This window comes from Lentzea chajnantorensis (genome assembly GCF_054300775.1).
Map to the genome: position 1 here is coordinate 5,151,292 of NZ_JBSDZT010000002.1, position 55,463 is coordinate 5,206,754.

A 55,463-nucleotide genomic window follows, 5' to 3' on the forward strand; every position below is an offset into this window, starting at 1 on the left:
CCGGTGTTCATCGGGTTCGAGAACTACCAGCGGCTGCTGGGCGACCCGCTGTTCTGGGCGTCTTTCCGGCACAGCGTGGCGTTCATCGTGGCCATGGCGATCCTCCCGACCGCCATCGGCGTGCTGGTCGCGGCGGTGCTGTTCAACTACATCTCACCGAAGTTCGGGACGAAGGTGGCGAGCTTCCTGCGCGCCACCTACTACCTGCCGCAGATCCTGCCGATCGCGGTCGCGGGCGTGCTGTGGAAGTGGATGTACCAACCGCAGTACGGGATCATCAACACCACCCTGCGCGACCTCGGCCTCGGCGGCCTGGCGCACAACTGGCTCGGCGACTCCGGCCTCGCCCTCTACGCCGTGATGAACGTGCTGGTCTGGTTGCAGGTCGGCTACACGGTCGTGGTGTTCATGGCCGGGCTCTCCCGCGTCGACCCCGCGCTGTACGAGGCCGCCGAGCTCGACGGAGCGACCTGGCTGCAGCAGTTCCGCACCATCACGCTCAACCAGCTGCGCCCGGAGATCGCGGTCGTGCTGATCACCACCTCGGTGGCGGCGCTCAAGGTGTTCGCGCCGATCTACGTGCTCACCCGCGGTGGACCCGGCACCAGCACGATCGTGCCCGCCTACTTCTCGTTCTCCAACTTCTTCACCACCACCAAGGTCGGCTACGGCGCCGCGGTGGCATCCGTGCTGGCGCTGATGATCTCGGTCGTCGCGGTCGCGCTGTTGCGCTACCAGACCCGCAACTCCGAAGGGTTCGAAGATGGCCGTCGATAGCCTGGAAAAGCCGGCCGCCGTGACCATGACGATCCCGCCCGCGCCACCGGTGCGCCGCCGGGTCAAGCGCCGCAAGCGCGGCGTCAGCGGCTGGGTGGTGCTCGCCGTGGTCGCCGGGATCGGCCTGCTGATGCTGTTCCCGTTCTGGATCGCGATCATCAACGCGTTCAAACCCGCACCCGACTACATCGCCAACGGGCCGGTCTCGCTGCCCACCGAACTGGACTTCTCCGCCCTGGTCGACTTCTGGGGCGGTGTGGACTTCAACCGCAAGCTGCTCAACAGCGTCGTGATCAGCGGCAGCGTGGCCCTGATCGCGGTGACGCTGAGCCTGCTGTCCGCGTTCGCCATCGGCATCGGCCGCATCCGCGGCCGGGTGTGGATCCTCGCGCTGTTCATGCTCGCGTTCACCATCCCGCAGGAAGCCCTGGTCTACCCGCTGTTCGTGCTCACCCGCGACCTCGGGCTCTACGACACGATGGCCGGCGTCGTCATCATCCTGGCCGTGCTGCAGAGCGCGTTCGGCACCTACATGCTGTCCTCGGTGCTGGGCACCTTCCCGCCCGAGGTGCTCGAAGCAGCCCGGCTCGACGGCGCCACCCGCCTGCAGGTGCTCCGGCTCGTGGTGCTGCCGCTGACCAGGCCGACGATGGCGGTGCTGATGACGTTCTTCTTCATCTGGACCTGGAACGACTTCTTCCTGCCCCTGGTGCTGCTGCCCTCCGCGGACAACCAGACCGTGTCGGTCGCGCTCGGCGCGCTCAGCGGCCAGTACACCAGCGACCCCACCGCCCTGGCCGCCGCGTCACTGGCGGGCATCCTGCCCGCGCTGGTGTTCTTCCTGCTCTTCCAACGCACGCTCATGCGCGGAGTGAACCTCGGCGCGGTCAAATGAACACCCCACGAAGGACGTCCATGACTCTCGACCAGACGGTCACCCCCACCCTGGCCACCGCACCGTGGTGGACCTCGGCCGTGGTCTACCAGGTCTACCCGCGCAGCTTCGCCGACTCCAACGGCGACGGCATCGGCGATCTGCCCGGCCTGATCACCCGGCTCGACCACCTGCACCGGCTCGGCGTCGACGTGGTCTGGCTGTCCCCGGTGTACGCCTCGCCGCACGCCGACAACGGCTACGACATCTCCGACTACCAGGCGATCGACCCGGCATTCGGCACGCTGGAGGACTTCGACCGCCTGCTCGCCGAAGTGCACGCGCGGGACATGAAGCTGGTGATGGACCTGGTGGTCAACCACACCTCCGACGAGCATCCCTGGTTCGTGGAGTCCCGCTCTTCCCAGGACAACCCGAAACGTGACTGGTACTGGTGGCGTCCGCCGCGTGAGGGTTTCGAAGCCGGGCAGCCGGGAGCCGAACCCACCAACTGGGAGTCGTTCTTCTCCGGACCGACCTGGACACTCGACGAGGGCACCGGCGAGTACTACCTGCACCTGTTCGCCCCCAAGCAGCCCGACCTCAACTGGGAGAACCCCGAAGTCCGCCAGGCCGTGTACGAGATGATGCGCTGGTGGCTGGACCGGGGCGTGGACGGCTTCCGCATGGACGTCATCAACCTGATCTCCAAGGACCCCGCCCTGCCCGACGGTGCCACCACCGGCACCAGCGGACGCGGGGACGGATTCCCCCACTACGGCACGGGACCGCGCATACACGAGTTCCTCCAGGAGATGCACCGCGAGGTCTTCGAGGGCCGGACGAACCAGCTGCTGACCGTGGGGGAGATGCCCGGCGTCACCTGGAAGGACGCCCGGCTGTTCACCGACCAGCGACGGCGCGAGCTCGACATGGTGTTCCAGTTCGAGCACGTCTCCCTCGACCACGGCCCCGGTGGGAAGTTCGACCCCAAGCCGCTGGACCTGCGCGACCTCAAAGCCTCGCTGGGCCGCTGGCAGACCGCGCTGGGCGAGGTCGGCTGGAACAGCCTGTACTGGAACAACCACGACCAGCCCCGCGTGGTGTCCCGCTTCGGCGACGACGACAGGTACTGGCGCGAATCGGCCACCGCGCTCGCGACCGTGCTGCACCTGCATCGCGGCACGCCGTTCATCTACCAGGGCGAAGAGCTGGGCATGACCAACGCGCCGTTCGCCGGCGTGCACGAGATGCGCGATGTCGAGTCGCTCAACCACTACGCCGAGACCGTCGCCGCGGGCGGCGAACCGGAATCGGTGTTGCGCGGCCTGCGCGCGATGGGGCGCGATAACGCCCGCACCCCCATGCAGTGGGACCCGACTGCCCAGGCCGGGTTCACCACCGGTGAACCGTGGATCACGGTCAACCCCAACCACACCTGGCTCAACGCCCGAGCCCAGTACGACGACCCTGACTCCGTCTTCCACCACTACCGCCGGCTCATCGAGCTGCGCCACTCGCTCCCGGTCGTGGCCCTGGGCGACTTCCGGATGCTCCTGGCCGACGAGCCCCACCTCTACGCCTATGAACGTTCCCTCCACGACGACCGCCTGCTCGTCGTGGCCAACCTCAGCGGCACACCGCAAACCGCCACCCTGAACGACGAATGGTCCGCCGCCGACCTGGTGCTGTCCAACGTCGCAGAACCATCCGTCATCAATGGCCGGGTCGCCATGGAGCCGTGGTCCGCGCACGTTTTCCTGCGCTCATTCCCTGAAGGACGACGAGTCATGTCCGGCGTGAATTCTTTTATTGACAAGGAAAACGCGGGACCACTAGCCTGAAAAGGAAGCGCTTCGCGCGCACTGCGCCTGAAACCTCCGGACTTCTTGTTCTGTGACGTCTGCGCTTCTGCGTCACCGGTGAATCCGGAATGACGTGCCCCTTCCCAACGATGAGAAGAGGAATTCGCCATGCCCGCAGCAAGAATGAGCCGACCGGTGGCATTTGCCGCCGGTCTGGTGCTCGCCCTGATCGGCGTCGTCGCGCCGACCGGGGCGAGCACGGGGACGCCCCCGGCCCAGGCCGCCGCCGTCTCCACCGCCGACAGCGAGCAGCTCAAGACGTGGTGGCACGACAACCACGAGTTCAACACCAGCAGCCCGGTGGCCGGTGACAAGGTCAGGCGCTCGTCGTTCTACGACGTCCAGGTCGCCACCGCCGTGGCGCCCGCGACCAAGTACGACTCGTTCCCGTACATGAGCATCGCGCGCAGCGGGAAGGGCAAGATCGGCTACACCAAGGAAGACGGCGCCGAGTTCTCCTCGGCGGCGAACCTGACGATGAGCTGGTCGTCCTTCCAGTACGCCACCGACGTGTGGGTCGACGTCTCCCTGCGTACGGGCCAGACCATCTCCTCAGCCGACCAGGTCAAGATCAAGCCGAGCAGCCTGGACTTCGCCAAGCAGCTCGTCGACAGCGACACCGTGCGCATCAAGGTCCCCTACAGCACGGCGGGTCACCGCTTCTCCGTCGAGTTCGATCCGCAGCTGTACACCGCGTACAACGACATGTCGGGGCCGGCCACCGACGCCGGCAAGCTCACCACCGAGTCCGGTGGCGGCAACCGCGCCATCCACACCGAGCCCCGCAACTCCATGATGATCTTCGCCGAGCCGGCACCCGCCGGGGCGGAGCGGGACCGGCTGATCCCCACCGCGGCCTCGGGGAGCACCTACTACCCGCCGCAGGGGCAGGTCACCAACCTGAACACGATCAGCGAGGAGATCGTGTACTTCCGGCCCGGCACCTACTACATGACCTCGAAGTACCACGCGCTGCTGCCCAAGCAGGTCAAGTGGGTCTACCTGGCGCCAGGGGCCTACGTGAAGGGCGCCATCCGATTCCCCGACGACAGCCAGGGCCTGTACAAGGTGACCGGCTACGGCGTGCTCTCCGGTGAGCAGTACGTCTACGAGGCCGACACCGCCAACAACTACGACCACCTCTCGGGTGCGTCCAACTGCCACTCCACCTGCGTGAAGATGCTGCAGTTCGCCTCGGCGCAGGGGCGGCAGCAACACCTGGACCTGCAGGGCGTGACCATCAACGAGCCGCCCTACCACTCGTTCGTCGTGTACGGGGACGAGCAGACCTTCAGCATGCGGGTCGAGAACTACAAGCAGGTCGGCTCCTGGTACTGGCAGACCGACGGCATCGAGCTCTACCGCGGCAGCACCATGAAGAACACGTTCTTCAACGCCAACGACGACGTGCTGAAGATGTACCACAGCGACGTCACCATCGATAACACCGTCATCTGGAAGAACGAGAACGGCCCCGTCATCCAGTGGGGATGGACTCCGCGCAACATCGACAACGTCCGGGTCAGCAACACCCACGTCATCCACAACCGGATGTACTGGAAGGACGTCAAGTACAACACCTGCATCCTCAACTCGTCCTCGCACTGGGAGAACATGGGCTCGACCACCACGGCTGACCCCGGCACGTCGGTGAAGAACATGACCTTCGAGAACATCACCGTCGAAGGCATGACCAACTGCGCGATCCGCGTCTTCGCCCTGTCGAGCACCGAGAACATCCACATCAAGAACCTCAAGATCGGCGCCTGGAGCCAGCTGGACCCCTCCTCCCAGGTCAGCCTGCTCAAGCGGTACAGCAACAGCAGCGGGCAGAAGGTCACCCTGGGCAACGAGGCGCGCGACAGCCGCGGCCTGAAGCTGGAGAACTACACCGTCGGCGGCACCGTCATCGACAAGGCCGGCTCCAACTGGGCCGCGGACAAGCTCGGCCGGATCGGCTTCGACGCCGAGACCTGGGACAACTGGAACGCCTGGGGCCCCGGCGGCAACAACCCGGGCCCGGATCCGGCCACCGGCGGCAGGATCGTCAACGGAGCGACCGCCCAGTGCATCGACCGCGCGGGCGGAGGCATCGCGAACGGCACCGCCATCCAGCAGTGGACCTGCGCTGACACGCTCACCATGGCCTGGGTGATCGAGGGGCAGCAGCTGAAGTCCGGCGGCAAGTGCCTGGACGTCGAAGGCGGCGCCACCGCCAACGGCACCAAGGCCCACCTGTGGGACTGCGGCACCTGGGACAGCCAGAAGTGGGCCTTCCAGTCAGGCGGCACGCTGAAGAACCTCAAGTCCGGTCGCTGCCTCGACGTCGAGGGCCAGAGCACGGCCAACGGCGCCCGCCTGCACCTCTGGGACTGCGGCACCTGGAACAGCCAGAAATGGACTCTCACCACCTGACGATCCGCACGGTGGTCGCCGGCACACCAGTCCGGTGGCCACCGCCCTGTTCCGCACACTCGACAAGCGATCCGTCCCTGATTGGAGGATCGCCGAGTGAGCGTGCCTGGAACAACGCTTCCCTCGTAAAGCTCAGAAAAGAACATCGACAGTGGACTGATCGGGCAGTTTCATATTCGATGTTGACAGCAAAAAGATCGTTTAACTAACCTGAAGAAGCCGCCGCCACGGTGTTTCGGCCCCGGCGGGACACATTTCCCCCGGGTGTTTCCTTCCGATTCTGACGGAGGCACACCCATGAAGAAGTCGGCCAAGACGGCGTTATCCGCAACCGGGGCCGCCGGCCTCGCGTTGTCCGCGGCGTTCGTCGTGTCCTCGCTGTCCGCGAGCGCGAACGTCGTCGCCGTCACCTCGCCTGTGAGCGCGGGACCGGCGGCCCACGGTCAGCAGTACCCGGATGGTCCCTCCTCCGTGGACGGCTCACCCCTGGAGCGGTGCCGCCGCGGCACGGACTACGCCGTACCGAGCCGCAACCCGGTCCTGGACGAGCCGCTCAACACCGCCTTCACGAGCAACGTCGGCCTGTCGGTCAAGGTGCAGCTCGAAGGCGGCACCTCCTACGGCAGCCGCAAGCTGATCTTCACCAACACCGGAGGCGCACCGGTGCACACCGACTGCCTGGTGCTGAAGTTCCGCGCTCCCTCGGGCTCCGTCGACCACCACTACCGGGCGTCCATCCAGTACGGACACCCGCAGCAGGACTACGTCGAGGTTCCCCGCGGCAACGGCGAGTCGCACTACATCATCCGGTTCGGCTTCCACGACGTGCCGCTGGCCGACCGCACCATCCCGGTCGGGCAGACGTGGACCTACGAGCTGGCCGGCTCCGACCAGGGCTCCATGAGCCTGGAGGCGACGCGTGACTCCGTCGAGGTGCTGGCGGACATGAACGTCGGCGGCAACGACTGGATCTCCCGGTACGGCACCAAGCGCCTGGGCAACTGACGCCAGGCGGGGGAGCGGTCCCGCAACGGTGCGGGGCCGCTGCCCGGCCACCTCGGGAGGATCCACATGAGAACCCTTGTCTGCCTTGCCCTGACCGTCGCGGCCGCTGCCGGATGCGCGCCCGGCGGACCCGACCACTCACACCACCACCAGCACCACGCGATGACGGCGCAGGACGTCGCGCTGCTGCGCGGGGTCGCCACCACCTACCTCGGCTTGCTCTCGGGCGGCGAGCCGGCCAAGGCCTGGGACATGTGGACCACCGAAGCACAGCAGCGCGATCCCCGTGACGTGTTCGTCGACCGGCTCGCGCACTGCGAGCTCGGAGTTCCCCACGAGGTGCTCGGTGTCGTGGCCGACGGGCCCGACGTCGTCCGGGTCTCCTGGCGGCGCGGCCAGCGCACCGGCGAGCACTGGCTGCGCTCCCGCGAGGGGCAATGGCGCGTCGACCCCGCCGACACCAGCACCTGCGGTGCGCCGTGATCACCCGCGCGGTGACGCTGCTGCGCGGCTCGCTCGGCCTGGTGTTCGTGTGGTTCGGCGCGCTCAAGGTCGCCGACGTGACACCGGTCGCCGATCTGGTCGCCCGCACCGTGCCCTGGCTGGACCGCGACCTGCTGCTGTTCTCACTGGGATCGGCGGAGATCGTGCTCGGCGCGGCCCTGTGGCTCGGCCGCCGGCTGCGGTGGGTCGCGGGAGTGGCGCTGGCCCACCTGCTCGGCACGTTCCTGGTGCTGGTCGTCCAGCCGCAGGCGGCGTTCCAGGCGGGCAACCCGTTGCTGCTCACCACCGAAGGCGAGTTCGTGGTCAAGAACCTCGTCCTGATCACCGCGTGCCTGGTGCTCATGTCCGCGGCTCAACCACAACCGTCCGAACCTTTGATCGGCGCACGGAAATAGACCACGACGAGGTGGCACGTGCGACCCGCTGGCGTGAGGGCCTACCGGTTCGTGGTGATCGCACGCGAGCCAGCTCGTGGTTGCAGTCCGGCACACCTGCCTGAAGCAACGAGGACACCCTGCCGGGCCCGAACCGCGCAGGGGTGAGCGGGGTCGTCGGTGGCGGCCTGCGACCCCGCTCCGCAAGAGCGGTGGCGTCGTCACGGACAACCGTGCACGACGCCACCGTGGGCGGCCCTGCCGCCTGCTCACCAGCCGTTCGCACCTTCCCGCGACGGCGCTCACCGCAGAAGGGAACCACCGTGGAACTGACGGCCGACCACCGGCAGCTGGCACTGAGTCTGTTCAGGTTCGTCGTGGGGCTGCTCTTCGCCTGTCACGGCGCGGCCACTCTCTTCGGCGTGCTGGGTGGACCGCACGGAGGCCGGACACCCGGCTTCGCGCACTGGCCGACCTGGTGGGCCGCGGTCATCCAGCTCGTGGGCGGCGCACTGGTGCTGCTCGGGCTGGTCACCCGCGCCGCCGCGGTCGTGTGCTCCGGCTCCATGGCCTACGCCTACTTCACCGCGCACCAGCCCCACGGCCTGTTCCCGATCGAGAACGGCGGCGAGCCGGCCGCGCTGTTCAGCTGGGCGTTCCTGCTCCTCGCGGTTCTGGGCCCCGGCCGGTGGGCGCTGTCCGAGCTGCTCGCCCGCCCGCAGACCGGCACACGCCAAGGGAGGTGATCGCCACAGCACACGCCCCGGTGGGAACAGCACACATCGACTACACGGAGGACTGACCCATGCACGTCACCCTTTCGGCGCCCCGACGCCGGACAGCCCTGCACATCGCCGTGCTGCTGTCCGTCGTCGCCTCGCTCATGACCTTCCAGCCGACCCGCGCCTCGGCACACGGCACGGTCATCGACCCGCCGACCCGCAACTACGGCTGCGCCACCCGCTGGCCCGGCCCCGACGCTCCGGGCATGCAGGAGCAAGACCCCATGTGCCACATCGCGTGGCACCAGAGCCCGGACGCGATGTACAACTGGAACGCCCTGTACGCCAACAACCTGGGCGAGGACCTCGAGCGCGTCGTTCCCAACGGCCAGATCTGCAGCGCCGGTCGCGCGGAGATGGGCCGGTACGGCCCGATGGACAACCCGGGACCGTGGCGGATGACCAAGGTCAACAGCACGTTCACCGTCCACGTCCAGGACGTGGCCCGGCACGGCGCCGACTACCTGAAGATCTACGTCACCAAGCAGGGTTTCGACCCGGCCACGTCGACGATCAGCTGGAACAACCTCGACTTCGTCAAGCAGACCGGCAGGTATCCGGGCCAGCTCGACTACAGGACCGAGGTGAACACCTCCGGCTACACCGGGCGCCACGTCGTCGTCACGATCTGGAAGGCCTCGCACATGGACCAGAAGTACTTCCTGTGCAGTGACGTCGACTTCGGCTGATCTCTTCCCTCCAGGAACCGCGGCCCTTGAGGACACCCGTTCTCGAGGGCCGCGGCCGACCTGCCCACCACTGCGGTTACGCACCGGTTGACCACCTATGCCATTGGCTTGATCGTCAAGCTTGGCGGCAGCCTGAGGGGGAGATGCGCTGGCGTGCTGCTGTGACGACTTGTCGAGCGGCACAGGTCGACATCCGATCCGGCGCGGGTTCAGTCCCGCCCGCACCCGCGCTTCGACGGCCGACACCCGCCGACTCCGGCGTGCTGGTGCTGCGGTCAGGGGCGCAGCAGGTAACCGAGCATCGCGCGGCGCTCGGCGACGTTGTCCGGCTTGGGGTTGAACACCGCGTCGAGCAGGGGCAGCACCCGGTCACGGGCTTCGCGGGTGCGCATGACTCGCTTCCACAACAGCAGGTTGAGGTTGTAGCGCCACTTCGAGGTGGTCGCGAGACTGAGGATGTTCACGACGTTGCCGCGCGTCTTGGGCGGCAACGCATCCACGTCCTCGGGGGTGGCGAGCAGGGATTCGGGCAGCACGTCGAGGCCGTGGGCGGTCATGAAGGTGAAGTCGGTGGGCCAGGCTGCTGCCCACAGGTAGTCGACCATCCGGCACCAGCCGCGCAGGAAGCTGATCTCCAGGTCGGGCCAGGGAGCGGTGTCGACGCCGGCGAGCACGTCGACCACCACGTCCAGGGATGTCTTGTGCGCCTTCCACAGGGCCAGGCGTGCCGGTTCGGGGTCGGTCAGGTCACCCCGGCTCACGAGGGAGAAGTAGGCGTGCCAGTCCTGCACCGCCGGGGCGAGCTCTTCCGGGACGGTTCGGCCTGTCACGTACCGGAACCGGGAGCGGGCCGGCGGGTCGGCGACCGGCAGGTCCGGCACCACTCCGGCGGCTGCGGCGCCCAGCCACGGGATGACGCTCAGCGTGTAGTTGCCATAACCCCACGGCGAGTCCGGGTCGATCCGCCCGTTCTGCCGGGTGCCGGCGCCGAGCCGATCCGTGCGGAACTGCCATTGGTGCTGGAACATCAACCCCCACAACGGGTTGTGCCGGTTGTCGGCGCCGAACCGGCCGCCCGCGTTGGTGTTGTCGATCATCATCCGGTAGGCGGCCATCCGCTGCTCGAAGGAGAACGGGTCGAACACCTCTTCCAAGTCCCGCGCCGTTGACCAGACCGAGTAGAGGTCCAGCGCCGCCAACTCGTCCGGATGAGCCATGACCGCAATCCTCCACGATGAGCCGGCGGCGAGAGTGCGGCCCGACCTGCCGGAGTGCCAGGAGCCTGTGCCGACCGAACCCGCGCACGACGTGGCGGGTCTACCGGTCAGCGCCTTGTCATGCCCGGTCCGCCGCGGTGGGCACAGGCGACCGGCCGTCGGCTTCCCACCGCTCACGCAGGTCCGCGGGGATGGTGAGGGTGGTGGACTGGCCGTTGGTGAGGTTGCGGACGCTACCTCCGAGGAGGATGGCGCCGGCGCGGTCGAGGATGGTGGTGGCCAGGGCGCTGTTGTCCTCGGCGCGCTCCAGCGCCCGCACCAGGCGGGTACCCGCGCGCACGACACCGGCCCAGCCGCGGGACTTCGGCACCTCCATCCAGTCGGCGACCTCGGGGTTGACGACCTGGCGGATCATGGCGGCGACGATGCCGTCGAAGATCTTTCCGGGGAACAGCTTCTCGTAGAGGTCGAGCAGGTGCCGGGTGAGCACCACGCCCTCCGGCGACGGCCCGTAGACGGACTCGACCAGTGCGGCGCTCAGCTCGCGGGCGTCCTCGATGGACTCCGGCACGGCCTCGGCGGGAATCCCGAGCATGGCGCCCGCGGCACGCCACACGTAGTAGTAGTCCTGCGCCTCCTGCTCGGTGACGGAAATGCCCATGCGGCGCATGCCCTCGATCACCTGGACGGAGAAGATGAGCAAGGCGCCGACCATGTCCTGCTGGCACACCGGAACGCCGTCGGCGGCGACGTCCCAGCGGCCGGAAGCGGTGAGGAAGTGGCGCACGGCGGCGTGGATGAGACGCGTCTTCTGGATGGTGGGCACGAACGACCCGCCAGAGCCGAACGCGTCACGGCCCATCATGTCCATGACGAACTGGGAGGTCTCCGACAGCCGCCGGTGGGGCTGGTTCAGGCCGTGGGTCAGGGTGAGCGCCCGGGACGCGCGGGCGTGGGCGTAGCAGTTGACCATCGCGCCGAACGTCAGCACGGAGGCGACGTGCACGCCGTCGTCGACGAAGAAGTCATAGGCCCGCGCCACCCGGTCGGCCTCCACCCACTCCGGCGGGTTGTCCGTCGCGATGAGGAACTCCCGCACCTGCTCGGGCAGCTGCTCGGGGATGGGCTGGTCATTGGCGCGGAAGTGCTCCAGCACCTCGTTGACCACGCCGACGCGGTTCGTGGCGACCAGGTCGGCGATCACCGCATCGGCCAAGGGGTCACCCTGGAACTTCAGGGCCTCGAACGCGGCTGTGTCCATCACAGGACTCCTTCACTGCTGAGTGATCACTACCTCACTCCTAGTACGCGCCGCACACCAGAACACGATCCGGTGAACGCAGCATCGAGAACAGCTACTCGCTGTAGGCACACCACATGACCGGGAGCAGTTCGCCGGTGTCGAAGCTGACCTGGGCTCAGCGCACCGACTGGGGGAATCGCAGCACGTGGTCCGGGTCGTAGCGGCGGGCCACGGCGCGCAGCCGGCGCAGGTTGTGCCGGTACGACGTCTGCGCCCAGTCCTCCTGCAACGGGTCGAGGTAGTTGATGTACGTGCCGGTGCCGATCAGGTCAGCCAACGCCTTCTGCGCCTGGTCCACCTCACGCGTGACCTGGTCGGGCGGCAGGGTGCCGACAGAGCCGAAGGCTTCGACGGACGTCGGCGCGCCGCGGTGCGGATAAGCCGTGTCCGTCGGCGTCCGCCGGTCGATCGCCCCACCGAGCGCACCCAGGACGAGCAGCGCGCTGTCCATGCCGCGCACCGCGTCCGCCACCGCCGAAGGGGCGTGCCACCTGTCCACGATCCGCGACGACGCACGAAACGCGTTGCGGGCCGGCTGACCACCGGTCATGATCGCCGTCGCGGTCGGGTAGTCGACCTCGCCGTGCTCGACCGGCGCGTTGACGCCGACCGCGTCGAGCAGACGGGCGAGTTCCGCGAGCACCACACCCTCGCGCCCGATCCCGCAGCCGGACACGTCCACCGCGCCGTTCGGCATGACCACGCAAGAGGTGGAGACCTCCTCGGGCAGCACCACGCTCCACGGCTGCCAGCCGCCGAGCACGTCCGCCGCCGACCCGGCAGGGAACCGGACGCGGAACACGGTCAGCACCTCCGGCATCGGCGCGGTGGCGAACTCGAACGAGGTGACGACCCCGAAGTTGCCGCCGCCACCGCCGCGCAACGCCCAGAACAGGTCGGATTCGCGGTCCTCCGACGCGGTGACCACCCGGCTGTCCACCGTGACCGTCGTGGCGGCACGCAGTCTGTCGCACACGAGGCCGTAGGTGCGCTGCGTCCAGCCGAGGCCACCGCCGAGGGTGAACCCCGCGATGCCGACGGACTGGCAGTTGCCCAGTGGCAGGCACCGGCCGACGGCCGTGAGCGCCGAGTAGACCTGGCCGAGGCGTGCTCCCGCGCCCACCACCGCGGTGCCGTCGGGCCGCACCTCGACCCCGGCCATCGGCGCGAGGTCGACCACCAGGCCGTTGTGCGGGGTGGAGTAGGCGGCATAGCTGTGCCCACCGCCGCGGGCGGCCACCCGGACACCGGATCGGCGTGCTTCCTCCAGGCAGTGCTGCACGTCCTGCGGCCGCACGCACCGGGCGATCGCGGCCGGCCGGTGGTGGTCGAACAGCGAGTTGAACGGCAGCCGCGCGGTGTCGTAACCGTCGTCACCGGGCAGCAGCAGCTCACCGTCCAGGTGAGCGCGCAGCCGAGCCCAGCGCGGAGGGCGTGCGTTCGCGACTGCCCCATCGCCGAGGACCGCCGCAGCCGCCGCTCCCGTCCAGCGCAACACTTCCCGCCGCGAAACCGCCACGCCGTCACCTTCCCGGTTCTGGGTGAATCCAACACGGGATGCAGCCAAGGCAAATCCACTGTTCGGCGGCCGTCACCCGGCAACCGGCGGAGGTGGGATCGAGCACGCCGGCCACCTCCAGCAGCGTCCCCGCGGGTTTCAGCCCGTTGAACCGCGGCGCCATTCGCGCACCACCTGAGCTGAACGGGTGGGATTCCCTCAGTCGGGTAACGACGTCGACTACCGGGACGACTGCCGGTTGACACTCCGTCCGCCGATCGAGGGATGCCCGATGGAGCTGAAGGAACCGGTGGCCACGACCGCGAAGGTCGAGGCCACCAAGGCAAGTGCAGTCAAACAGCCGACTGCCGCGGAGACCAAGGAGCGCGAGGCGTTCCGGGCCGTGCTGCCGTCGAAGGCGGAGTTCACCAAGGCGGTGCTCGCCAACCTGGAGAAGGACCTCAAGGCCGCGCTCGCCGCTGACCCCGACCTGAAGGGCGTCAGCAAGGAAGACCTGGCGGCGTGGGTCGCCGCCGACGTCGACGAGGCCTTCGCCGCGATGGCCAAGCCCGGTTGGAGCGAGGCATGACCGCCCTCATCCCGGCCGCGAGCCGCCTCGCGGTGCGCCGGACCGTGTTCGACAGCGTGTGGCTCACGGCGCGCCGGTACCAGCCGATCGTGCTGATCCGCCAGCAGTTCCCGGTGTTGCCCCCGTACGCGTTCGACGAGTTCCGGTCATGGGTCGACGCCAGCAGGCCGATGGTGTTCGCCGAAGGCGTCAGCGCCTGGTTGTCGAGCTGGCTCGCGACCCCGGCCACGCCGGCCCCGACCACCCCGGCGGGTCCTGGCGGCGGACGGCGCCGCGTCAACGCCAAGCACCTGCTGCCGCACGAGGTCAAGCGTTTGCTGGGCAACAACGCGGACTACGTGTGCCACCGCACCGACAACGAGGCGGCGGGCACGTGCCGTGAGCCGGTGTACGGCGTCACCGAGCAGCACCTCAAGAAGAACCCGACGGCGCCCGACGGCGTGTGGGCGGTCATCGGTGTGAGGGGCTTCCAGGACTACGGCAGGTACCTCGTCATCTACCCCCGCTACAGCGGCCGCACGTGGCGGCGGATGGACCCTCCCGCCGTCCTCTGCGAGGTCGCGCAGCTCGACCCGGACGACGCCATCGGCTGGTGCACGCAGGAGGACCTCGACGAGGCGCTGACGCTGTGACCAGACCGAGCCGGCCTTCCGCACCGAACGGGTAGGACGGCTCCGCAGGCCGCCGAAACGCGGTCGTCGGCGACGAGGACGTCCTCGTCGCCGACGGCACGACTGAGCCGAAGTCCATTAAGGACAGTCGAGGCACGTCCAATGCAAAGAGTCGCTCCCGATCTGCTTCCACTCCGTGCTGCATTTCGGCATTGCTCGAACATCACCTCCACCTTGCTGCGGCTGAATGGTCGACACGTCCCGACGTTGATGTGCGCGACACTGTCCGCAGTCGAGTGAACACGAAGAGGATGTAGAGGTGCGCATGAGAGGGAAGCCACTCCGCATCACCGCTTTGTCGCTGGCATCTGTCCTGGCGGCCGTCGGGGTGCTGACGGGAGCCGCAACCCCGGCGTCGGCCCAGACGACCGCGGTGCGGATGGACTACACCTGCACGACCTCCTCCGGGGCGAGTGCCCGGATGACCGCGTGGGTCGTCGGCGGTCTGCCCGACGACGGCGCGGGCCCGAACACCATCGCCAGGCACGAACCCGCCTACATCGACGTGGACCTGGACCTGCGCGAGCTGCGCCCGGTCCTGACGATGGCCGGCGGGGTGCGCCTGGACGCCGACAGCACAGCGACGCTGGACGCGCACATCACCGGCCCGGACGGGACGCGGACCACCCGGGCCTCGTTCACCGTCGCGCCCACGTGGCTGACGACCACCCAGGGGGCCGCGGTGCGGGCCGCGGGCTCCTTCCCGGTGCAGTTCCTGACCACACCGGGCTACTACGACCTGCACGTGGACGACCTGGCACTGACACTGCGCCCCGAGCGTGCCGACGGCACTCCGGTCGGCACGGTCACCGCGTCCTGCTCGCACGACCCGGCGCAGAACGACCTGCTGGGCACCGTGTGGTCGCAGCCCGCCGTCTTCGAGCGGCCGCCGCGCCCGAGCGGGTTGCGGGTGGTCTCGACGACTCCGACGTCCGTGACACTGGCCTGGGAAGCTTCCTCCTGGTGGAACCCGACCTTGGGCTACGAGGTGTACCTGGACGGAGGGCACACCGGCTTGGTCACCGAGAAGCAGGTCACGCTGACCGGGTTGACCCCCGACAGGCAGCACCGGGCGAAGGTCGTCACAACGGACGTGCAGGGCATCCGCTCGACCATGAGCCAGGGCCTGATCTTCACCATCCCGCCGGCCTGACACCCCGACCCGCCGATCACGGGCCCGCGACCGGCGGGCCCTGATGCCGCGGTGCTCACCTGCGCCGTGCTCGCGGCACGCGCCTGTTCTGGGCCGTTCAGCTCCAGGATCAGTCGGTGAGACCGGGCAGGTGGTAGCCGGCCTGGTCGTCCCACTCGATCTCGTGGTCGTCGAGGGTGAACGTCCAGTCCGCGTCCGGCACGGCGTGGCGCAGCGCGGTGACCGCGGCCAGCCAGTGCACGAGCGACGGGACCGCCCGGTCGTCCGCGCCGGGCATCTTGGTCGACCCGTTGAGGACCGTTCCGGACTCCAGCTGGTCGTAGAGGAACAGCCCCTCTTCTTCCGCGGAGAAAGGCGCGTTCGCGTTGTGGGTGTCGACAGCCTGGCCGACCGCCGTGACTTCGGCGTCGGTCAGCGGGGTCGCGCGGCGAGCCGTGTAGTAGAGGGAAACGCCCATGCGGGCCACCTTAGCTGGCTTCGATCACGAGTAGTCGATGTCCAGTTCCGCGAAGCCCCTGGAACGGAACAGCGCCTTGCCGTCCTTCTTGAACGGGTTGCCGCAGTCGACGAACGTGACGCTCGCCAGGGTCGGGCAGTCCAGCAGCGCCTCGACGTTCACGATCCGCTTCGAGTTCAGGACGGTCAGCTGGACCAGGTTCGGCAGCATCGGGAAGACCGTGCAGTCGATCTCGGCACGGATACCGTTGAGGCGCAACGACTCCAGCGTGGTGATCTCGGCGAGCCGGGCCACCGGGAAGTCGCGTCCCGTGTCGCCGATCTCCAGCACGCGCAGCGGTGCCACGAGGTGGTCGACGACGTCGGTGTTCTTCAGGTGTACCAGTTCCAGGTGCCGCAGCGACGGCAGCGCCGCGAGCTGACGCAGCACAGCGGGGTCACCGGACACGTTGGTGCGGAGGAACTTGAGTGGCGGCAACGGGTCGACCACCTGGGGCAGCCGCGGCGTGGTGTAGGAGCTGACCCACATCAGCGCGCGCAGCGCCGGCAGGGCGGTGTCGGCGGCGAGGGGGACCGGAGGGGCTTGGCCGTCGGCGTTGCCGATCACCAGTGACGTCAGCGTGGGGGACGTCAGGTGCGTCACGAGCGGCGCGGGCAGCGTCAGCGACTCCAGGTTCACCAGGTCCGGCAGGTAAGCGGGCAGCACCGCCTTGCGCAGCTGGGCCTCCGTCGGGCACAGGGCCAGGCTGTGCACCCGTGCCATGTCCTCGGGCCGTGGCCGGCCCCGCCACGGAATCCGGACGGCGCCGTCCTCGGTGTAGTGATCGCACTCGTCGGCGTTGCCGACGCAGAGGCCTCCGTCGCCGCGGAGCGGGCCGAGGTACCGCTCGCGGCTCGCGCTGAAGGGGTCGACACCTGTCATGGCGGGCATCATCCACCGTGAGGTCGTCGCGTCCGATGAGGACCGTGCGAAGATCGGAAGGTGAGCTGGAAGGCGATGACGCCCGTCGAGGCGTGCGACCTCATGGACTTCTGGGAGGCCGCACCCTGGCCGCTCACGCGTGACCAGGTGCAGGAGCTGGCCGTGGAGTGGTTCGGGTGGACGATCGAGGTCGACGGCGGCGTCCCCTACCTCATGAACACGGTCTCCGGGTTCACCACCCCGGACGTGTCGACCATCGGCTCCAGGGGCGACCTGTCCTACCTCCAGCTCGACGTCGCGGACACGATCCGCGAGGTCACCCCCGCGTCGAGGCGGTTCCTCGGTGACGCCTACGCCCTGATGGTGCGCGAGGGGGAAACCCGCTGGGGCGCACCGGCGATGTGCGACTTCAAAGGCACGTCGTCCGCCACCTGGACCACCCCGTCCGGCGGGAGCATGTCGTTCAGGCTCGACCTGAGGGGGCTGCGCGCGATGTTCGAGACGCCGCAGGGCGTCGCGCTCGACCGGAGGGCCGGACACCGGTGAACGACCGCCTTCCCGCACCCGGACGGTTCGTCCGGTACCGCGACGTCGCCTACCGGCTGCTGCACTCGCCCGACAAGTGGTGGATCGCGTCGGACCACGCCGTCGACGAGTCGTTCACCAGGACGGGCCGCCGCTACTTCGTGAAGCACCTCGGGCCGGACGACGTGCTGGACTGCTACGACCTCGCCCGTCCCGGCACCTACCGCGGCCTGGCCGTCGAGGTCCTCACGACCACACCTCAGGCGTACGTGGTGACCACGCTCGACCAGCGGGCGGGCGCCGAGGGCTTCGCGAGGGCCGACCACCGCGGGCCGCTGGAGAAGCTCGTCGCGTTCGACGACCCGGAGCTGCGGTTCACCACCGAGCTCACGCCGGTTCGGGCGCCGTGGCAGATCGCGCACGCCTGGGATCTGTTCGCCGAACGGCTCACCGACGCGCTGCGCGACGTGACGGACCGCGTGTTCCTCGTCATCCACGCGGCGGACGACCCGAAGCGGTACGTGCAGTTCGCGGCCGAGCCCGACCGCCTCGACGCGGAGGCGCCGGGCGCGGACGTCGTCGAGGACGCCCTCGAGTTCCTGCTGCGCAGGTCCGGGTGGGTCGAGCCCGGGGTCGCACAGCCCAACTGGACGTCGTCGCTGCGGCGGCCCGCGCTCACGGCCGAGTTCGCGCAGCTGGCGCGGCGGTGCGTGGTGGCGCTGAACAAGTCTTACCGGATCACGAGTCCGGACGACCTCCGGTACCGCGCGTGGCACGAGCCGGTGGGTGCGCAGACCGCCGCGGTGAAGCTGCCCGGGCTCGGGCTCGACTGATCACCGAGCGGCATTCCCCGGTGTGACCCGCCTGCCCGCGACATCCGGTGAGGACTGCAGGAAGTGATCATCCGTTCTGACGCTGTCGAGGGCAGGCGAGGCCGGAACCTTCCAATCGGGCAGCAATCCATCACGGAAGAGCGAGGCTGCCAACTGCACGGCTCACTTTCGGTAGCAAGGCGTTCACCAGGGGGAGTGTGAGGATCAACACTCGTCTGTGACGTTCCCGTGTTCATTTCGTAATGTGGCCGCCCGTGTGAGCATGCCCTGTCCCCGACGCAAGGTGTTCCCGAATGCCGGGCCGACATAGAACTCAGCCGACACCCAGCAAGAAGCTGCCCATCGCGGTCGCCGCCACCCTCACCGCAGGCCTGGTCGTGACCTTCTGGACGGTCCGCGGTTCCGACCAGCCGGTCGACCCGACCGGAGCGGCCGCCCAGCTGGGCGCCCCGGCGACCTCCGCCGGCCAGAGCTCGACGTCCCCGACGACGTCGACCACCGCGCCGACGTCCTCGGAAGCTCCGACCACCACCACGGTGCCCCCGGTGACCACGACGGTCCCGTTGACCACCACACCGCCACCTCCGCCGCCTCCACCACCCCCGCCGCCCTGCCCGACCACGTTGAACGGCGTGAAGCCGCACGTGGCGCAGGTGGGCCACCACGTCGGGGGCAAGTTCGGCGTCGACAACATCGGTGGCGCCGTCGGCCGCGGCGGCTCCGGCGACCACCCCACCGGCCTGGCGCTGGACTTCATGGTCGACAACGCGACCGGCAACGCCCTGGCCGAGTACGTGCTGGCCAACCGGAAGGCGTTCGGCGTCACCTACGTGATCTGGCGGCAGCGCTACAACGACGGCAGCGGCTGGTCGATGATGGAGGACCGGGGCAGCCCCACGGCCAACCACATGGACCACGTGCACGTGTCGTTCCAGCCGAACGCGGTCGTCAAGGTCACCTGCTGACCTCGCCGGCTCGGCAGGTCCTGAGGTAGCTGAGGAACGACGACTGCAGGCCGGTCACGTGCGTTTCGCGCAGCACCTCGCTGGTCACGGCCGCGCCGCGGGCGGTGAGGTGGTGCAGGACGGTGGCCGCGTTCTTCGTGAGGTTCTGGTAGATCGGCACGGTGCCGAGGATCTCGCGGTCGTTGAACGTCAGGTGCAGCTCGGCCGTGGGCAGGTCTTCGCCCAGTTCCCGAATGCGGGCGAAGATCCGGCTGTCCTCACCGGCGACGCCGGGGCTGCCGGCCCCGATGCTCTCGAAGAGCGTGGTGCCGGTCAGCCAGGCGTAGAGGCTGAAGAGTCCGCCGTAGGAGTAGCCGAAGAGGCCGTGACCGCTCGTGGCCGTGCCGTAGTCGCGTTCGACGCGGGGGTGCAGTTCGTCGGTGATGAAGCCGAGGAACGCATCACTTCTCGTGTCGCGCAGCTCGTCGACGTAGGCGTCGGCCTGCTCGCGGGTCATCGCACCCGCCTGGACCCCCATCTCCACGGCGTCGAGGAACTCCCGGGCGACGGGCTCGCCGGGCGGCACGAGGTCCCTGTTGCGCAGCCGCGCCCAGTGCTGCGCGTCCTCGCCCGCGTAGCCGATGCTGACCTGGATGTACGGCTTGATCGGCTGCATGGGATCCTGCTGCGTGACGATGAGCGGCGCCGTCAGGCCGACCGCCCAGTTGCCGTCGAGCACGTACACGACGGGCAGCTGCGCCGTGGCGGGGTCGTGGTTCGGCGGCGTGGTGACCCACACGCCGTAGTCGTGGCCACTGCTGGAACGCAGCTCGAAGTAGTCGGTGTCGGCGAGGCAGCCGTTCCACATGGTGCTCATCGGAGATCCTTCACAACACGTCCATTGTGGACGACGAGTACGGCGTTGGCGGGGTCGGCGAAGACGGCCGGGTCTTCGAGCGGGTTTCCGTTCCACAGCACGAGGTCCGCCTGCTTGCCGGGGGCGATGACGCCGACCTCGGGCAGGCCGATGATCTCGGCGTTGGTCTTCGTGGCCGCCACGAGGGCGTCCATCGGTGTCTCGAACTGTGCGCGCAGGCTGAGCTCCTCGCCGCGGCGGTCCTGGTCCGGGCCGATGAGGTCGGACCCCAGCCCGACCCGCACCCCGGCCTCCTTGGCGACGGCGAGCGCCCTGGCCATCCGTTCCCGCGCTCCCGCCACGCGCTCGCGGACCGCTTCGCCCAGGCCGGCGGCGGCGGGATCGTGCAGCAACCGTTCGACGACGGTGAACGTGGGCACGAGCGCAACCCGGTGGGCGGCCATCAGCTCCGCCGTCTGTTCGTCGAGATCCGTGCCGTGCTCGACACAGCGCGCTCCTGCCTCGACCGCGTTGCGGATGCCGTCGTTGTTGTGGGCGTGCACGGTCACGTAGGTGCCGCGTGCCGAGGCTTCCTGCACCGCGACGGCGATCTCCTCGACGGTGAACTGGGTGTCGGTGAGCCGGTCGTTGCCGCCCACCACCCCGCCGGTCACGCAGAGCTTGAGGAACGACGCCCCGCGCCGGAACGCCTCTCGCACGTTGCGCCGCAGCTCGTCGGCGTTGCCGGCCATCATGGACAGCGCGCACAGGCCGGGCACGTGGTGGCTGCTCCACAGTTCGGTGGGCTCCCATTCGGCGCCGTAGTAGCCGTGGCCGCCGGTCTGGCACTGCACCGGCCCGCACGACAGCACACGCGGCCCCCTGACCTTGCCCTTCGCGATCGCGGCGACAACCCCGCCGTCGATCCCGCCGGTGTCGCGGACGGTCGTGAAGCCGGCGTCGAGCGCCTTGCCGGCCGCGGCGAAGATGTCCGCGGCGATCTCGGCGGCGCTGATCTGGAACGAGAACTGCGGCTGGATCGGGCTCGACAGCCCCAGGTGGACGTGCGCGTCGATGAGGCCGGGCGTCATCGTGAGCCCGTCGCCGTCGATCCGGTCGCCGTCGATCCGGTCTCCGTCGGCGGCGCCGATGATCCGGCCGTTCTCGACGGTGACGGCGCCCTGGGTCGGATCGCGGCCTGATCCGTCCACGACCGTGGCGCCCATCAGCTGGAAACGTCCCATCCGCCCTCTTTTCCATTGGATAAATCTCTTTTCCAATGGATAAACTAGCGGCGTGGTCCTGTCAAGCACCGGCGATGCCCGCGAGCGCCTCCTGGCGCGCCTCCTCGACGTGTTCGACGACGGTCTTCCGCCACCGGAGACGTCGCTGCGCGAGATCGCGGCTCGGACCGAAACCAGTCATGCGTTGCTGCGGTACCACTTCGGGTCGCTCACGGGTGTGCTGGCGGCGGTGCTCGGGGCGCAGCGGGCCCGTGACAACGAGGCGTTGTTCCGGGACGCGGCGCAGGGGACGTTCGACGACCTCGTGCGGGCCATCTGGCGGACGTACATGCGTCCGGAGCAGCTGTCGCGTGCGCGCGGGTTCTTCCACGTCGTGGGGCTGGCGGCGTACCGGCCGGATGAGTACGGCGAGTTCATCTCGTCGCTGGGGGACCTCACCGGGGCGTTGGCGTCGTTGGCGGAGCGGGAGGGGGCCGGTGCTGCGGAGGCGTTGACCAGGGCCACCGTTGTCGTCGCTGCGATTCGGGGGTTGTTGCTGCAGGAGGTTTTGACGCCGGGGGTGTGTTCGGAGGAGGCGGTGGCGTTGATCCTGGGGATGGGTGGGGAGCGATCCGGTCCGGAGGCCTGAACTCGGGTCAGCGTCGGCTCGCGTCAAGCGCTGCTTGTAGCTCGATCGAAGTAAATCTGCGCGATGTCCGCATTGGAGGACCTACAGGCAATACGCATGTACCGGCGGCGGCGTGCAGATGGTGCAATTCATCGAATGCGGGCCGAGCTGCAGCCCGGCGTGTCGGCCTGCGGGCAACTGCACGCCTACGGGAGCCTGCGCACCGGACTACCACTGATCGGAGGAACCCGATTTCATGCTCGCCCGTCGCGCCTACATCCCCGAGGAACTCCTGCCCACGGGCTCTCGGCGGGCATGGCCGCTCGACGTACCATGCGTCGCCCAGTTGGCTGAGGAGGGCATGTCCTTCGAGAAGCCGGTGACCTTCCTCGTCGGCGAGAACGGCTCCGGCAAGTCCACCCTCGTCGAGGCGTTCGCCGAAGCCTGGGGCTTGGACGCGCGCGGCGGGCGAGCCGGGCGCAAGTACGGCAACGACCGCCCGAAGACCGAGCTCGGCGAGATGGTGCGCTTCGAGACCACCGCGGCCGGCGTCCGGCACCGTTCCGGGACCCGCACGAAGCGCAAGGGCTACTTCCTGCGCGCGGAGACCGCCTTCGGGTTCATGGAGGCGGTCTCCGGCATGCGTGGCTACTGGGCCGAGGACACCAGCGAGATGAGCCACGGCGAAGGGTTCCTCACCGTGTTCTCCGCGATGTTCCGCGAGCCGGGCTTCTACCTGATGGACGAGCCCGAAGCCGCCCTGTCGTTCCAGTCCTGTCTGCGGCTGGTGTCGCTGATGCACCAGCTCGGCAAGTCCGGCGCGCAGATCATCTGCGCCACCCACTCACCGATCCTGGCATCCACGCCGGACGCTGACATCATCGAAGTCGGCGACCACGGGTTCCACCGCACCAAGTGGGAAGACCTCGCTCTGGTCGACCACTGGCGCCGGTACATGACCACGCCGGAGGCATATCTGCGGCACGTCACCGAGAGCTGACGTGGTCGATGGACACCGGCCTGAGCGAGGCGGACGCCCGATACCGGGAGTGGATGCTCAACAACCTCCAGCGTGCCGCGGACCACCTCGGGCTCATCGTCGTCGGCGAGCCCCGGCGCGGGTGGGTCGACCGCTCAGTCGGAGCACCCGCCCGCCGAGATGAGCAGACGTACTGGCTGCGTGTGGTGTCCGAGGACGTGCGGTGGGCCGGTGGTGCGTTCTGGACGGGGAACGTCGACTCGAACGTGTTGACCGGTCTGGCGAAGCCACGTGTCCTCGACGTGTACGAGTGGGAAGAGGTGCGGCATCAGCGCGCTGAAGTGTTGACGCTTCTTCCTGGTTCTCCGTGCTCTCGTACTGACGCGTTGCGCGACTGCGTCGACCTGCCCGACGCGTGGTGGGCAGAGCTCCGGCGAACGATCGACGTGGTCGCGGCAACGCCGACGGACCGGGTCGGCGTCGGCCAAGACCTCGTCACCACGAGGATTCGGCACCGGTTCGGCGACGGCATCTCCACGGAGGTCTCGGCGTGGGAGACGGTGCATGGCGACTTGCACTGGAGCAACCTGATGCAGCCCGAGTTCGGGCTGCTGGACCGGGAGATGTGGGGGAGAGGACCCGCGGGGGTCGACGCGGCGACGCTGCTCAGGCGCGGCGATCAGTGTTCTTGGCGTCCGCGACGAGATGGTCCTGATCACCCAGGTCGGTCGACTGGGAACAGCTGGAGGTGCCACTGCTCGTCGGCCCCTTCCCGGAACTTGATCCCGAGGTGGAACCGTCTCCAGGGCAGCGGGATCTCCCAGCGTTCCGTTCGGCCGAGCTCCACTTCGGTCACGTACACGTGCGGTGTGTTCCAGTCGAACTGCAGCTCGGCCGTTGCGGTCCAGCCATCCACGTCGCCCGGCGGGCGGCTGTCGAGCACCTCCACGACGACCTGGACCTCACCGTGTTCACGCCCGGCGAGCAGGTGCACCTGCCCATCGCCGCGATCGTCGATGAAGTTCTCGATCTCCTCGGCTCGACCGGTTCAGGGCAGCTCTTCGGCCTCGAAGAGGAAGCATCCGTGGGCCACCCACACGCTTCCTTCGAAGCGGGACATCACGTTCACCGCGCCCTTCCCGAACATTGGCTACTCCGTCGAAAAGATACGCGCGACACCTTCGCGAACCGCCGCCCAGTCCGTGCCGGGTGTCCGCCGCAGGGCAGCGGCCATCGCTCCCGAACGCTGCTGGTGTTCCCGGCGGAGCTGCTCCAGGTCGAGCTGGACGTCCGCGGCCACCCCACCGGCCTCGACCTCCGCGATGCGCCGCTCCATCGCGACCATCAGCTCCCGATCGAACGTCTCCACCGCCTGCAGGAACGACTCGGTGGGCACGCTCACCCGTCCCCGCCTCGGCACGGTGCAGTCGACCCCGCTGTCGACGGGATGTCTCCAGTCGACGGTGATCGTGTCCTGGTCGGCCACCGATCGCCACCAGAGGATGCTGGGCCCGGCACGCAGGTAGCTGGTGTTCATGAAGTGGCCGCTGTACCAGTCGACAGCCGCTTCCTCGTCCGCCCCGGGCCAGGCGTCTCCGGTCAGGTGCCCGACGAGGTCCGCGGGCACCGGTTCCAGTGCGGAGGGCAGTACTTCCTGGATGTCCTCCCACAGCCGGACGACGTAGTAGTCGACCGGCGAGGACCGGTGGTGGAACAGCTTGTGCCCGTCCACCTCGATCCAGTAACGGCCGTCGGTCAACGCGAACCAGTGCAGGCGGCGCTCACCCCACGGCTCCACATCGGACAGTGGCGTGAGCTGGAAGTGGAAGCGGATCACCTCGGCAGTGTGCTCACCGCGTGGCCCCGGTGTCGAACGACTTCACCGCGGACCGGAGGGCCGGCTGTGCTCAGGCGTCGCGGCGTTCCAGTTCCTCCAGGCCGTCCTGCCAGCGCTGCTCGCGTTGGAGGGCGGTCTGCTCCCACCACGGGGTGCCGCGCTCGCCGAGGGCGACCTTGGCGAGCTGGACCCGTGCGCGGGCGTCGTGCTCCGCCTCGGGGTCGTCGGTGCGGTGGGCGGCGCTGATGTCACGGCGGGCCTTCATGAGCAGGCTGCGCAGGCGGGCCGCGGGCTCGGGTGGGATGTCGGGGTCGGTGGCCCGCCAGCGCCGCCCGTTGATGATGACGAAGTGCCCGTCTGGCGTGTGCTCCGGCTCGGCCATCGCACCAGGATCGCACCGTTCGGCCTGCCGGGCGTGTTCAGCGGGGGTGGGTGATGATGGAGCGGTGGCGGAAGGCGACAGCGTGGCGCGGATCGCGGCACGGCTCGACACCGCCACGGCCAGGATGTTGATCGTCCACAGTGATGTCCGGCATCCCCGTTTCGTCACCGTCGACCTGGCCGGGCAACGCATTCTCGACTGGCGTGCGCGGGGCAAGCACCTGTTGTGCCGCACCGACTGTGGGCTGACCGTCCACTCGCACCTGCGGATGACCGGCTCCTGGTCGGTGCTGCGGCCGGGCAAACGGCTGCCCGCGCGGGTGATGCCCGATCTGCGGATCGCGTTGCGCCTCGACGACGGCCGCACGCTCGTGGGAGTCGCGCTGCCGGTTCTGACCGTGCTGAGGACGTCCGACGAGCACGCGGTGGTGGGGCACCTGGGTCCGGATTTGCTGGGCACCGACAGCCTCTCCGCCGGTGCGGAGCGGGTCGCGGCGGCCGGGGGAGCGGCGATTGTCGCGGCGCTGCTCGACAGCGCCGGGTGGCGGGGCTGGGCAACATGTGGGCGCAGGAGCTGCTGTTCCTGCACGGCGTCGATCCGTGGCGGGCGGCCGATTCGGTGGACGGCCTGGAGGTGTTGCTCACCGATGCCCGGCGGCGGTTGCGGCACGCGGTACGCGAGAACCCCGCGCAGAACACGACCAGCAGGCCGCGGCCCCGGCATTGGGTCTACGGCAGGGCTCGGCGTCCGTGCCTGCGTTGCGGCACACCGGTCGCGTTCCGCCCGGCCGAGCTCACCGACCACGGCCGGGAAACGTGGTGGTGTCCTGTCTGCCAGGTGTGACGGGCACGGCCCGTCGGCTGGTCGGTGACCCGGAAGCCTTGGCACACCTGGTGGACCGGCTCACGAACGTCACCGGGTGCCGCGGGGGAGTGGGCCGACGTCGGCGTGGCGGCCTGGGCGCAACGCGGCGTGGCGCTGTCCGGGGCCTGGGCCGGAACGGGCGGCCAGCGCGTCGGCGACGACACCGGTGACGAAGGCGTAGACGGCCTTGTGCAGCAGGTCGACCGCCAGTTCGCCGCGGGGCCAGGTGGGCGGGGGAGCGCCGACACCCGTTGCGTTCTCGAGGATCTGGTCGTTGGTCAGCCGGACGACCGTGAACTTCGCCGAGGACCACGGTCCGCGCAGGCCGGCGTGTGCCATGACCGAGCGCAGGACGCCCAGCAGCACGCCCTGGCCGAAGTGCATCGCCAGGTTGACCGGCACCGGCTGCCTGCCGCCGGGTCGTTCCCGCATGCCCGTGAGGCGTTGCAGGACCCGCGCCGGCACGTGGGAGTCCGGGCGGCCGGTCAGGCGCTGTTCCACCTTCTCGCCCACCGTCATCACCAGCACTCCGGCGGTCCCCGCGACCAGGCCCTCCCACAACGCGCGTTTCATCATGCCGCGTCGAGTACCCGGCGAGGGGCGACCTATCCGCGGCAGGTTGAAGGCGGCGGCGCCGGGTATGCGGTTCGCAGGACGACGTCGAGGGAGGCTGCTGATGACCGCCATGCCCGCGGTGGCCGCGTCGAGCAACTGGCGCGACGAGGACGGCACCCGGTTGCCGTCGGGTGACGTGCACGCCTGGTGGCCGGGGCAGAACCAGACGCTGTGCGGTGTGCCGTTGCACCGCGCGCGGCTCGACCGGTTCTCGCACGTGCTGTGGGCCGACGCGGTGTGGATCAACGACACCGGAGGGGAAGGCACTCCCGCGATGGCGATGTGCCCGCGCTGCACGGCGGCGACACGACCGAAGCGGACCAGGCGCGCCGACCGCACGAGGGCCCGTCCCTGACTCAAGCGGCAGCACTTGGTGGGCACGGCGAACGGCCCCGGTCACCGCGTGGGTGGCCGGGGCCGTTCGAGGTTGCGGCTATCAGCGCACGCTGCTGCGGCTGCGGCCCGAGATGGCCTCCGCGACACCGATGAGCAGCACCGAGGCGATCACCGCGACGATGAAGCCCAGCACGTTGAGCTCGAAGATGTCGCCGGTGCCGAGCAGGTTCGCGATGGTGCCGCCGATGACGGAGCCGACCAGGCCCAGCAGCAGCGTCGCCACGATTCCGAGGTTCTGCTTGCCGGGCTTGATCAGTCGGGCGAGCGCGCCGATGATCAGTCCGGCGACGATGAACCCGATCACGTCAGCCTCCTGAAGTCGATTCTGTTGCCCACCTCGGCTACCCCGGCGCCGCGCCGCCCAATCACAAACGACGATCACGTCACTGTCGCACGGCACGCCCGCGAGCAGGCCCGCGCGCCGCCGGTGCAAGTGGCAGGATCGTCGGGTGAACGTCGTCAGCGGGTGCAACGTGGTCGTGACCGGCAGCGGGCTGGTGGTGCCCGCCGCGGCGATCGCGGCTCACGTCGGAGGCCGGTGATGACCGAGTACGAGGACAGCCTCGAAGACCTCTACGACAACGCACCGTGCGGGTACGTGTCCACGTTGCCCGACGGCACCATCGTGAAGATCAACGCGACGCTGCTGCGGTGGCTCGGCCGTGAGCGGGACGCGGTGGTGGGGCGCGTCAGCTTCAGCGACCTGCTCACCGTCGGTGGGCGGATCTACTACGAGACGCACTTCGCGCCGTTGTTGCAGCTGCGGGGCGAGCTCGGTGGTGTCGCGCTGGAGCTGAGGGCGGCCGGGGGCACGCGGCTGCCCGTGCTGCTGACCTCGACCGTCAAGTCCGACGCCGGCGGCAGGGCGCGGTTCATCCGGACCACGGTGTTCGACGCGCGGGACCGGCGCGCGTACGAGGAGGAGCTGCTCAGGGGCCGCGACCTCGCCGAACGTGAACGCGACCGGGTGCAGCGGCTCGCGCGGACCCTGCAGCAGACCCTGCTGCCCCCGGCCCTGCCGGTGGTGCCCGGTGTGCAGGCCGCCGCCTACTACCACCCCGCGTCGCTGGACCAGGTCGGCGGCGACTTCTACGACCTGTTCCCGTTGCCCGGCGACACGTGGGGGTTCTTCCTCGGCGACGTGTCCGGCAAGGGCGAGGACGCGGCCGTGGTGACGTCGCTGATCCGGTACACGCTGCGCGGGGCGGCGGTCTACGACCCGGACCCCGTGAGCGTGCTCGACCACCTCAACACCGTGCTCTACCAGGCTTCCCAGGGCATGTACCCGCGGTTCTGCACGGTTGTGTGCGGCAGCATCCGCCGCGACGGCGACGCTGCGGTGATGACGGTGGCCGGTGGCGGGCACACGCCGGCCGTGGTGTTCCGGGCGGACGGGACGTCGTCGTTGCTGCACCTGCGCGGCGGACAGCTGGTCGGCGCGCTGCCCGAGGCCCGTTTCGTGGTCGCGGAGCTCCGCCTGGAGCCGGGTGACGCCATCCTGCTCTACACCGACGGCCTCACCGAGGCGCGGACCGGCGCCGACAGCTGGTACAGCGAGGAGGACCTGCTGGACGACCTCGCCGGCCTGGCACCGGCGACCGCGCCGGACGTGATCGCCGCGGTGAACCGGCTGCTGGACGCCCTGGGCGACGGTGTCGAGGACGACACGGCCCTGTTGGCGTTGAGCGTTCCCGCACGGGAGGGTGGTCGCGCGTGAACGACTTCTCGGTGACCGTCCGCACGGTGGCGGCCGGTGTGGTCCTCACCATCCGGGGCGACCTCGACGCGCACACCTCGCCCGGTGTTCTCGCCCGCACGGGTGAGCTTCTCCCTGTCCCGCGGGCAGCTGCTCGTCGTGGACCTGTCCGGGCTGCGCTTCTGCGACTCCAGCGGCATCTCGGCGTTCATCGCCGCCAGGAACCTCGCCGTCGGCGCTCAGGCCGACGTCGTCCTGGTCGCTGTGCCGCGACAGGTCCTCCGGGTGCTCGACGTCGTCGGTCTGGGCGCGCTGTTCACGGTGCGCTCCAGCGTGGAGGACGCGCTCTCGGGCCGTTGAGCTGCTTCAGTGCTCCGACGGGACGCGCTGTGCGGGCACCGGTTCCTGGAACAGGTTCGTCCAGGACGGCCGGTCGGACTCGGCCGGGCCGGGCTGGGTGTGGGTCTCGTGGTTTTCGGGATGGCTGAACAGGTCGTTCGCCGAAGGCAGGGTCACGTGGTTCTTTCCGTTTGATGACAGAGGTCTTGACAGGAGAAGTCCAGGGCGCGGAACGCGGCCACCTCTCTGCCAACCGTACACCCTCCGCCGCCGATCCGGTTTTCGTTCGTCAGGCCGTGTTGCGCAGAGGTGCGCCTGCGCCGTGCAGGTGCCGCAGCACCTCGGCGTAGGAGCGGCGCAGGGTGGTCTTGCTGTACGGGATTCAGTGGCGTCCGCAGAAGTCCTCGACGACGGGTTGCGCGTGGCGCAGGTTGGGGCGGGGCATGTGCGGGTAGAGGTGGTGCTCGACCTGGTGGTTCAGCCCGCCGAGCAGGGCGTCGACCCACCGGCCGCCGGTGACGTTGCGGGAGGTCAGGACCTGTTTGTGCAGGTGGTCGAGCCGTTGTTCGCCGGTGATGATCGGCATCCCCTTGTGGTTGGGCGCGAACGAGCACCCGAGGTAGACGCCCATGAGTCCTTGGTGCACGACGATGAAGACGACGGCTTTCAGCGGAGGCAGCACGAGGAACACCGCGGTGAGGTACGCGGCCAGCGGGACGACCTGCAACGCGGTCTCGCGCCACGGGTTGCGCAGCTCGTTGCGGCACAGGGCGACGATGCCGGAGATCCGCAGCACGACCGCTTCGGCGAGCAGCAGCGGGAAGAACAGGAAGGCCTGCCGTTTGGTGATCCAGGCGTTCAGGCCGCGTTTGTCCTTGGCCTGGGCGCGGCTGAAGGCGAGGGCGTGGATCTCGATGTCGGGGTCGTGGTCCTCGTGGTTGGGGTTGGCGTGGTGGCGGTTGTGCTTCGCGACCCACCACTGGTAGCTGATCCCGGTCAGGCTGCCGTGCAGATGCCCCACGACGTCGTTGTGCCGGTGGCTGCGGAAGATCTGCCGGTGACCCGCGTCGTGCCCGATGAACGCGAGCTGCGTGGACGCCGCGGCCAGGGCGACAGCCGTGAGCACCTGCCACCACGAGTCGCCCAGCAGCACGAAGGCCACGGCGATCCCGCCGAGCAGGACCGCGTTCACCGCCATCCGCACCAGGTAGTAGCCGCGCCGCCGGTCCAGCAACCCGGCTGCCCTGAGCTCCTTGGTGAGGCGGGCGAAGTCGCTGCCGCGCGGGCGGTCGGCCGGTTCGGTCAGTACGTCGGGCGCTGACGACATTCGTCTACTCCGGACGGTGCGGGTTCAGGTGCTCCCGCGGCGTTCGCCTGGGAGGGCGCGCGGGTGGGCCGCTGGAAGCTCGACTGGCGCAGATCAGGAGAAGAACGCCCCCGTGCGTCACCTCGTCCGCACGGTCATCGCCAGATACCCCTTTCGCGTTGGTTCAACCCGAATCGGAGGAAGTCGCGTTCCCAGGGGTGAACGACGAGACCGGCGTGTTGCACCTGCCGCAGCGGCATGTGATGTCCTTCGGGTCACCACAGCTGGAAAGGTTCCGCCTGCGATGCACTTCACGCCTCCCCGCCAGGTGAAGATCGGTGACGCCGCCGCGTTCGCCGGGACGACCCCGCGCGCGATCCGCCACTACCACCAGATCGGTCTGCTCCCCGAGCCCGAGCGGGGTGCGGACGACCGCCGCCGCTACGGCTACGACGACATGATCCGGCTGCTGTGGATCCGCAGGATGGCCGAGGCCGGCATCGCGCTCGACGACGTGCGGGCCGCGTTCGACGGGACCTGGGACGTCGCGGAGAACCTGGGGCGCCTGGAGGAGACCCTGGCCGCGCAGGAGGCGGAGATCCGCCGCCAGCGCGAGGCGGTTCAGCGGCTGCGGGTCGTGGGCAGCCCGCTGGGGTTGTTGTCGGACCTGGTGACGGACCGGCTCCGCCACCTGCCCGCCGGTGCGGTGCGCCCCTCCGACCTGGAGGCCCTGCTGGTCACCGAACGGATCTTCGGCCCGCTGGCCGCCGCGGTGCAGGCCAGCACGGTCATCGTGCTGGCCACCCACCCCGAGCTGCGGGAGGAGGACGACCGCCTGGAGGCGGCCGAGGCCGCACTCGACGACGGCGTCGATCCCGGAGACCCGCGGGTCGAGGAGCTCGCCCGGCAGCGGTTCGCCTATTACGAGGCCGTGGAACGGGCCGTCGAGGCAGCCGGGCTGGACGTCGCCGAGGAGGAGCTCTTCGCCCTCGACCTGGGCGAACAGGAAACGCGGATGAGCGCCGGCGAAGCGCTCACCAAGATGCCGTACGACTTCTCAGCCGCCCGGATGCGCTGCATCGAGCGCACGGCACAGCTCCTCGCGGACAGCTGACTCCTGCGGAAGGGCTGACGGCCCTTGCGCACGGATCAGAGGTGGCGCAACGACTGCTTCACCACGTGCGCACCTGCGAGGCAGGCGGCCGCACCCGGCTGCTCCCGGTGGCCAGGGGGCGTGATCATCCAGTGGCTGAACGCGGTGTGGTGCCGCGCGAACTCCTGTGGTGTGGCGGAGTGCTCGACGGCGGCGGACAGTTCCGCGACGCGGGCGTACCGCGGGATGCGGTCGGCCTGGTAGGCCGCCAGGGCGGAGGGCACGTCGTCGGCTGCGCCGACCAGTTCGCCGAGCAGCGCGGCGTCCTCGACGCCCAGCGTCGCACCGGCTGTGATGTGCGGTGACATCGCGTGGGCCGCGTCACCGGCCAGGGCGACCCGTGCCGAGACCCAGTGCGGCAACGGCGGTACGAGCACGACCTGGTTGTGCAGGACCAGCTCCTCGGGTGTCGCGCGGATCAGCCGCGTCAGCACCCCGTCGCGGCTGTCCTCCAGGTGGCGGGCCCGTTCCAGCGCCTGGTGCCTCGGGGTGCCGGTGAGCGGTGGCGACTGGAACTGGTTCACCAGCCAGTACACGCTGCCGTCGTGGGTGCGGACGTATCCGCCCCTGCACCCGTTGGTGCCCAGGACGAGCCGGTTCTCCGCGACCGCGACGCCGCCGGCCGGGACGATCGCGCGCCAGGCGTGGTGGCCGCGGTGTTCCTGCGCGGGGGTGCCCGGCACCAGCTGCGCGCGGACCGCCGAGTACGCCCCGTCCGCTCCGACGAGCACCTCGGCTTCCTCCGTGCTGCCGTCGGTCAACCGGACGGTGACGCCTCCGCTGTGTTCCTCGAACGCGCTGAACCCGGCGCCGAGGCGGATGTTCTCGCGCCCCACTGCGTCGGCGAGCAGGCCGGTCAGCTTCGCGCGGTGCACGAGCAGGTACCGGTGGTCTTCGGCATCGAACCCCGGGGTGTCGAGCAGCCTCCCCGAGGGGTCGTGGAAGCGCATCTCGCTGGGCTTGCCGATGGCCCGCACCTGCTCGCCGATGCCGAGCCCGTCGAACACCGCCAGTGCGTTGGCCCAGAGCCCCAGTCCGGCACCGGCGGCGCGGATCTCCGGTGCCCGCTCGCAGACCACCACGTCGACCCCGGCCCGGCGCAGGGCGACGCCCGTCGTCAACCCGACGATCCCGGCGCCGATCACCACAGCCCGCAGCACGGGCGCTTTCCCGGTCATGTTGTTGCCCTCCAACGGTTTCTCTCCCGTTCTTCGACCGTAGGAGCGACCGGGGGTTAACACCAGTGCAACTCTGGCAAGCAACCATTTCGAATGTGATAATCGGCTGTGCGCGACATTGACCTGAAACTGATCGAGGCGCTGGACGCGCTGCTCGCCGAGAACAGCGTGACCAAGGCCGCCGCCCGGCTGCACACCTCGGCGCCGGCGATGAGCCGCACCCTGGCCCGCCTGCGCCGCGTCTTCGACGACCCGCTGCTCGTCCGGGCCGGACGTGACCTCGTGCCGACACCACGGGCAGTGGAGCTGCGCGGTGAGGTGCACGCGATCGCCTCCAGGGCACGGGCGCTGTTCGCCCCGTCCGCCACGGCCGACCCGCGGAGCGCGGTGCGCACGTTCGACCTGCAGGTCACCGACATGCTGTCCACGACGTTCATCCCGTCGCTCATCGACGACCTGCGGGACCAGGCCCCCGGCATCTCGCTGCGGCTGCGGCCGGAGAACCTGGAGGACACCCCGGCGCTGCGGGAAGGCCTGGTCGACCTGGAGATCGGCAGCATCCGGCCCGGCGACGCGGAGGTCCACTCCGAAGCGCTCGTCACCGAGGCGCTGATCGGCGTCGTGCGGCCGGGTCATCCCCTCGTCGAGGTGGAAGTGGTGACACCGCAACGGTTCGCCGCCGCCGACCACGTCGTCGTGTCGCGGCGCGGCCGGGCACGCGGCCCGGTCGACGAGGAGCTGACCGAGCTGGGGCTGAGCCGCCGCGTGGTGGCCGTGGTGCCGACGTTCGCGAGCGCGTTGTTCCTCGCCTCGGAGACCGACGTCGTCTGCATCGCGCCCGCCCGGCTGGCCCGCCGGATGCTCGACAAGCTCGGGCTCCGCACGTTCGCGATCCCGGTGGACCTGCCGCCCGTGACGGTCGGCATGGCCTGGCACCCGCGCAACCACCACGACCGCACCCACCAGCTGCTGCGCGACCGCACCCGGCACATCATGGCCGCTGCGGGACCGGGTGGTCCTCCCGGACGTTCCTCGTAGTTTTTCCGGTCACCAGGAATAGCGGCAGTTGCGGTGATCATTGGGGAAATCGACTGTGGGAAAATCCCACTCTCTCCACTCGAAAGAGTGAGATTGAATCCGTTGTGGAGTGTGATTCACATTCCTATAGTCGAGAACGGCCGGTCTTTCGCGTTCTAGCCTGGAAGGTCTCCTCTCGTGAAAGCAACTGTGGCTTTTCTCGTTTCCGTGAGCATGCTGGGTTTCTCCTGCGCCGCTCTCGCTGAAGGTTCCGCGGTCGATTTCGGAAAGGGCGCGCGATTCGAGTCGGAGTGGAAGATCCGCCCGGCCCTGGACCCCGACTACGAGGTGGTTCAGCTCACCAGGGACAAAGAGCTCGACAACAAGATGTACCTCGACGTGGACCCCTACGTCCCGTCGCTCAACTCCGTCCTGTTCATGTCGGAACGGGACGGCGACGAGAACCTCTACCTCATGTCGCTCGACAACGGGAGGTTCGTGCAGGTCACGGACTCCGACGACATCGACGGCGACCACGCCAACGTCTCGCCGCAGACCGAGGAGGCCTTCTACCTCGACGACCGGACGCTGACCAGCGTCAGCCTGCGCGCCCCGTACCGCGAGAAGAAGATCCGCACCTTCTCGAGCAGGTACGACTTCAAGGGAATCCCCTCGCTCACGTCGGACGGCAAGACGGTCGCCGCGTCGCTGTACGACGAGGAGGAGAAAACCTCCTCGCTCGTCCTGGTCGACGTGAGATCGGGGGAGCTGCAAACGGTCAAGAAGATCGACGGGGAGGTCGACCACGTGTTGATCAACCCGGTGCACGGGGACACGCTGCTGTTCCACCTGCGCTACGACTCCCAGATCGGTCTGGTGGACATCGGCACGAAGAAGAAGACGATGCTGACCGATTCGAATGACCACGGTGCGCACCCGTTCTGGGCGTCCAACGGCCGGGACGCCGCCTTCGCACAGCGGAAGCAGGGCGAAACGCCGGACCAGGTGGTGACCTACAACATCCGCAAGCAGGAGTTCTTCAGCTACGACACCCGGGAGAGCAGCAACCACTACGCCATGAACCCCGCGCGGACGATCATCCAGGGCGACGGCCACAAGGACTCGACGGCCTACATCTACTTCTATTACATCAAAGCCGGCACGAACAAGGTCGACACCGTGAAGATGTTCAAGCACGGGAAGCTCTTCGAACGAGGAGTCGGTGCACCCGCACGCCGCGTTCATCAACGACACGGACCTGATCTTCAACAGCGACGCGGACGGCAACGGCAACGTGTACCTGCTGAGGGAGAAGTAGGACGCTCGGCCGTGGAGGGGGTGCGGCGCCGGGTTCCCGGCGCCGCACCCCCGCGCTCGCACCGGTGCTCGACCCAGCCGGTGCCTAGACTGGCGATCATGACGAAGCAGCGGTGGGCCGTCGCAGACCTCCCCGACCAGACCGGGCGCACCGTCGTGGTGACCGGCGCGGCCAGCGGGGTGGGGCGCGGCACGGCGACCGCGTTCGCGGCGGCGGGGGCGCGCACGGTGCTCGCCGTGCGGGACGTCGCCGCGGGGGAGCGGGCGGCGGCGGCCATGCGCGGCACGACCGAGGTGCGTCAGCTGGACCTGGCCGACCTGGCGTCGGTGCGGGCGTTCGCGCAGGGGTGGCAGGGCGGGATCGACGTCCTCGTCAACAACGCCGGGGTGGCGATGACCCCGCAAGGCCGCACGGCGGACGGGTTCGAGCTGCAGTTCGGCACCAACCACCTCGGGCACTTCGCGTTGACGAACCTGCTGCTGCCCTCGATCACCGACCGCGTCGTCACGGTGGCGTCCGGCGCGCACAGGGCGGGGGTGCTCGACCTGGACGACCTCGACCTCGCCCGGTCCGGCTACAACCCGGTGAAGGCCTACGGCCGGTCGAAGCTCGCGAACCTGCTGTTCACGCTGGAGCTGGACCGGCGGTGCCGGGAGGCGGGGTCGGCCGTCAGGGCGTTGGCCGCTCACCCCGGTTACACGGCGAGCAACCTGGGGACGAAGGGCCGCAACCGGCACCTCGTCAAGGTCGTGCACCTGGCCGGGCGGTACCTCGCGCAGAGCGAGGAGCAGGGGGCGCTGCCGTCGTTGTACGCGGCGACTCAGGACCTGCCGGGCGCCAGCTACGTGGGTCCCGACGGGAGGTTCGAGCTGCACGGCCACCCCGCGCTGGTCGGGCGGTCGGCGGCGGCCAGCGACCCGGTGCTGGCGCGGCGGTTGTGGGAGGCGTCGGAGCGGCTCACCGGCGTGACGTTCCCGCGGTGCTGAGATGAGGGAGGTCCGGCCCGCACCTCGGAGGTGCGGGCCGGACCTCCCCCGAGCGTCGCCCTGTGCCCGACGGGCTCAGTCCTCCACGCAGCCCTGCCTGGTGCAGACCACGCCACCGCGGTAGGTGTCGCCTTCCCACAGGGCCACGTAGACGTTGGTGAGTCCACCCGGGTAGTCGCAGTTGAGCCCGACGTTGAACCCCCTGTTCTCGCCGGGTTGTGCCGTTCGCGTCTCGAGAGGTGTCACGCAGTTCGCGGACGTACCGCGGAACCGGCCCTGCTTCTCGGAGGAGCGAGCCCTCAGCTCACCCGGGATGGAGACGCTGCGGTTGTACCACGTGATGGAACCGGAGAGGACGCTCGCGCCGTACTCGATCCGGAAGGGCGTGACCGGGTAGTCGCTCGTGCCGGCGACGCCGATCCCGGGAGCCGCGGCGGCCATCAGGGTGACCGCGCTCAACGTCGCGATGATTGTCTTGCGCATTGTCGTGATCCTTCGTCCGTTCAGCTGGAGCGCGGATTTCCGCACGTTGAACGAACGTAATGAGGCGTTCTACACGGCACCTACACGTGACACCGGGGCACGGCCCTCGCCGTCAACGGCTGAGTTCTTTCTCGTCACGGTCGGCGCCGAAAGTGCGCACACCGCGCACGGCGAACGGCAGCGCTGTGGTCACGACGAGCGCGCTGATGCTCACCCAGATCGCCGCCGCGATGCCCGCGACCGCCGCGAACGGCGCGGTGAGTGCCAGCCCGACCGGTTCGAGCCCCAGCTGACCCAGGTAGTCCAACGACACCACCCGCGCCAGCACGGTGTCCGGCACCCGCCGTTGCAGGGCGCTGACCCACAGCACCGCGAACAGCGATCCGCCGGCCCCGTAGACCGCCATCAGCAGCGCGAGCACCGGTACCGGGAACCCAGCAGCCAACCCGACGAGCACCGGACCGGCACCCAGCATCGCCATCAGGGCAACGGTTCCGGGTTCCTTCGGCTTCCACCGCCCGGCCATCAGCGCGCCGCCCACGGCTCCGGCCGCCTGCAGGGACAGCAGCCAGCCGTAGGACCCCAGCTCCCCGCGGGAACGCAGCACGATCGGGGCGAGCACCGCCAGTGGCGCGTGCACGAGCAGGACCTGCACCGCGCCCTGGAGGATGACCGCACCCACCCACGGCTGCCGCCCGACCGCCCGAACCCCCTCCAGCGCCTCCGAGACGGGCGACCGGCCGGACTCGGCCCGGCGCGGCGCGGAGCCGGTCGTCCGCAGGCCGATCAGAGCGACCACCGAGATGAGGAAGGTGGCGGCGTCCACCGCGAACACGACCGACGGGCCGAGGGCGGTGAACAGCGCCGCGCCCACCGGGGGCCCGATGATCAGCGCCACCCGGTTGGTCACGCCGTTGAGCCCGTTCGCCGCCTGCAGGTCGTCGTCGGGCACCAGCGAGGGGAGCAGGGCTCGCGCCGCCGGTTCGAACATGGCGCCGCCGACCCCGAGCACGAACGTGATCACCATCAGCGTCGGGACCGCCGCACCGGAGCCGACGGTGGCCAGCACCAACACGGCCACGAGCCGGACGACGTCGGCGAGCGTCATCAGCAGCACCCGGTCGCCCCGGTCGCCCAGCATCCCGCCGACCACCACGAACAGGATCAGCCCTGCGCTCTGCGCACCGAGCACCCAGCCCAGCGCGCTGGCCGGCCGGTCACCGCTCAGGACCAGCAACGTCAAAGCGACCGGTGTGAGCCCGTTTCCCAGTGCGCTGAACACCTGCCCGGTCCACAACCGCCGAAATCGCCGATGCCGGAGCGGGTGGAAAGCCTTCGGCAACCGCATGCGCGGGATCATGCCACCGCCGAATGATCGTCCTCCGGCACCGAACCGATCGAGAGTTCCTGACGTCCGATGAAATTGATGCACGTGCGGATGTCGTTCGGGGAGCCGTGCCCTGCGCAACCGCGACCACGTGCGGTGGCTGGTCGACGGCCGGCTCGGGTGACGTCGTGCTCAGCCGAGCCGGACGTCGTGCCGGGAACGGGCGTTGAGCTTGCGGCGGACCTTGACGACGTACTCCTCGACCGTGCGGCGGGAGAGGAACAGCGCCTGGGCGATCTCCCGGTTGGTGTGACCGCCCGCCAGGAGGCGGGCCACGTCCTGCTCGCGCGGGGAGAGGTCGTCGCCGTAGCCGCGTCGCCCACGGTGGGACGGGGTGGTCGCGCCGGTGCTGCGGATGCGGTGGCGGCAGCGCGCGGCGTCGACCGTCGCCCCCAGCGACTCGTAGGACCGGGCGAGGGCGTCGAGCACGCCTGGCCGGGGGAGTGTCGCCCTCGGCCTGCTCGGCGAGCTGGGTGACCCGGTAGGGCAGACCCAGCTCCCGGTGCAGGTCGATCGCCTCGCGGTAGAGGCGGTCTGCCTCGGCGCGGTCCCCGGTCGCGGAGGCGAGTCGCGCCCGGCACGCGGTCAGCGCCGCCTGGGCCAGTGGAGCGTCGGCACCTCGCAGGCCGGCGGTGGTCTCCGCGACGAGCAGCCGCGCGGTGTCGACGCGGCCGAGGGCCAGCAGGCAGTCCACGGCCTGGGGCAGGACGTCGCCCGACCACACCCACGCGTCCTTGCTCCGCAGCATCTCCACCCCGCGGCCGACGTGCGCCTCCGCCGCGGCGGCCTGGCCCCGGCTGAGCAGCATCCCCGCCATGCCGCCCGCCGCCGAGATGCCCACCGGGAAGACCGGGGCGCCTGAGTGCGAACCCGCCGCCAGGAAGGCCTCCTCGGCCCGCACCCACTCACCCCTGGCCGTCGCCAGCCAGCCGCGCGTGAGGTTCAGGTCGGTGGCGAGCAGCAGGTTCGCATAGGTGCCGAGCAGGCGGTCGATCCGCTGTCCCAGCCCCGACCACCGCCCGCTGAGCCAGTCGAGCCGGACCTCGGTGGCCTCGGCGGTGCCGACGACGTAGGAGGCACCGGCCCGCTCGGCCAGGTCGAACCCGTGGCGCAGGAACTCCCGTGCCCGCGAGTAGTACCCGATCCACGAGCACGCGTCCGCCACGTTGCAGTGCGCCCTGGCCAGCTGGTGGACCTCTTCGGGATCGTGCACCTCCGCCGGGGAGGGCAGCTGGGCGATGCGCTCCCAGGTGCTCGGGTCACCGGCGATGAGCCGCCCGCCGAGCGTGGTGGCCAGGACGGCGATGCGCAGGGCCGGGGTGGGCAGGTGGTCGACGACCCCCTTCACCCGGCTGAGCGAGGCGCGGTGCTCGGTGATGGACCCCATCCCCAGGTACGGGCCCGCCGCGGCCGCCATGCCGCGCACGGTGCGTTCCGGTTGCCCGCCGAGCAGGTCGAGGGCGTGGGCGATCTCCTCGGCACCCCGGTCCACCTTCCCGGTCTCGCGCTGCAGCAGCAGTCCGAACCACAGGTGCACCTCGCCCCGGACGTCCGGGTCCAGCCGGTGGTCCGACAGCAGGGCCTCGACCCGCGCGGTCACCACTCCGCCGGGCAGTCCGGTCAGGGCGTAGCCGCACATCCTGGTGGCCAGCCGGTTGGCGTCCCGCGCGCTGGTCCCCGGGTCGGCCAGCACCTCCGAGAGCAGGCCGACCGCGGTGGGCACGTCCTCGACCTCCTCGGCGGCGAGGTCGCCGAAGCGCAGCCACTCGTCCCTCATGCCCGCCGCCTTGGCGTGCACGGCCAGGCGGACAGCCGGCGCGTTGTCCAGTGCGGAGAGCACCGCCACCGCGCGTTCGTGCAGCTCCCGCCTGCGGGGACCGGGCAGCGAAGCGCACACCGCGCGCCGGGCGGTGTTGCACCGGAAGCCGAACCTGTTCGCGGTTCCCTCCACCAACACCCCAGACTCCACCAGCGCGACGAGGTGCTCCGTCGCCGTCTCGCCCGCCACCGCGCAGAGGACGTCCGCGGTCTCCGGCACGCCCAGCACCGCGGCGGCCTCGGCCAGCGATCGGGCGGCGCCGGACAGGGCGCCCAGCCGCTCCCGAACCGCATCCGCCACGAGGACCGGCACGTCGAGTCCGGCCACGACCTCCTGCGCGAGATCGCCTTCCGCGCGCACATCGCGCACCGGGTCGCGCAGCGCGCGAACCGTTTCCTCCACCACGAACGGAATTCCGGCCGTCTCGCGCAGGACGGCCTCGGCGAACGCCGCCGAGGTGATCTCGGCCCCCACGAGCGCATCGGCCATGGTCCGCACGTCCACCGCGTCGAAGGGGCGCAGGACCAGGTCGAGCCCGTGCGGGACGTGCACGACCTGGCCGAGCGGAGCCGCGGTGGGCAGGTCCTCGCGGCGGTAGGTGACCACCACCGACAGGTCCGGCGGCGGGGTGCCCAGCACGAACCGCAGCACCCGGCGGGTCTCCTCGTCCGCCCAGTGCAGGTCCTCCAGCACGAGGACGGTCGGCCCCAGGCAGCGGAGCAGCTCCCGCACCGCGCGGAAGACCCGGTGCCGCTCAGCCGCGGGATCGGGCAGGGGACGCGGCGCGGGCGGCAGCAGGTCGGCGAGCTCGGGCAGGTGGTCGCGCAGCGCGCCGGTGACGGGACCGGGATCGGCCAGCCGGTCACCGCACCGGCTGAGGCAGTCCAGGAGCACCCCGTACGGGAACGGCTCCGGCAGCGGCTGGCACGCACCCACGACCACCCGCGCGTCCCCGTCCCAGACCGCGGCGAACTCGGCCATCAGCCGCGTCTTGCCCACCCCGGCCTGGCCCTCCACGAAGACAGCGGCCGGCGCGTGCCGCACGGCGTCGAGCAGGGCGGCCAGCTCCGCGTCCCGGCCGACCAGCGGTACCGACCCGGATCGGACGGAGAGCGGGCGCACCCCACCACGTCCCATGCCTGCTCGCTCCTGTCGACGGCCCACCCGCAGCGGAACTCCCGCCAGGCTAGGTCGGTCGAGCGGGCACGGTAAACCCCGCGAAATAGAACGCCGTCGACCACGTGTCTTTTCCCGTACCCCTACGGGTCCCAGCCACACTTGTTCCTCCCGTCGCCCAGGCCGAATGGTGGTTGCCGAGCGGCCCGACGTCTCGAGCCCCTGCCAGCGGCCGCTCGAAACGCGCGATGGAGGAACAGATGCAAGAGCGCAGAAAGCGGTGGGCGGCAAGCCTGGTCACGGTCGTGGTCGCCACCGCCACCGTGGCGGCCACGGCGGGCCAAGCCGTGGCGCAGCAGCCGGAAGCCGCTGTCGCCCAAGCCGAACGACACCACCCCGGGCAGTACGTGGTGGTGCTCAAGGCCGAGGCCCGCGCGGCTGCCGGGGGCCAGGCCGAGGCACTCACCCGGCGCTACGGTGGCCGCGTGACCGACACGTACTCGGTCACCCTGAACGGTTTCGCGGTCCGCGACCTGTCCGAGCAGCAGGCACGGCGGCTGGCGGCCGACCCGTCGGTCAGGTCCGTGCACCAGGACGGCACCAGCAGGGCCAACGGCGAGCAGCCGAACCCGCCGTCGTGGGGGCTGGACCAGGTCGACCAGCGCACCACCGCCCTGGACAAGAAGTACGCCTACCCCAACGAGGGTGAGGGCGTGACCGCCTACGTCATCGACTCCGGGATCAGCGTCCAGCACCCCGAGTTCGAGGGCAGGGCGAGCCACGGCTACGACCTGCTCGACAACGACGCCGACGCGAGTGACTGCTACTGGCACGGCTCGCACGTGGCCGGCACGATCGCGGGCAAGACCGTGGGCGTGGCGAAGAAGGCCAAGGTCGTGGCCGTGCGCTCGCTGGACTGCCGGGGCTCCGGCCCGGACTCGGTCACCGTCAGCGCCATGGAGTGGGTGGCCAAGAACGCGGTGAAGCCCGCCGTGGTGAACCTGAGCCTGGGCATGGACGTCCTCGGCGTCGGTGACGAGCAGGTCAAGGCGATGGTGGCCAAGGGGCTCGTGGTGGTGGTCTCCGCCGGCAACAACGGCGAGGACGCGTGCGGGGTCAGCCCGGCCCGCGTCCCCGAGGCGCTCACGGTCGGCTGGTTCAACAAGGACCGCACGCGCGGCGGGAACTACGGTCGCTGCGTCGACCTGTTCGCTCCGGGTGGCAACATCCACTCCAGCGACAACGCCGGGTCCTTCCGCACCGCCAGCGGCACCTCGATGGCCTCACCGCACGTGGCGGGCGCCGCCGCGCTGTACCTGTCGGCCCACCCCGGCGCGACCCCGCAGCAGGTCGGCGATGCGCTGGTGCGCAGCGCCACCCCCGACCTGGTCAGCAATCCCGGGACCGGCTCGCCCAACAGGCTGCTCTTCGTCGGTGACGTCGGCGGCGGAACCCCGCCCCGGTGCGGAGCCAGGAGCAACGACGAGGACGTGGCAATCCCCGACGCGGGTACCGCGGTCGGCACCTCGGTGACCCAGGACTCCTGTGACGGCAAGGCTTCTGCCGCGCTGTCGGTCCGGGTCGACATCGACCACGGCTACACCGGGGACCTCGCCATCGGTCTCGTCGGACCGAGCGGGACGGCCTACCCGCTCCAGCGCGCCGGCGGTGTCGGCGAGTCCGGCGGCGTGCACCGCAGCTTCACCGTCGACGCCTCGCGCGAGGAGGCCAACGGCACCTGGCGGCTCCTGGTGACCGACACCTACCGGTTCGACACCGGCACGCTCACCGGCTGGTCCATCACGTTCTGACCGAAGTGGACGGACAACGCCCTCCGGCTCCACCACACCCCTGCACCGAAGGAACACGATGAGAACACCACGCTTCGCAGCGGTACTCACCCTGGCACTGGCCGCGGTGACCATGCCCGTCGTCACCGCGGCGGGCGCCACGCCCGCCGGCGGGACCAGCACCGCGGCGACCCCGACCGACCAGCTGCGCCCCGGTGGCGCCGGAGCCCTGATCGTCAACGGGGAACGCACCACCGTGAAGGAACACCCGTTCGTCATCGCCGGCATGCGCGTCGGTGGCAACGGCCCGCAGGGTCAGTCCTGCACCGCCTCGGTGGTCGGCAAGCGCAAGATCCTCACCGCGGCGCACTGCATGGTCGACGCCACCGGCGCCAAGAGCTACGTCTACGGCGACGACGACCTGAACACCCCCGGCGACGAGACGTTCCGCACCGCCGTCGAGTCGTTCAAGACCCACCCCGGCTACACCGGCTCCGGCGGCTGGCGCACCGGTTACGACGTCGCCGTCGTCACCACGGCCGACGACCTGCCGGTCCCGCAGAGCCAGTGGGCCGCGGTGGCCGGCTCGGGGGACAGCGCCCTCACCCGGCCCGGCGGGTCCGGCTTCTCCCTGGGCTACGGCAAGACCTCCTCGGCCGGCGGGTCCGGCGAGCTGCGCAAGACCACCCTGCCGGTCAACGACCCCGCGGGCTGCCAGGTCTTCGACATCAGGGTCAACGGCGACCTGATGGTGTGCACCGGCTACGACGACGGGCGCACCGCCAACTGCTCGGGTGACAGCGGCGGTCCGTTCATCGTGGACGGCGTGATCGTCGGCGTCTCGTCGTGGGGTGCCAGCGGCTGCAACCGCTACAGCATCATGGCGCGGCTGACCAACTCCATGGGCGACTGGGCCAAGGGCGAGATCGGCGGCGGTACCCAGCCCGGCAGGTTCGCGGTGGCGTTGTCGCCGTCCTCCGGCAAGGCCGAGCCCGGCAAGCACGTCTCCACCAGCGTCACCACCACGGCAGGCGACCAGGGCCCGGAGAAGCTGGAGCTGAGCGCGTCCGCCCTGCCCGCGGGAACGACGGCCACGTTCCAGCCCGCGGCCGTCAACTCCGGTGAGGTGGCCAAGCTGACCCTCGCGACCTCGGCCACCACCCCGGCGGGCACGTACAAGGTCACCGTCACGGCCAAGGGCACCGCGGAGTCCAGGACCGCCGAGTACACGCTCACCGTCGGCAGCGGCACCGTGAACGGCCCCACGCCCTCGGTGTCGCCGAACTCCGGCAGCGTCCCGCCAGGCGGCTACGCCACCGCGACGGTCACCGTCACCGGTGGCACGGGCACCATCCGGCTCACCGGCGCCGGCCTGCCCAACGCGCCGATGTTCACCCCGCAGACCGTCAACCCGGGCGGCACCACCCGGATGACGCTGATGGGCCCGTACCAGCGCGGCACCTACAGGGTGACCGTCACGGCGACGGACAGCGCGGGCAAGACCGGAACCGCGGAGTACACCCTCACCGTTCGCTGATCTCCCCACGGGGAAAGGTCTTGCGAACACGGGAGCCCGTGACGGCCTGTGCCGCCACGGGCTCCCCTCGTCGAACAGGATCTCGCTCAGTCCGTGCGGAGTTCTACTGGCAGCTGCCGTTCGACTCCGCCAGACCCGTTCCCGAGCCCGCCGTGCGGCTCACGACACCCGGAACGCAGGTGGCCTGGTCGAGGGTGAAGGCGTAGGGCACGGAGACGGTCGTCGTGGACTTGACGTCGGGCCCGGCGGGCCTGTGGTCGCTGCTCGGGGCGGACCACGTCACGGTGTCGAAGACGTTGCCGCTGACCTGCCAGTAACCGGCCTCCGTGGTGTAGAAGGTGCCGAGGACGTCGCGGGAGTTCTTGAAGTAGTTGTTGTCCACCTTGGCCTTGGCGCCGGCCCGGGAGTTGATGCCGGACTCGTTCAAGCTCACGTAGTGGTTGTTGTACATGTGGGCGATGCCGCCGCGCAGCAAAGGCGCCCGGGAGTCGATGTTCTGGTACAGGTTGTGGTGGTAGGTGATGAACCCGTTCGAGCGGTCGCTCTCGCTGGACCCGACCAGGCCGCCGCGACCGGAGTTGCGCAGGGTGCTGTAGGACAGGGTCACGTACTGGGTGTTGTTCTTCATGTCGAACAGGCCGTCGTAGCCCTCCGACTCGCCACCCGAGGCCAGGAGGTCGACGTGGTCGACCCAGACGTTGCGGACGTTGCTCTCCATCCCGATGGCGTCGCCGCCGTTCGAGGTGGGGGAGCCCGACTTCTTGACGTTCCTGACCGTCACGTTCCGGATGATGATGTTGCGGGACTCGCGGATGTGGATGCCCAGCTGGTCGAAGACGGCTCCGCTGCCGACGCCGATGATCGTGACGTTGCTGATCCGCTTGAGCTCGATCACGCCGGCGGCGGTCTCGCAGCTGCTGCCGGAGACCTTGGCGGTGTTGCCGTGGTTGATCGTGCCCGACACCTCGATGACGATCGGCGTGCTGCTGCTCGCGCGGCCGCACAGGGCCTGGTGGATCTGGGTTCCCGTGGTGGCCCGGACCGTCGCCCCGCCCTGTCCGCCGGTGGTCCCGCCGTTCTGGGAGGCGTAGCCGGTCGCGGTGCCGGCGGCCGCCGACGCCGGTGACGTCACCAGCACCGCGCCGGTCGAGGTCGCGACGGCCACCGCGGCCACGACAGCGGAGATCCGCCGTGCGACTGGTCGTTTCATTTGTCCTCCTGCGTCTTCGAAGATCGGACGAATTCATTGAAATGACGCTGATCGCTATGGCGGTGGGAGTCAGCGTAGCTGGCGGCGCTTTTGTCGAGTATTGCGCAACAACGCGTGCTGAGCAATAAAATTCACGGTCATGAACTCGAAGCCCTGGTCGTGCGGGTCGTCCGGATGATTCATGAATATGAACGATTCGATTTTTCGCAGCCTGGAGGACGTGATTTCGCCTGTTCGAATCGAACAGGACGCGCTATTCGACGCGTGCGCCCGGCACCTCGTCCAGGTACGCCTTGGCCTGCAACGTGAACAGCTCGGCGTACCCGGCCCCGGCCGCCATCAGCTCCTCGTGCGTCCCGTACTCGGCGACCTTCCCGTGCTCCAGCAGCAGGATCCGCTCCGCCTGCCGCACGGTGGAGAACCGGTGCGAGATGTAGAGGGTCGTGCGACCTTGCGAGAGCTTCCCGCAGGCGGGCGAACAGGTCGTGCTCGGCCTGCGCGTCCAGTGCGGAGGTCGGCTCGTCCAGCACCAGGATCGGTGCCTCCCGCTGGAACGCCCTGGCCAGCGCGATCTTCTGCCACTCGCCGCCGGACAGGCTGACGCCCTGGTCGAACCAGCGGCCGAGGGGGCTGTCGTAGCCCTGCGGCAGCCGTTCGATGCGCTCGTCGGCACCGGCGCGGCGGGCCGAGTTCTCGATGTGGGGCCGGTCTTCGAGCCGGGCGAGGTCGCCGAGACCGATGTTCTCCGCGGCGGTGCCCTGGTAGGTCACGTAGTCCTGGAACATCGCGCTGACGCGGGTGCGCAGCTCGACCGGGTCGTACTCGCGGATGTCGACGCCGTCGAGCAGGATGCGGCCGCCGGTCGGGTCGTAGAGGCGGCACAGCAGCTTGAACAACGTCGACTTGCCCGCGCCGTTGCGGCCCACCACCGCCACCGTCTCGCCGGGGCGGATCTCGAAGCTCACGTCGTCGAGCGCGGGTTCCCCCGCGCCGGGGTAGCTGAAGGTCACCGAGTCGAACTCGATGTGCCCCTCCACGGTGGACGGCATCGGCCGCGGTGCCGGTGGGGCGGTGATCTCCGGCTTGGTGTCGAGGAACCGGTACAGCGTGTCGAGGTAGAGGTTGTTCTCGTACATCCCCGAGAACGCCGTGAACAGCCCCGAGACCGACGCCTGCACCGACGCCGCCGCGGCCGTGTACAGCGCCAGGTCGCCCAGGGTGAGCCGGCCGCCGACCGCTTCCAGTGCGATGTACAGCGTGATCGCCGAGCCCGCGAGGGTGCTCAGCAGGCCCCAGGACGTCGAGCTGACGTTGCGGTTGACCGTGAGCTTGCGCTGCCGCTCGTAGGAGACGGTGCCGAGCCGGCGGAACCGGTCGACGAAGTACGGGCCGAGCCCGAACAGCTTCGTCTCCTTGGCGTAGGTGTCGGTCGTGACCAGCGAGGACAGGTAGTCCATCCGGCGCTTGATCGGCGACATCATGAAGGTCAGCCAGAACGCGCGCGATCCGTACCTCGACTGCGAGATGAACGCCGGGATCGGCGCCAGCAGCGCGACCAGCGCCAGCAGGGGGCTGATCGAGACGAGCAACGCGATCATGCTGCCGAACGTGATCAGCGTCCGCAGCAGCCCCAGCGCGGAGTTCATCATCGACAACGGCCGGGTGGGCGCCTCCTGCGCGGCCTGGCGCAGCATGTCGTACGACGCGGAGCCCTCGAAGTAGGCGAGGTGCAGGTCGCTGGCGTGGGTCATGACCCGGTGGCGGATGGTCAGCGTCATGCGTTCCTGCAGCAGCGACTGCGCGATCGACGTCAGCGCGCTGCTGACCGCGGTCGCGGCGAGCACGCCGAACTGGAGTGCCGCGACCTTCGCGATGTCCCCGGTGGTGCCGGTGTGCTGGATCGCCGCGACGACGGAGTCCAGCAGCAGCTTCGCGATGTAGGCGGTCGCGGTCGGCAGCAGCCCGGACAGCAGCGTGATCAGCGTCAGCACGACCGTCAGGACCGGGCTGGCCTGCCACGTCAGCTTCGCGACCTTCGGCAGGCCGCGGACGGTGCCCGCCACGGACGTCCTGACCCGCCTGAGGCGGGAGCGCAGGTCCTTCGGTTGCGGCTCCGGTGTCGGTTCGGGGATGTCGACCGGTCCGGTGAGCCCGCTGTCCGGAACGGTCGTGGGAGCGCGCCTGCGGCCACGCCGGCCCATCAGGAACTCCAAGCCGCCCGGCATCATGCGGCCTCCACGGCGCCGTGCAGGAAGAAGTCGACCACCTGGCGCGTGGTGGGCGCGTCGACGTCGGAGGCCAGCCTGCGGCCGCCGAACAGCAGGGTCAGGAACAGGGCGGCGAGCTGGTCGGGTGGCAGGCGCAACCGGTCGGTGTCGGGCACGAACAGCTCGACCACGGCCTCCCGGATCGCGATCATCGACTCGTGCCGCCGGCTCCTGCCGCCGTGCTCCCCGCGGCGGTGGTCGCGGTGCTTGGGACGGCCGGACGCGCGCAGCGCCCCCATGAGCGCGCCCATCCGCTCGAGGTGCGCGCCGAGCGCTTCTGCCGCCTCGACGAGGCGGTCCTCCAGCGGCTGGTCGAGGGGGATCTCGGCGATGGCGTCGAGCACGTGGTCGGGCTTGAGCGCCTCGGCCGTGCAGGCGTCGAACAGCTCGTCCTTGTCCTTGAACGCGCGGAAGACGGTGCCCTCGCCGATGCCGGCGGCGCGGGCGATCTGGCTGCTCGTGACGTTCGTGCCGTGCTCGACCAGCAGCGGCAGCACGGCGTGCACGATCATGGCGCGGCGGTCCTCCGCGCTCATGCCCGGCGCTCGCCGCCGGGCCTCGGATGTCGGTGTCATGCGCCCAGCATGCGGAGTGAGTGCTCACTCCGTCAAGCGGGTTCGCCAGGAGCGGACCGGCCGATCTCGCACGAGTGGTACCTGGTCGCGGTCGAAGCCGGGTTCAACCTGTGGCGCGGGGGAGCGGGCAACGCCATCGAGAGCTCCTCGGTCTCCGTGGACGACCGGGAACCCCGGTGAGCTGCCGAGCCGAGCTGCGTGGTCAGCGCAGCGACCGGAACGTCGTCCGGATCTCCTCGGTGAGGACGCGCGGCTGTTCGAGGGCCGCGAAGTGGCCGCCGCGCTCCAGCTGGGCGTGGTGCAGCACCGTCGTGTACCGCCGCTCCACCCACCGCCGCGACGCCTGCACCGCCTCACCGGGGAAGATGCTGAACCCGGCGGGCACGGGGTTGGGTTCCTGGGCGCCGCCGCCGGTCCTGGCCTCCTCCCAGTAGAGGCGCGCGGACGACGCGGCGGCGTTGGGCAGCCAGTAGAGCATGATGTCGTCGAGGATCTCGTCGCGGTCGATGACGTCCTCGGGGTTGCCGTCGCTGTCGGTGACGTCCTGGAAGAGCGTGTAGATCCAGGCCGCGAGGCCGGCCGGTGAGTCCGCGAGCGAGTAGCCGATCGTCTGCGGGCGGGTGGCCTGTTCGCGGGCGTACGCGCTGAGCTCGTCCTGGTAGCGCTGGGCGCGGGCCACCATCCGCTGCTCCTCCTCGGTCGCCTCGGCCAGTTCGGCGGCGGTGGGGAACACCAGCGGCAGGTTGAAGTGCACGCCCCGGCACCGTTCGGGTGCCCTGCGGGTCAGCTGCTCGACCACGGCCGCGCCCCAGTCGCCGCCCTGCGCGAACCAGGTGTCGTGACCCAGCCGCAGCATGAGGGTGGTCCACGCGTCGGCGACGCGGGCGGCGGTCCAGCCGGTCGTGGTCGGTTTGCCGGAGAACCCGAAGCCCGGCATCGACGGGATCACGACGTGGAACGCGTCGCGGGCGTCGCCGCCGTGGGCGACCGGGTCCGTCAGCGGGCCGACCAGGTGCCGGAACTCCAGGACCGAACCGGGCCAGCCGTGGCACAGCAGCAACGGCACCGCGTCCGGCTCGGCCGAGCGGACGTGCAGGAAGTGGACGTCGACGCCGTCGATGGTGGTGCGGGACGAGCCGAGGTCGTTGAGGACCTGCTCGGCCCGCCGCCAGTCGTAGCCGGTGGCCCAGTGCTCGCACAGGGCGCGGATGCGGTCGAGCTGCGGACCCTGGCTGCCGTCGGTGACGGTCTCGCGGTCGGGCCACCGGGTGGCGGTCAGGCGGGCGCGCAGGTCCAGCAGGTCGGCTTCGGGGACGGCGATCGGGAACGGCTCCATGGCACGAGCGTAACCCAGAAGTGGAAGAAATCTTCAACTTGGAATTTCTCTTCCGCTTGTCTAGGGTTCGGTGCGTGACCGGACCCCCTCCCTTGCGGCGCGATGCCGAGCGCAACCGTCAGCTGCTGCTGCGCACGGCGTACGAGCTGATGGCCACCCAAGGACTTGACGTGTCCTATGAGGACATCGCGCGGGCCGCAGGCACCGGGATGGGCACGGTGTACCGCCGCTTCCCCGAGCGCCAGGACCTGCTGGACGCCCTCTTCAGCGACCACGTCGACACGGTGGTCGGCTTCGCGGAGGAGGCCGCCGAGCACGAGGACGCACTGGCGGGGCTCGCCTGGTTCCTCGAACGGCAGCTGGAGGTCGAGGCGCAGAGCCGCGGCCTGGGGGAGCTGCTGCGCGGCCGCGACCAGGCCACGGCGCTGGTGCAGCGGGCGCACGACCGGATGACCCCGCTGGTGGCCGGCCTGGTCGACCGGGCCGTCCGCGCGGGTCAGCTCCCCGCCGGTGCGACGCCGGCCGACTTCGCCGCGGTGCACGTGATGGTCGGCAGCGTCATGGACGCCACCCGCACCCGCGCACCCGGCCTGTGGCGCCGTTCCCTGCGGATCGCCCTGGCCGGCCTGCGCCACGCCGACCTCTCCGGCGACGCCCCCGACGAGGCGCTCATCGGCCACCTCTACAACGACCAGACGAGATGAAGGCCCTCACCATGACGGCACTGCCCGCCGACCTGATCGCCGTGCTCGACGCCAAGGCGTTCTGCTTCGTCACCACCCTCATGCCCGACGGCTCACCGCAGATCTCCCAGACCTGGGTGGGCACCGACGGCGACCACGTGCTGATCAACACGGTCGACACCCACCAGAAGACCCGCAACCTCCGCCGCGACCCGCGCATCGCGATCGGCATCGCCGATCCGGCCAACCCCTCCCGGTACTGGGCGCTGCGCGGCAGCGTCGTGGACATCACCGCCGACGGTGCGCGCGAACACATCGACGAGCTGTCGCAGAAGTACCTCGGGCGGCCCTACCCGGGCTTCGGCGGTGGCGGCGAGCAGCAGCGCGTCGTCCTCACGGTGAAGGTCGACCGCATGCACACGCCCTGATCAGGACCAGGCGAGCTCGCCCTCGCGGGACACGAACCGGCCTGTGCCCGCCCCGCGGCCCTCGGTGGCGAGCGCGTCCGTGCCCTTGGTGATGGTCTGGAAACCGCTGTGCCCGTTGAGGTCCGTCGCGGTGTAGCCGGGGTCGGCCGCGTTGACGCGGATGCCCGGCAAGCCCTTGGCGTACTGCGTGGTCAACATCGTCAGCGCCGCCTTCGAGGCGGCGTAGAACGGTGCGACCACGCCCGACTCGGGGCGGCCGGGGTCGTGGGTGAGGGCGAGGGAACCCATGCCGCTACTGACGTTGACGACGACCGGGTCGCCGGAGCGGCGCAGCAGCGGCAGGAACGCGTGCGTCGTGCGCACGACGCCGAGCACGTTGACCTCGAAGACGGCGAGGGCGTCGGCGGCGGTCAGGTCGCCCAGCTCCCCTCCGAGGGGGCCGTGCACGCCGGCGTTGTTGATCAGGACGTCGATGCGGCCCTCGTGGTCGCAGACGTCGGCGGCCGCAGCGGCCACTGACGCGTCGTCGGTCACGTCGATCGGGACGAACCGCGCGCCGAGCGCCGCGGCGGCCTCCTCGCCCCGCTCCCGGTCGCGGGCACCGACCAGGACGGTGTGGCCGAGCCCGGCGAGGCGGCGGGCGGTCTCGCGGCCGAGACCCTTGTTGGCCCCGGTGATGAAGGTGATCGTCATGAGACCGATCGTGAGCGCCGGCGCGGCCGTGGACCAGGACCGGCCCGGCGGTAGGAACGGCAGTACCACCCTCCCACCCGGACAACGGACGCCGCGGGCAGCAGGATGGACGTCGTGACGACCTCCGGCACCGGACTCGGTGCGATGATCCGGACCTGGCGGGACCGGCTGTCCCCGGCGGCCGCCGGGATCGGCACGGCGCGCGGGCGGCGTGCGGCGGGGCTGCGGCGCGAGGAGCTGGCCGACCTGGCTGGCGTCTCGGTCGACTACGTCGTGCGGTTGGAACAGGGGCGGGCCACGGCCCCCTCCGCGTCGGTGGTGGCATCGCTGGCGCGTGCTCTGCAACTCTCCACCGCCGAGCGGGACCACCTGTACCGGCTGGCCCTGCTCGTGCCGCCGGCCGAGGGGACCATCTCCGACCACGTCCCGCCGGGGATGCAGCGGGTGCTGGCCCGCCTCGGCGACGTGGCCGCCGCCGTCTTCGCGGCGGACTGGCAGCTGGTGTGGTGGAACCGCGGGTGGGCGGCGCTGCTGGGCGACCCGGCCCTCTCCCCGCCCCGGTCGCGCAACTTCGCCCGCGACCGGTTCGCCGCCGACGGCGGCCCCGCCCGCCTCGCGCGGTGGCCGGTGACCGAGGCGGACCGCGCCGCCACCGACGCCGCCGTCGTCTCCGACCTGCGCCGCGCGACCGGCCGGTTCCCGCGGGACCGCCGCCTGGCCGCGCTCGTCCGGGAGCTGACCGCGGGCAACGAGACGTTCGCGCGGCTGTGGGCCACCGGGGCGGTCGCCGCGCACCGCGAGGACCACAAGACGGTCCACCACCCGTCGGTGGGCCCGGTCGAGGTCGACTGCGACGTCCTGGGCGACGGCGACACCGAGCTCAAGATCGTCGTCATGACGGCGGTGCCCGGCAGCGCGGACGAGACCAAGCTCCAGCTCGCCACCGTCACCGGCGCACCCACCGCCGTCTGACGGGCGTGCATCAGTCGCCTGAAGCCGCCCAGCCGAGCTCCTCCAGCAACGGCAACGGCACCGTGGAGTACTCCGGGAACCGGTGGTACGGCTTGACCATCGGGCGGAAGCGCTCCGGCAACCCGCCCGACCGGGCCAGCGCGGCCAGTGCCGTGCCGATGCGTTCACCGGGGACCTGGAACGCCAGGTCGTGACCGTCCAGTTCGGACACCCGAGGCAGCCACCCGTCCAGGAACGCCTCCATCCGTGGGCGGTGGCCGGCGAGTGCGTCGGCGAAGACCGAGGACAGCGCGAGCGTGACGGCGGAGTCGTGGCGGTCGCCGCGGAAGTGGCGCACGGTCAGGCTGATCGACTCGTTCGTGCTGTCCGGCCCGCGCTGGGCGAACACCTCGCCGAGCGCGGCCCACGCGTCGACCTCGGCCAGGGCGGTGAGGGCGGACTCCCGGTCGCCGCGGGCGAGCAGGGCGCCCTCCAGCACGAACCACAGCGGGCCCAGTGAGGTGCGCCGGGTCAGCTCGCCGGTCGCGGTGCCGAGCAGCCGCTGCGCCGCGGCGACCGTTCCCGGGACGTCGACCCACAGGTAGTCGACGTCGGCACCGGTGATCGTCTGCGGTGAGGAGCGGAGCGCGGTCTCCAGGGTCGTGCGCTGGGCCGCGGTCAGCTCCTCCGGCGCCAGCGCGCGGTAGCCGTCCCCGCTGCCGCGGAACTGGCGCGCCATCCGTTCGAGCAGCCGGGCGTGCAACGTCGGACGGCTGCCCTCGGGCGCGGTCAGCAGCCCGTCGTCGTCCGTGCCGAAGGTCCACGCCGCCGCGGCCAGCTCACCGAGGTCACCCGTCCACGTGTCGTGCACCGGGTACTCGCCCTGCGCGAGGTGGTGCAGCAACGCCCGCGTGCCGTCGTCGGCGAAACCCGAGTAGACCAGGCAGGCGGCCGCGGCACCGCGCACGTGCAACGACGGGCTGGTCGTCATCAGATCCCGTGCCGCGGCAACGTGGTCCACCCTCGCGTCGGTGCGTCGCGCGCAGCCGGGCGTGACGCCGTTGTCGCGCGCGGCCAGGAAACCGTGGGCCAGGCAGAGTCCCGCGGACGCGTCGGGTGTCAGGGCGGGCAGCCTCTCCGGCTCCCGGCCCAGCAGCACCAGCAGCCGCAGCGCCTCGTCGTCACCGGTGCGGGTCCACATCGCCTCGATGTCGGCGGCGAACTCCGCGACCAGCCCCGCGTACTCGCTCGTGGCCTTGGCGACGTCGTCCGGCCGGGCCACGAAGTGCGTCTCGCCGACCGCGATCCTGGCCAGGAACAGCGGTGCCAGCTCGTTGTCCTGGTGCAGCAGCTCGGCCAGGAACGGGATCGCGGCCTCGGACGCCGTGTAGACCGACCCCTGGTGCGTGGTGGCCGAGTAGAGGCCGTACACGCCGAAGTTCCGGTCGCCGTCGTCGTCGCTCGTGATCGCCTCGATGAACAACGGCGTGTCGGCGGCCGTGCCGTAGGCGTCCTCCAGGGCCGTCCAGTCCACGTCGGCCAACCCGGGGGGAGGCGTCGTGCGGCCGCGCAACGGCGGCCGTTCCGCGTCGTCCCCGTCCTCGTGCCCGCCGAGGTCCGGCGGTGCGAAGGCGGGCAGCGCAGCAGCGTCGAACATGGTCCGTCCTGCCAGGTCAGAGGGGTGATGTGGAGGCTAGCAGTGCCGTGCTAGCTTCCGCCGGGAGATCGACACCGCCGCGGAGGTCGCAGTGAGCACGACGACCGGGTTGCACGAGGCGCTGCGGCGGCTGCTGGACGAGAGGTGGACCTGCCGGCAGTTCCTGCCCGACCCGGTCCCGAGGTCCACGATCGAGCAGCTGCTCGCGCTCGCGCAGCGCACCCCGTCGTGGTGCAACACCCAGCCGTGGCACGTGGTCGTCACCGAGGGCGCCGGCACCGAGCGGTTCCGCACCCGGCTGCTCGGACACCTGCGGGAGCACCCCGGTCAGCCGGACTTCCCGTTCCCCGTCCAGTACACCGGCGTCTACCGGGAACGCCGGCGTGAGTGCGGCAAGCAGCTCTACACCAGCGTCGGCGTCGAACGCGGTGACCACGAGGGCGCCGCGCGGCAGCTGCAGCGCAACTTCGAGCTGTTCGACGCACCGCACGTCGCGATCATCACGACCGAGGCGGACCTGGGCGTCTACGGCGCCGTCGACTGCGGCCTCTACCTCGGTTCATTCCTGCTCGCCGCCCAGAGCCTCGGCCTGGGCGCCGCACCCCAGGCCGCCCTCGCCGGGTACAGCGACTTCCTGCGCGACCACTTCGAGCTCCCCCGCGACCAGGCGGGTGGTGGCCGGCGTCTCGTTCGGCCACCCCGACCTCGCGCACCCGGTGAACGGCTTCCGCACCTCCCGCGCGGACGTCGGCAGCGCCGTCACCTGGCACTCCTCGTAGCGCGCTTCAACGCCTTGCTTTCCGGAGACTTCCGGGCGATCTCCCCGTCGAGCGCTTGAACGCGACGTTGAACGCGCTGGATGACGAATATTCAAGATGTCGCGCAATCTGGTCGACCGACATCTCCGTGGTTTCCAAGAGGCTGAGTGCCAGCTGCATCTTCCACTGCAACACGTACGAGGCGGGAGGAATCCCGGCACTTTCGCGGAACTTTTCGATGAAGACCGTCCGCGAAAGCCCGCAGGCGCGCGCCAACTCGCCGACCGACAGGGCGAACTTGCGCTCGTGGTGGATCAGTCTCACGGCAGGGCTGAGCACCGGGTCTGCAAAGAGGTGGATCCAGCCGGCGGGGAGTGCCAAGCCGGCCGACAGCCACTCGCGCATGACGTGTATGAAGAGGATCTCCAAAACGTGTTCGGAGGCGCGGTGAGATGCGGGCAGCCGGTGCTTCATCTCAACGTCCAGCTGCCGCAGCAGCCATCCCATGGCCGGGCCGGCGTTCGAATCAGCGGAAACGTGGGTGACGGCCGGCACGGCTTGTTGCAGGAACAGATCAGCCCCGCCTCTCAGGTCGACGTGCGCG

54 protein-coding genes and 4 pseudogenes (2 of these 58 only partly in view) are annotated in these 55,463 nt (G+C 70.1%); 31 read left to right on the plus strand and 27 right to left on the minus strand.

Annotated elements, in window-relative coordinates; all coding sequences use genetic code 11:
* The 9 genes from ACVDFE_RS25445 to ACVDFE_RS25485 form a co-directional block, all read left to right on the plus strand.
* Window positions 1–777, plus strand: partial view of a carbohydrate ABC transporter permease gene (locus ACVDFE_RS25445; protein ID WP_360401952.1) — the 3' portion only. The gene continues 171 nt to the left of window position 1, outside the view; 777 of the gene's 948 nt are visible here — the last part of the coding sequence; the start codon falls outside the window, past its left edge; the stop codon is at window positions 775–777.
* Complete coding sequence (locus ACVDFE_RS25450; protein WP_458432149.1) at window positions 764–1,672, plus strand: carbohydrate ABC transporter permease; 909 nt, start codon at window positions 764–766, stop codon at window positions 1,670–1,672. Before ACVDFE_RS25445 ends, ACVDFE_RS25450 begins: the two co-directional genes overlap by 14 nt.
* A 20-nt stretch (window positions 1,673–1,692) precedes the next feature.
* The gene (locus tag ACVDFE_RS25455) at window positions 1,693–3,495 is read left to right on the plus strand and encodes a glycoside hydrolase family 13 protein (RefSeq protein ID WP_458432150.1); all 1,803 of its coding nucleotides are present in this window, start codon (window positions 1,693–1,695) and stop codon (window positions 3,493–3,495) included.
* Window positions 3,496–3,624: 129 nt separating this feature from the next.
* The gene (locus ACVDFE_RS25460; protein WP_458432151.1) at window positions 3,625–5,931 is read left to right on the plus strand and encodes a family 49 glycosyl hydrolase; all 2,307 of its coding nucleotides are present in this window, start codon (window positions 3,625–3,627) and stop codon (window positions 5,929–5,931) included.
* A 297-nt stretch (window positions 5,932–6,228) separates the two neighbouring features.
* The gene (locus tag ACVDFE_RS25465; RefSeq protein ID WP_458432152.1) at window positions 6,229–6,936 is read left to right on the plus strand and encodes a hypothetical protein; all 708 of its coding nucleotides are present in this window, start codon (window positions 6,229–6,231) and stop codon (window positions 6,934–6,936) included.
* A gap of 66 nt (window positions 6,937–7,002) precedes the next feature.
* The gene (locus ACVDFE_RS25470) at window positions 7,003–7,419 is read left to right on the plus strand and encodes a hypothetical protein (RefSeq protein WP_458432153.1); all 417 of its coding nucleotides are present in this window, start codon (window positions 7,003–7,005) and stop codon (window positions 7,417–7,419) included.
* On the plus strand, window positions 7,416–7,835 hold the full coding sequence (locus ACVDFE_RS25475; RefSeq protein WP_360401970.1) for a DoxX family membrane protein: 420 nt from the start codon (window positions 7,416–7,418) through the stop codon (window positions 7,833–7,835). The genes ACVDFE_RS25470 and ACVDFE_RS25475 overlap by 4 nt, the downstream gene beginning before the upstream one ends.
* A gap of 302 nt (window positions 7,836–8,137) precedes the next feature.
* Window positions 8,138–8,560, plus strand: a complete 423-nt coding sequence (locus ACVDFE_RS25480) for a DoxX family protein (protein ID WP_458432154.1) — start codon at window positions 8,138–8,140, stop codon at window positions 8,558–8,560.
* Between the two features lie 59 nt (window positions 8,561–8,619).
* A complete protein-coding gene (locus ACVDFE_RS25485) occupies window positions 8,620–9,285 on the plus strand; it encodes a lytic polysaccharide monooxygenase (RefSeq protein ID WP_458432155.1) in 666 nt (221 codons plus the stop codon).
* A 275-nt stretch (window positions 9,286–9,560) separates the two neighbouring features.
* On the opposite strand, the gene ACVDFE_RS25490 is transcribed toward ACVDFE_RS25485, so the two are convergent.
* The 3 genes from ACVDFE_RS25490 to ACVDFE_RS25500 all read right to left on the minus strand — a co-directional run bounded on the left by ACVDFE_RS25490 (window position 9,561) and on the right by ACVDFE_RS25500 (window position 13,324).
* Entirely contained in the window at window positions 9,561–10,502 is a 942-nt protein-coding gene (locus ACVDFE_RS25490; protein ID WP_458432156.1) for a Leg1-related protein, read from the minus strand.
* 118 nt (window positions 10,503–10,620) lie between these two features.
* On the minus strand, window positions 10,621–11,763 hold the full coding sequence (locus ACVDFE_RS25495) for an oxygenase MpaB family protein (RefSeq protein ID WP_360401984.1): 1,143 nt from the start codon (window positions 11,761–11,763) through the stop codon (window positions 10,621–10,623).
* 157 nt (window positions 11,764–11,920) lie between these two features.
* On the minus strand, window positions 11,921–13,324 hold the full coding sequence (locus tag ACVDFE_RS25500; protein ID WP_458432157.1) for an FAD-binding protein: 1,404 nt from the start codon (window positions 13,322–13,324) through the stop codon (window positions 11,921–11,923).
* A gap of 271 nt (window positions 13,325–13,595) precedes the next feature.
* Here ACVDFE_RS25500 and ACVDFE_RS25505 point away from each other — a divergent pair, with 271 nt between their 5' ends.
* The 3 genes from ACVDFE_RS25505 to ACVDFE_RS25515 all read left to right on the plus strand — a co-directional run bounded on the left by ACVDFE_RS25505 (window position 13,596) and on the right by ACVDFE_RS25515 (window position 15,716).
* Complete coding sequence (locus tag ACVDFE_RS25505) at window positions 13,596–13,892, plus strand: hypothetical protein (RefSeq protein ID WP_458432158.1); 297 nt, start codon at window positions 13,596–13,598, stop codon at window positions 13,890–13,892.
* Window positions 13,889–14,524 (plus strand): hypothetical protein, encoded by a 636-nt coding sequence (locus ACVDFE_RS25510; RefSeq protein WP_458432159.1) that lies wholly within the window; start codon window positions 13,889–13,891, stop codon window positions 14,522–14,524. Before ACVDFE_RS25505 ends, ACVDFE_RS25510 begins: the two co-directional genes overlap by 4 nt.
* Window positions 14,525–14,828: 304 nt before the next feature.
* Window positions 14,829–15,716 carry a fibronectin type III domain-containing protein gene (locus ACVDFE_RS25515; RefSeq protein ID WP_458432160.1) on the plus strand — a complete coding sequence of 296 codons (888 nt, stop codon included), beginning with the start codon at window positions 14,829–14,831 and terminating at the stop codon, window positions 15,714–15,716.
* Window positions 15,717–15,825: 109 nt separating this feature from the next.
* Here ACVDFE_RS25515 and ACVDFE_RS25520 read toward each other — a convergent pair whose 3' ends face one another.
* On the minus strand, window positions 15,826–16,173 hold the full coding sequence (locus ACVDFE_RS25520) for a hypothetical protein (RefSeq protein ID WP_458432161.1): 348 nt from the start codon (window positions 16,171–16,173) through the stop codon (window positions 15,826–15,828).
* 24 nt (window positions 16,174–16,197) lie between these two features.
* The gene (locus tag ACVDFE_RS25525; protein WP_458432162.1) at window positions 16,198–17,094 is read right to left on the minus strand and encodes a hypothetical protein; all 897 of its coding nucleotides are present in this window, start codon (window positions 17,092–17,094) and stop codon (window positions 16,198–16,200) included.
* Between the two features lie 60 nt (window positions 17,095–17,154).
* Between ACVDFE_RS25525 and ACVDFE_RS25530 the strand changes: the two genes are divergently transcribed.
* Together ACVDFE_RS25530 and ACVDFE_RS25535 are read left to right on the plus strand one after the other, a co-directional pair.
* Entirely contained in the window at window positions 17,155–17,640 is a 486-nt protein-coding gene (locus ACVDFE_RS25530) for a DUF6301 family protein (protein WP_458432163.1), read from the plus strand.
* A complete protein-coding gene (locus tag ACVDFE_RS25535) occupies window positions 17,637–18,452 on the plus strand; it encodes a TY-Chap domain-containing protein (RefSeq protein ID WP_458432164.1) in 816 nt (271 codons plus the stop codon). Before ACVDFE_RS25530 ends, ACVDFE_RS25535 begins: the two co-directional genes overlap by 4 nt.
* 313 nt (window positions 18,453–18,765) lie before the next feature.
* Here the strand turns inward: ACVDFE_RS25535 and ACVDFE_RS25540 are convergent, their stop codons facing one another.
* Window positions 18,766–19,026 carry a hypothetical protein gene (locus ACVDFE_RS25540; protein WP_458432165.1) on the minus strand — a complete coding sequence of 87 codons (261 nt, stop codon included), beginning with the start codon at window positions 19,024–19,026 and terminating at the stop codon, window positions 18,766–18,768.
* Between the two features lie 58 nt (window positions 19,027–19,084).
* On the opposite strand from ACVDFE_RS25540, the gene ACVDFE_RS25545 reads away from it, so the two are divergent.
* Complete coding sequence (locus ACVDFE_RS25545) at window positions 19,085–19,417, plus strand: hypothetical protein (protein ID WP_360396502.1); 333 nt, start codon at window positions 19,085–19,087, stop codon at window positions 19,415–19,417.
* Here ACVDFE_RS25545 and ACVDFE_RS25550 read toward each other — a convergent pair.
* Both ACVDFE_RS25550 and ACVDFE_RS25555 read right to left on the minus strand, forming a co-directional pair.
* Window positions 19,407–20,273, minus strand: coding sequence for an alpha/beta hydrolase (locus tag ACVDFE_RS25550; RefSeq protein ID WP_458432166.1), 867 nt, complete (start codon window positions 20,271–20,273; stop codon window positions 19,407–19,409). The genes ACVDFE_RS25545 and ACVDFE_RS25550 overlap by 11 nt on opposite strands.
* Window positions 20,270–21,496, minus strand: coding sequence for an amidohydrolase family protein (locus ACVDFE_RS25555; RefSeq protein ID WP_458432167.1), 1,227 nt, complete (start codon window positions 21,494–21,496; stop codon window positions 20,270–20,272). Before ACVDFE_RS25555 ends, ACVDFE_RS25550 begins: the two co-directional genes overlap by 4 nt.
* 52 nt (window positions 21,497–21,548) lie before the next feature.
* On the opposite strand from ACVDFE_RS25555, the gene ACVDFE_RS25560 reads away from it, so the two are divergent.
* Window positions 21,549–22,124, plus strand: a complete 576-nt coding sequence (locus tag ACVDFE_RS25560) for a TetR/AcrR family transcriptional regulator (protein WP_458432168.1) — start codon at window positions 21,549–21,551, stop codon at window positions 22,122–22,124.
* Between the two features lie 340 nt (window positions 22,125–22,464).
* A complete protein-coding gene (locus tag ACVDFE_RS25565) occupies window positions 22,465–23,103 on the plus strand; it encodes an AAA family ATPase (protein ID WP_458432169.1) in 639 nt (212 codons plus the stop codon).
* Window positions 23,104–23,797: 694 nt separating this feature from the next.
* On the opposite strand, the gene ACVDFE_RS25570 is transcribed toward ACVDFE_RS25565, so the two are convergent.
* From ACVDFE_RS25570 to ACVDFE_RS25580, 3 genes are all read right to left on the minus strand, one after another.
* Window positions 23,798–24,076, minus strand: coding sequence for a hypothetical protein (locus ACVDFE_RS25570; RefSeq protein ID WP_458432170.1), 279 nt, complete (start codon window positions 24,074–24,076; stop codon window positions 23,798–23,800).
* A gap of 156 nt (window positions 24,077–24,232) precedes the next feature.
* Window positions 24,233–24,919: a DUF5984 family protein gene (locus ACVDFE_RS25575; RefSeq protein WP_360396514.1), complete on the minus strand. Its 687-nt coding sequence runs from the start codon at window positions 24,917–24,919 to the stop codon at window positions 24,233–24,235.
* 70 nt (window positions 24,920–24,989) lie between these two features.
* Entirely contained in the window at window positions 24,990–25,301 is a 312-nt protein-coding gene (locus ACVDFE_RS25580; RefSeq protein WP_360396516.1) for a hypothetical protein, read from the minus strand.
* Between the two features lie 124 nt (window positions 25,302–25,425).
* Between ACVDFE_RS25580 and ACVDFE_RS25585 the strand changes: the two are divergent.
* A pseudogene (locus tag ACVDFE_RS25585) lies at window positions 25,426–25,611 on the plus strand (DNA-formamidopyrimidine glycosylase family protein); the annotation flags it as partial.
* A 230-nt stretch (window positions 25,612–25,841) separates the two neighbouring features.
* Window positions 25,842–26,144 carry a hypothetical protein gene (locus ACVDFE_RS25590; protein ID WP_458434485.1) on the plus strand — a complete coding sequence of 101 codons (303 nt, stop codon included), beginning with the start codon at window positions 25,842–25,844 and terminating at the stop codon, window positions 26,142–26,144.
* Between the two features lie 69 nt (window positions 26,145–26,213).
* Here the strand turns inward: ACVDFE_RS25590 and ACVDFE_RS25595 are convergent, their stop codons facing one another.
* Window positions 26,214–26,741 carry a hypothetical protein gene (locus tag ACVDFE_RS25595; RefSeq protein WP_458432171.1) on the minus strand — a complete coding sequence of 176 codons (528 nt, stop codon included), beginning with the start codon at window positions 26,739–26,741 and terminating at the stop codon, window positions 26,214–26,216.
* Between the two features lie 100 nt (window positions 26,742–26,841).
* On the opposite strand from ACVDFE_RS25595, the gene ACVDFE_RS25600 reads away from it, so the two are divergent.
* Window positions 26,842–27,135, plus strand: a complete 294-nt coding sequence (locus tag ACVDFE_RS25600) for a hypothetical protein (RefSeq protein ID WP_360396520.1) — start codon at window positions 26,842–26,844, stop codon at window positions 27,133–27,135.
* Window positions 27,136–27,216: 81 nt separating this feature from the next.
* On the opposite strand, the gene ACVDFE_RS25605 is transcribed toward ACVDFE_RS25600, so the two are convergent.
* A complete protein-coding gene (locus tag ACVDFE_RS25605) occupies window positions 27,217–27,480 on the minus strand; it encodes a GlsB/YeaQ/YmgE family stress response membrane protein (protein ID WP_360396522.1) in 264 nt (87 codons plus the stop codon).
* A gap of 237 nt (window positions 27,481–27,717) precedes the next feature.
* On the opposite strand from ACVDFE_RS25605, the gene ACVDFE_RS25610 reads away from it, so the two are divergent.
* The gene (locus ACVDFE_RS25610) at window positions 27,718–28,893 is read left to right on the plus strand and encodes a SpoIIE family protein phosphatase (RefSeq protein WP_360396524.1); all 1,176 of its coding nucleotides are present in this window, start codon (window positions 27,718–27,720) and stop codon (window positions 28,891–28,893) included.
* An 84-nt stretch (window positions 28,894–28,977) separates the two neighbouring features.
* A complete protein-coding gene (locus tag ACVDFE_RS25615; RefSeq protein WP_458432172.1) occupies window positions 28,978–29,232 on the plus strand; it encodes an STAS domain-containing protein in 255 nt (84 codons plus the stop codon).
* A gap of 6 nt (window positions 29,233–29,238) precedes the next feature.
* Here ACVDFE_RS25615 and ACVDFE_RS25620 read toward each other — a convergent pair whose 3' ends face one another.
* Both ACVDFE_RS25620 and ACVDFE_RS25625 read right to left on the minus strand, forming a co-directional pair.
* Window positions 29,239–29,388, minus strand: a complete 150-nt coding sequence (locus ACVDFE_RS25620; protein WP_360396527.1) for a hypothetical protein — start codon at window positions 29,386–29,388, stop codon at window positions 29,239–29,241.
* Window positions 29,389–29,500: 112 nt separating this feature from the next.
* Window positions 29,501–30,538: pseudogene (locus ACVDFE_RS25625) on the minus strand (fatty acid desaturase family protein).
* A gap of 283 nt (window positions 30,539–30,821) precedes the next feature.
* Between ACVDFE_RS25625 and ACVDFE_RS25630 the strand changes: the two are divergent.
* Window positions 30,822–31,631, plus strand: a complete 810-nt coding sequence (locus ACVDFE_RS25630) for a MerR family transcriptional regulator (protein WP_458432173.1) — start codon at window positions 30,822–30,824, stop codon at window positions 31,629–31,631.
* A gap of 35 nt (window positions 31,632–31,666) precedes the next feature.
* Here the strand turns inward: ACVDFE_RS25630 and ACVDFE_RS25635 are convergent, their stop codons facing one another.
* Window positions 31,667–32,848, minus strand: a complete 1,182-nt coding sequence (locus tag ACVDFE_RS25635) for an FAD-dependent monooxygenase (RefSeq protein WP_458432174.1) — start codon at window positions 32,846–32,848, stop codon at window positions 31,667–31,669.
* Window positions 32,849–32,965: 117 nt separating this feature from the next.
* Between ACVDFE_RS25635 and ACVDFE_RS25640 the strand changes: the two genes are divergently transcribed.
* The gene (locus ACVDFE_RS25640) at window positions 32,966–33,886 is read left to right on the plus strand and encodes a LysR family transcriptional regulator (RefSeq protein WP_458434394.1); all 921 of its coding nucleotides are present in this window, start codon (window positions 32,966–32,968) and stop codon (window positions 33,884–33,886) included.
* A 213-nt stretch (window positions 33,887–34,099) separates the two neighbouring features.
* A complete protein-coding gene (locus tag ACVDFE_RS25645) occupies window positions 34,100–36,169 on the plus strand; it encodes an oxidoreductase (protein WP_458434395.1) in 2,070 nt (689 codons plus the stop codon).
* 75 nt (window positions 36,170–36,244) lie between these two features.
* Here the strand turns inward: ACVDFE_RS25645 and ACVDFE_RS25650 are convergent, their stop codons facing one another.
* The 4 genes and pseudogenes from ACVDFE_RS25650 to ACVDFE_RS25665 form a co-directional block, all read right to left on the minus strand.
* Window positions 36,245–36,652, minus strand: a complete 408-nt coding sequence (locus tag ACVDFE_RS25650; protein ID WP_360396539.1) for a hypothetical protein — start codon at window positions 36,650–36,652, stop codon at window positions 36,245–36,247.
* A gap of 112 nt (window positions 36,653–36,764) precedes the next feature.
* Window positions 36,765–38,012 (minus strand): MFS transporter, encoded by a 1,248-nt coding sequence (locus ACVDFE_RS25655; protein WP_458432175.1) that lies wholly within the window; start codon window positions 38,010–38,012, stop codon window positions 36,765–36,767.
* Between the two features lie 159 nt (window positions 38,013–38,171).
* Window positions 38,172–38,468, minus strand: a complete 297-nt coding sequence (locus ACVDFE_RS25660) for a response regulator transcription factor (RefSeq protein ID WP_458434396.1) — start codon at window positions 38,466–38,468, stop codon at window positions 38,172–38,174.
* Window positions 38,469–40,521: 2,053 nt separating this feature from the next.
* A pseudogene (locus ACVDFE_RS25665) lies at window positions 40,522–40,995 on the minus strand (ATP-binding protein); the annotation flags it as partial.
* Between the two features lie 239 nt (window positions 40,996–41,234).
* Here ACVDFE_RS25665 and ACVDFE_RS25670 point away from each other — a divergent pair.
* Together ACVDFE_RS25670 and ACVDFE_RS25675 are read left to right on the plus strand one after the other, a co-directional pair.
* Window positions 41,235–42,785, plus strand: a complete 1,551-nt coding sequence (locus ACVDFE_RS25670) for a S8 family serine peptidase (RefSeq protein WP_458432176.1) — start codon at window positions 41,235–41,237, stop codon at window positions 42,783–42,785.
* A 58-nt stretch (window positions 42,786–42,843) separates the two neighbouring features.
* Window positions 42,844–44,301, plus strand: coding sequence for a trypsin-like serine protease (locus ACVDFE_RS25675; protein ID WP_458432177.1), 1,458 nt, complete (start codon window positions 42,844–42,846; stop codon window positions 44,299–44,301).
* Window positions 44,302–44,404: 103 nt separating this feature from the next.
* Here the strand turns inward: ACVDFE_RS25675 and ACVDFE_RS25680 are convergent, their stop codons facing one another.
* The 4 genes and pseudogenes from ACVDFE_RS25680 to ACVDFE_RS25695 form a co-directional block, all read right to left on the minus strand.
* A complete protein-coding gene (locus tag ACVDFE_RS25680) occupies window positions 44,405–45,511 on the minus strand; it encodes a pectate lyase family protein (RefSeq protein WP_360396547.1) in 1,107 nt (368 codons plus the stop codon).
* A 253-nt stretch (window positions 45,512–45,764) separates the two neighbouring features.
* Window positions 45,765–47,736 (minus strand): annotated as a pseudogene (locus tag ACVDFE_RS25685) (ABC transporter ATP-binding protein).
* A complete protein-coding gene (locus tag ACVDFE_RS25690) occupies window positions 47,736–48,314 on the minus strand; it encodes a TetR/AcrR family transcriptional regulator (protein WP_360396883.1) in 579 nt (192 codons plus the stop codon). The pseudogene ACVDFE_RS25685 and the gene ACVDFE_RS25690 overlap by 1 nt, the downstream one beginning before the upstream one ends.
* Window positions 48,315–48,555: 241 nt before the next feature.
* The gene (locus tag ACVDFE_RS25695) at window positions 48,556–49,689 is read right to left on the minus strand and encodes an epoxide hydrolase family protein (protein ID WP_360396549.1); all 1,134 of its coding nucleotides are present in this window, start codon (window positions 49,687–49,689) and stop codon (window positions 48,556–48,558) included.
* A gap of 74 nt (window positions 49,690–49,763) precedes the next feature.
* On the opposite strand from ACVDFE_RS25695, the gene ACVDFE_RS25700 reads away from it, so the two are divergent.
* Both ACVDFE_RS25700 and ACVDFE_RS25705 read left to right on the plus strand, forming a co-directional pair.
* A complete protein-coding gene (locus ACVDFE_RS25700; protein ID WP_360396551.1) occupies window positions 49,764–50,393 on the plus strand; it encodes a TetR/AcrR family transcriptional regulator in 630 nt (209 codons plus the stop codon).
* Complete coding sequence (locus tag ACVDFE_RS25705; protein ID WP_458432178.1) at window positions 50,390–50,800, plus strand: PPOX class F420-dependent oxidoreductase; 411 nt, start codon at window positions 50,390–50,392, stop codon at window positions 50,798–50,800. Before ACVDFE_RS25700 ends, ACVDFE_RS25705 begins: the two co-directional genes overlap by 4 nt.
* Here ACVDFE_RS25705 and ACVDFE_RS25710 read toward each other — a convergent pair whose 3' ends face one another.
* A complete protein-coding gene (locus tag ACVDFE_RS25710; RefSeq protein ID WP_458432179.1) occupies window positions 50,801–51,493 on the minus strand; it encodes an SDR family NAD(P)-dependent oxidoreductase in 693 nt (230 codons plus the stop codon).
* A 105-nt stretch (window positions 51,494–51,598) separates the two neighbouring features.
* Here ACVDFE_RS25710 and ACVDFE_RS25715 point away from each other — a divergent pair, with 105 nt between their 5' ends.
* A complete protein-coding gene (locus ACVDFE_RS25715; RefSeq protein WP_458432180.1) occupies window positions 51,599–52,465 on the plus strand; it encodes a helix-turn-helix domain-containing protein in 867 nt (288 codons plus the stop codon).
* A gap of 10 nt (window positions 52,466–52,475) precedes the next feature.
* Here the strand turns inward: ACVDFE_RS25715 and ACVDFE_RS25720 are convergent, their stop codons facing one another.
* Complete coding sequence (locus ACVDFE_RS25720) at window positions 52,476–54,101, minus strand: hypothetical protein (RefSeq protein WP_458432181.1); 1,626 nt, start codon at window positions 54,099–54,101, stop codon at window positions 52,476–52,478.
* A gap of 91 nt (window positions 54,102–54,192) precedes the next feature.
* Between ACVDFE_RS25720 and ACVDFE_RS25725 the strand changes: the two genes are divergently transcribed.
* Window positions 54,193–54,939 (plus strand): nitroreductase, encoded by a 747-nt coding sequence (locus tag ACVDFE_RS25725; protein ID WP_458432182.1) that lies wholly within the window; start codon window positions 54,193–54,195, stop codon window positions 54,937–54,939.
* Here the strand turns inward: ACVDFE_RS25725 and ACVDFE_RS25730 are convergent.
* Window positions 54,887–55,463, minus strand: partial view of an AraC family transcriptional regulator gene (locus ACVDFE_RS25730; protein WP_458432183.1) — the 3' portion only. It continues 326 nt past the right edge of the window; 577 of the gene's 903 nt are visible here — the last part of the coding sequence; the start codon falls outside the window, past its right edge — the gene reads right to left on this strand; it ends in the stop codon at window positions 54,887–54,889. The two genes, ACVDFE_RS25725 and ACVDFE_RS25730, sit on opposite strands and share 53 nt — an antisense overlap.

Coding starts and splice junctions, on each gene's coding strand:
- ACVDFE_RS25635 (WP_458432174.1), bottom strand. CDS start 32,848: ATGACCGGGAAAGCGCCCGTGCTGCGGGCTGTGGTGATCGGCGCCGGG.
- ACVDFE_RS25515 (WP_458432160.1), top strand. CDS start 14,829: ATGAGAGGGAAGCCACTCCGCATCACCGCTTTGTCGCTGGCATCTGTC.
- ACVDFE_RS25525 (WP_458432162.1), bottom strand. CDS start 17,094: ATGACAGGTGTCGACCCCTTCAGCGCGAGCCGCGAGCGGTACCTCGGC.
- ACVDFE_RS25510 (WP_458432159.1), top strand. CDS start 13,889: ATGACCGCCCTCATCCCGGCCGCGAGCCGCCTCGCGGTGCGCCGGACC.
- ACVDFE_RS25505 (WP_458432158.1), top strand. CDS start 13,596: ATGGAGCTGAAGGAACCGGTGGCCACGACCGCGAAGGTCGAGGCCACC.
- ACVDFE_RS25595 (WP_458432171.1), bottom strand. CDS start 26,741: ATGATGAAACGCGCGTTGTGGGAGGGCCTGGTCGCGGGGACCGCCGGA.
- ACVDFE_RS25565 (WP_458432169.1), top strand. CDS start 22,465: ATGTCCTTCGAGAAGCCGGTGACCTTCCTCGTCGGCGAGAACGGCTCC.
- ACVDFE_RS25470 (WP_458432153.1), top strand. CDS start 7,003: ATGAGAACCCTTGTCTGCCTTGCCCTGACCGTCGCGGCCGCTGCCGGA.
- ACVDFE_RS25695 (WP_360396549.1), bottom strand. CDS start 49,689: ATGGAGCCGTTCCCGATCGCCGTCCCCGAAGCCGACCTGCTGGACCTG.
- ACVDFE_RS25550 (WP_458432166.1), bottom strand. CDS start 20,273: ATGAGCACCATGTGGAACGGCTGCCTCGCCGACACCGACTACTTCGAG.
- ACVDFE_RS25705 (WP_458432178.1), top strand. CDS start 50,390: ATGAAGGCCCTCACCATGACGGCACTGCCCGCCGACCTGATCGCCGTG.
- ACVDFE_RS25600 (WP_360396520.1), top strand. CDS start 26,842: ATGACCGCCATGCCCGCGGTGGCCGCGTCGAGCAACTGGCGCGACGAG.
- ACVDFE_RS25655 (WP_458432175.1), bottom strand. CDS start 38,012: ATGATCCCGCGCATGCGGTTGCCGAAGGCTTTCCACCCGCTCCGGCAT.
- ACVDFE_RS25650 (WP_360396539.1), bottom strand. CDS start 36,652: ATGCGCAAGACAATCATCGCGACGTTGAGCGCGGTCACCCTGATGGCC.
- ACVDFE_RS25555 (WP_458432167.1), bottom strand. CDS start 21,496: ATGGGACGTTTCCAGCTGATGGGCGCCACGGTCGTGGACGGATCAGGC.
- ACVDFE_RS25630 (WP_458432173.1), top strand. CDS start 30,822: ATGCACTTCACGCCTCCCCGCCAGGTGAAGATCGGTGACGCCGCCGCG.
- ACVDFE_RS25690 (WP_360396883.1), bottom strand. CDS start 48,314: ATGAGCGCGGAGGACCGCCGCGCCATGATCGTGCACGCCGTGCTGCCG.
- ACVDFE_RS25460 (WP_458432151.1), top strand. CDS start 3,625: ATGCCCGCAGCAAGAATGAGCCGACCGGTGGCATTTGCCGCCGGTCTG.
- ACVDFE_RS25450 (WP_458432149.1), top strand. CDS start 764: ATGGCCGTCGATAGCCTGGAAAAGCCGGCCGCCGTGACCATGACGATC.
- ACVDFE_RS25465 (WP_458432152.1), top strand. CDS start 6,229: ATGAAGAAGTCGGCCAAGACGGCGTTATCCGCAACCGGGGCCGCCGGC.
- ACVDFE_RS25720 (WP_458432181.1), bottom strand. CDS start 54,101: ATGTTCGACGCTGCTGCGCTGCCCGCCTTCGCACCGCCGGACCTCGGC.
- ACVDFE_RS25715 (WP_458432180.1), top strand. CDS start 51,599: ATGGACGTCGTGACGACCTCCGGCACCGGACTCGGTGCGATGATCCGG.
- ACVDFE_RS25580 (WP_360396516.1), bottom strand. CDS start 25,301: ATGGCCGAGCCGGAGCACACGCCAGACGGGCACTTCGTCATCATCAAC.
- ACVDFE_RS25675 (WP_458432177.1), top strand. CDS start 42,844: ATGAGAACACCACGCTTCGCAGCGGTACTCACCCTGGCACTGGCCGCG.
- ACVDFE_RS25645 (WP_458434395.1), top strand. CDS start 34,100: ATGCTGGGTTTCTCCTGCGCCGCTCTCGCTGAAGGTTCCGCGGTCGAT.
- ACVDFE_RS25680 (WP_360396547.1), bottom strand. CDS start 45,511: ATGAAACGACCAGTCGCACGGCGGATCTCCGCTGTCGTGGCCGCGGTG.
- ACVDFE_RS25670 (WP_458432176.1), top strand. CDS start 41,235: ATGCAAGAGCGCAGAAAGCGGTGGGCGGCAAGCCTGGTCACGGTCGTG.
- ACVDFE_RS25710 (WP_458432179.1), bottom strand. CDS start 51,493: ATGACGATCACCTTCATCACCGGGGCCAACAAGGGTCTCGGCCGCGAG.
- ACVDFE_RS25610 (WP_360396524.1), top strand. CDS start 27,718: ATGACCGAGTACGAGGACAGCCTCGAAGACCTCTACGACAACGCACCG.
- ACVDFE_RS25520 (WP_458432161.1), bottom strand. CDS start 16,173: ATGGGCGTTTCCCTCTACTACACGGCTCGCCGCGCGACCCCGCTGACC.
- ACVDFE_RS25485 (WP_458432155.1), top strand. CDS start 8,620: ATGCACGTCACCCTTTCGGCGCCCCGACGCCGGACAGCCCTGCACATC.
- ACVDFE_RS25490 (WP_458432156.1), bottom strand. CDS start 10,502: ATGGCTCATCCGGACGAGTTGGCGGCGCTGGACCTCTACTCGGTCTGG.
- ACVDFE_RS25495 (WP_360401984.1), bottom strand. CDS start 11,763: ATGGACACAGCCGCGTTCGAGGCCCTGAAGTTCCAGGGTGACCCCTTG.
- ACVDFE_RS25455 (WP_458432150.1), top strand. CDS start 1,693: ATGACTCTCGACCAGACGGTCACCCCCACCCTGGCCACCGCACCGTGG.